Origin of the sequence: Neobacillus mesonae, assembly GCF_023715155.1 — a bacterium.
Classification (GTDB): Bacteria; Bacillota; Bacilli; order Bacillales; family Cytobacillaceae; genus Neobacillus; species Neobacillus mesonae_A.
Window position 1 is genome coordinate 1 of the sequence record NZ_JAMBNQ010000040.1, and the last position, 44004, is coordinate 44004.

43 protein-coding genes and 1 rRNA gene are annotated in these 44004 nt (G+C 40.6%); 1 reads left to right on the top strand and 43 read right to left on the bottom strand.

Features of this window, described 5'->3' with window-relative positions:
* Positions 1–158 precede the first annotated feature (158 nt).
* The 32 genes from ftsH to metG all read right to left on the bottom strand — a co-directional run bounded on the left by ftsH (position 159) and on the right by metG (position 35041).
* Positions 159–2117 carry an ATP-dependent zinc metalloprotease FtsH gene (gene ftsH / locus M3183_RS22155; protein ID WP_251473063.1) on the bottom strand — a complete coding sequence of 653 codons (1959 nt, stop codon included), beginning with the start codon at positions 2115–2117 and terminating at the stop codon, positions 159–161.
* Positions 2118–2250: 133 nt separating this feature from the next.
* Complete coding sequence (gene hpt, locus M3183_RS22160) at positions 2251–2796, bottom strand: hypoxanthine phosphoribosyltransferase (RefSeq protein WP_464514153.1); 546 nt, start codon at positions 2794–2796, stop codon at positions 2251–2253.
* Between the two features lie 20 nt (positions 2797–2816).
* Positions 2817–4208: a tRNA lysidine(34) synthetase TilS gene (gene tilS, locus M3183_RS22165; protein ID WP_251473068.1), complete on the bottom strand. Its 1392-nt coding sequence runs from the start codon at positions 4206–4208 to the stop codon at positions 2817–2819.
* A 155-nt stretch (positions 4209–4363) separates the two neighbouring features.
* A complete protein-coding gene (locus M3183_RS22170) occupies positions 4364–5359 on the bottom strand; it encodes a serine/threonine-protein kinase (protein WP_251473147.1) in 996 nt (331 codons plus the stop codon).
* Positions 5328–6065, bottom strand: coding sequence for a vWA domain-containing protein (locus tag M3183_RS22175; RefSeq protein WP_251473071.1), 738 nt, complete (start codon positions 6063–6065; stop codon positions 5328–5330). Before M3183_RS22175 ends, M3183_RS22170 begins: the two co-directional genes overlap by 32 nt.
* A gap of 601 nt (positions 6066–6666) precedes the next feature.
* Positions 6667–9141: a stage II sporulation protein E gene (gene spoIIE / locus M3183_RS22180; RefSeq protein ID WP_251473075.1), complete on the bottom strand. Its 2475-nt coding sequence runs from the start codon at positions 9139–9141 to the stop codon at positions 6667–6669.
* 303 nt (positions 9142–9444) lie between these two features.
* On the bottom strand, positions 9445–9885 hold the full coding sequence (locus tag M3183_RS22185; protein ID WP_251473076.1) for a S1 domain-containing RNA-binding protein: 441 nt from the start codon (positions 9883–9885) through the stop codon (positions 9445–9447).
* Between the two features lie 95 nt (positions 9886–9980).
* Positions 9981–10364, bottom strand: coding sequence for an FtsB family cell division protein (locus tag M3183_RS22190; RefSeq protein ID WP_251473081.1), 384 nt, complete (start codon positions 10362–10364; stop codon positions 9981–9983).
* Positions 10365–10379: 15 nt separating this feature from the next.
* Complete coding sequence (gene yabQ / locus M3183_RS22195) at positions 10380–11012, bottom strand: spore cortex biosynthesis protein YabQ (protein WP_251473084.1); 633 nt, start codon at positions 11010–11012, stop codon at positions 10380–10382.
* A complete protein-coding gene (gene yabP / locus M3183_RS22200) occupies positions 11009–11311 on the bottom strand; it encodes a sporulation protein YabP (RefSeq protein WP_251473087.1) in 303 nt (100 codons plus the stop codon). Before yabP ends, yabQ begins: the two co-directional genes overlap by 4 nt.
* Positions 11312–11385: 74 nt before the next feature.
* The gene (locus M3183_RS22205) at positions 11386–11664 is read right to left on the bottom strand and encodes an RNA-binding S4 domain-containing protein (protein ID WP_251473089.1); all 279 of its coding nucleotides are present in this window, start codon (positions 11662–11664) and stop codon (positions 11386–11388) included.
* An 18-nt stretch (positions 11665–11682) separates the two neighbouring features.
* Positions 11683–13152 (bottom strand): bifunctional methyltransferase/pyrophosphohydrolase YabN, encoded by a 1470-nt coding sequence (gene yabN / locus M3183_RS22210; RefSeq protein ID WP_251473092.1) that lies wholly within the window; start codon positions 13150–13152, stop codon positions 11683–11685.
* Positions 13137–14777: a putative polysaccharide biosynthesis protein gene (locus tag M3183_RS22215; RefSeq protein WP_251473095.1), complete on the bottom strand. Its 1641-nt coding sequence runs from the start codon at positions 14775–14777 to the stop codon at positions 13137–13139. Before M3183_RS22215 ends, yabN begins: the two co-directional genes overlap by 16 nt.
* Before the next feature lie 133 nt (positions 14778–14910).
* Positions 14911–15447, bottom strand: a complete 537-nt coding sequence (gene spoVT, locus M3183_RS22220) for a stage V sporulation protein T (RefSeq protein ID WP_285880806.1) — start codon at positions 15445–15447, stop codon at positions 14911–14913.
* Positions 15448–15763: 316 nt separating this feature from the next.
* Positions 15764–19306, bottom strand: coding sequence for a transcription-repair coupling factor (gene mfd / locus M3183_RS22225; RefSeq protein ID WP_251473098.1), 3543 nt, complete (start codon positions 19304–19306; stop codon positions 15764–15766).
* 140 nt (positions 19307–19446) lie between these two features.
* The gene (locus M3183_RS22230; RefSeq protein ID WP_251473101.1) at positions 19447–19677 is read right to left on the bottom strand and encodes an anti-sigma-F factor Fin family protein; all 231 of its coding nucleotides are present in this window, start codon (positions 19675–19677) and stop codon (positions 19447–19449) included.
* Between the two features lie 280 nt (positions 19678–19957).
* Positions 19958–20518 (bottom strand): aminoacyl-tRNA hydrolase, encoded by a 561-nt coding sequence (pth, locus tag M3183_RS22235; protein ID WP_251473150.1) that lies wholly within the window; start codon positions 20516–20518, stop codon positions 19958–19960.
* A gap of 166 nt (positions 20519–20684) precedes the next feature.
* A complete protein-coding gene (locus M3183_RS22240; RefSeq protein WP_251473104.1) occupies positions 20685–21323 on the bottom strand; it encodes a 50S ribosomal protein L25/general stress protein Ctc in 639 nt (212 codons plus the stop codon).
* A gap of 357 nt (positions 21324–21680) precedes the next feature.
* Positions 21681–22637, bottom strand: a complete 957-nt coding sequence (locus M3183_RS22245; RefSeq protein WP_251473107.1) for a ribose-phosphate diphosphokinase — start codon at positions 22635–22637, stop codon at positions 21681–21683.
* Positions 22638–22659: 22 nt separating this feature from the next.
* Complete coding sequence (gene glmU / locus M3183_RS22250; RefSeq protein ID WP_251473110.1) at positions 22660–24033, bottom strand: bifunctional UDP-N-acetylglucosamine diphosphorylase/glucosamine-1-phosphate N-acetyltransferase GlmU; 1374 nt, start codon at positions 24031–24033, stop codon at positions 22660–22662.
* A gap of 225 nt (positions 24034–24258) precedes the next feature.
* A complete protein-coding gene (gene spoVG, locus M3183_RS22255; RefSeq protein WP_003347151.1) occupies positions 24259–24549 on the bottom strand; it encodes a septation regulator SpoVG in 291 nt (96 codons plus the stop codon).
* A gap of 166 nt (positions 24550–24715) precedes the next feature.
* Positions 24716–25090: a 2-iminobutanoate/2-iminopropanoate deaminase gene (gene ridA / locus M3183_RS22260; protein ID WP_251473112.1), complete on the bottom strand. Its 375-nt coding sequence runs from the start codon at positions 25088–25090 to the stop codon at positions 24716–24718.
* Positions 25091–25104: 14 nt separating this feature from the next.
* Entirely contained in the window at positions 25105–25923 is an 819-nt protein-coding gene (gene purR / locus M3183_RS22265) for a pur operon repressor (RefSeq protein WP_251473114.1), read from the bottom strand.
* A 56-nt stretch (positions 25924–25979) separates the two neighbouring features.
* On the bottom strand, positions 25980–26849 hold the full coding sequence (gene ispE / locus M3183_RS22270; protein WP_251473115.1) for a 4-(cytidine 5'-diphospho)-2-C-methyl-D-erythritol kinase: 870 nt from the start codon (positions 26847–26849) through the stop codon (positions 25980–25982).
* Between the two features lie 368 nt (positions 26850–27217).
* Complete coding sequence (locus tag M3183_RS22275; protein WP_251473116.1) at positions 27218–27400, bottom strand: small, acid-soluble spore protein, alpha/beta type; 183 nt, start codon at positions 27398–27400, stop codon at positions 27218–27220.
* Between the two features lie 133 nt (positions 27401–27533).
* Entirely contained in the window at positions 27534–27797 is a 264-nt protein-coding gene (veg, locus tag M3183_RS22280; RefSeq protein ID WP_251473117.1) for a biofilm formation stimulator Veg, read from the bottom strand.
* A 255-nt stretch (positions 27798–28052) separates the two neighbouring features.
* Positions 28053–28934 (bottom strand): sporulation peptidase YabG, encoded by an 882-nt coding sequence (yabG, locus tag M3183_RS22285; RefSeq protein WP_251473118.1) that lies wholly within the window; start codon positions 28932–28934, stop codon positions 28053–28055.
* A gap of 112 nt (positions 28935–29046) precedes the next feature.
* The gene (gene rsmA, locus M3183_RS22290; protein ID WP_251473120.1) at positions 29047–29925 is read right to left on the bottom strand and encodes a 16S rRNA (adenine(1518)-N(6)/adenine(1519)-N(6))-dimethyltransferase RsmA; all 879 of its coding nucleotides are present in this window, start codon (positions 29923–29925) and stop codon (positions 29047–29049) included.
* On the bottom strand, positions 29918–30481 hold the full coding sequence (gene rnmV, locus M3183_RS22295; protein WP_251473122.1) for a ribonuclease M5: 564 nt from the start codon (positions 30479–30481) through the stop codon (positions 29918–29920). Before rnmV ends, rsmA begins: the two co-directional genes overlap by 8 nt.
* Positions 30482–30653: 172 nt before the next feature.
* Positions 30654–31832 carry a G5 and 3D domain-containing protein gene (locus M3183_RS22300; RefSeq protein ID WP_251473124.1) on the bottom strand — a complete coding sequence of 393 codons (1179 nt, stop codon included), beginning with the start codon at positions 31830–31832 and terminating at the stop codon, positions 30654–30656.
* Positions 31833–32069: 237 nt separating this feature from the next.
* Positions 32070–32837 (bottom strand): TatD family hydrolase, encoded by a 768-nt coding sequence (locus M3183_RS22305; RefSeq protein ID WP_251473126.1) that lies wholly within the window; start codon positions 32835–32837, stop codon positions 32070–32072.
* Positions 32838–33076: 239 nt separating this feature from the next.
* Complete coding sequence (gene metG / locus M3183_RS22310; RefSeq protein ID WP_251473127.1) at positions 33077–35041, bottom strand: methionine--tRNA ligase; 1965 nt, start codon at positions 35039–35041, stop codon at positions 33077–33079.
* A gap of 495 nt (positions 35042–35536) precedes the next feature.
* Between metG and M3183_RS22315 the strand changes: the two genes are divergently transcribed.
* Positions 35537–35821, top strand: coding sequence for an AbrB/MazE/SpoVT family DNA-binding domain-containing protein (locus M3183_RS22315; RefSeq protein ID WP_251473128.1), 285 nt, complete (start codon positions 35537–35539; stop codon positions 35819–35821).
* A gap of 91 nt (positions 35822–35912) precedes the next feature.
* On the opposite strand, the gene rsmI is transcribed toward M3183_RS22315, so the two are convergent.
* The 11 genes from rsmI to rrf all read right to left on the bottom strand — a co-directional run bounded on the left by rsmI (position 35913) and on the right by rrf (position 43666).
* A complete protein-coding gene (gene rsmI, locus M3183_RS22320) occupies positions 35913–36788 on the bottom strand; it encodes a 16S rRNA (cytidine(1402)-2'-O)-methyltransferase (RefSeq protein WP_251473129.1) in 876 nt (291 codons plus the stop codon).
* Positions 36766–37050 carry a GIY-YIG nuclease family protein gene (locus M3183_RS22325; RefSeq protein WP_251473154.1) on the bottom strand — a complete coding sequence of 95 codons (285 nt, stop codon included), beginning with the start codon at positions 37048–37050 and terminating at the stop codon, positions 36766–36768. Before M3183_RS22325 ends, rsmI begins: the two co-directional genes overlap by 23 nt.
* Positions 37040–37786, bottom strand: coding sequence for a tRNA1(Val) (adenine(37)-N6)-methyltransferase (locus M3183_RS22330; RefSeq protein WP_251473130.1), 747 nt, complete (start codon positions 37784–37786; stop codon positions 37040–37042). Before M3183_RS22330 ends, M3183_RS22325 begins: the two co-directional genes overlap by 11 nt.
* Positions 37787–37850: 64 nt before the next feature.
* Positions 37851–38246, bottom strand: coding sequence for a DNA replication initiation control protein YabA (gene yabA / locus M3183_RS22335; protein WP_251473131.1), 396 nt, complete (start codon positions 38244–38246; stop codon positions 37851–37853).
* Positions 38247–38259: 13 nt separating this feature from the next.
* Positions 38260–39087 carry a PSP1 domain-containing protein gene (locus M3183_RS22340; RefSeq protein WP_251473132.1) on the bottom strand — a complete coding sequence of 276 codons (828 nt, stop codon included), beginning with the start codon at positions 39085–39087 and terminating at the stop codon, positions 38260–38262.
* Complete coding sequence (gene holB / locus M3183_RS22345) at positions 39080–40087, bottom strand: DNA polymerase III subunit delta' (RefSeq protein ID WP_251473134.1); 1008 nt, start codon at positions 40085–40087, stop codon at positions 39080–39082. Before holB ends, M3183_RS22340 begins: the two co-directional genes overlap by 8 nt.
* A gap of 271 nt (positions 40088–40358) precedes the next feature.
* The gene (locus M3183_RS22350) at positions 40359–40688 is read right to left on the bottom strand and encodes a cyclic-di-AMP receptor (protein WP_251473137.1); all 330 of its coding nucleotides are present in this window, start codon (positions 40686–40688) and stop codon (positions 40359–40361) included.
* Positions 40689–40816: 128 nt separating this feature from the next.
* Positions 40817–41428, bottom strand: a complete 612-nt coding sequence (gene tmk, locus M3183_RS22355; RefSeq protein WP_251473140.1) for a dTMP kinase — start codon at positions 41426–41428, stop codon at positions 40817–40819.
* A 29-nt stretch (positions 41429–41457) separates the two neighbouring features.
* Positions 41458–42894, bottom strand: a complete 1437-nt coding sequence (locus M3183_RS22360) for an aminotransferase class I/II-fold pyridoxal phosphate-dependent enzyme (protein ID WP_251473142.1) — start codon at positions 42892–42894, stop codon at positions 41458–41460.
* 268 nt (positions 42895–43162) lie between these two features.
* On the bottom strand, positions 43163–43390 hold the full coding sequence (locus tag M3183_RS22365; protein WP_251473144.1) for a sigma factor G inhibitor Gin: 228 nt from the start codon (positions 43388–43390) through the stop codon (positions 43163–43165).
* Between the two features lie 160 nt (positions 43391–43550).
* Positions 43551–43666 (bottom strand): 5S ribosomal RNA (rrf, locus tag M3183_RS22370).
* Positions 43667–44004 lie beyond the last annotated feature (338 nt).

Below are 44004 nucleotides of genomic sequence, written 5' to 3' on the forward strand. Positions count from 1 at the left end.
TCCAAAAATGGCATAAAAATTGACCCCTGAGGGGTCTGATTGAGGATAAAACAAGCAAGAAAATGCTTAAAAATGGAAAACGGCACCCGAATGGGGATATTCGGAATGCCTTTTGTCTACAATCTGAGAGTGCTTCATAATGAAGCACTCTTTTAGGCTTATTTATAATCAATCTCATCAGGAGGAGTGTCCAAAAATGATTTTTCCTCTTTGGGTTCTTCTTCCTTCTTCTTGTTGATGTTTACTTTCACATCATCTAATTTCTTTGGCTCGATTCTAACTGTCTCCAGTTCATCAGGATTTTCCGGCAAATGGCCGTGGTCTACTAAATACCTAATTTGCTCGGCATTCAGTGTCTCTACCTCAAGAAGTGTTTTAGCAATTATATCAAGCTTATCACGGTTTTCGGTAAGAATCTTTTTACATCTTTCATAAGATTCTTTAATAATCCGTTGAATTTCCAGATCAATTTCGTAGGCAATTGCATCAGAATAGTTCTGTTCATTATGAAGGTCACGTCCCAAGAACACCTGACCGCCTGACTGCTGGCCAAATTGTAATGGGCCAAGTTTGTCACTCATACCATATTCAGTCACCATTTTCCGGGCAATTCCTGTTGCGCGCTGGAAGTCATTATGAGCACCGGTGCTTACCTCACCAAAAACAATTTCCTCCGCTACACGTCCGCCAAGAAGGCCGACAATTTTATCAAGCAGCTCTTTCCTTTGAAGGAAATAACGGTCTTCCCTTGGAAGCATGACGGCATAACCGCCAGCCTGCCCGCGTGGAACGATGGTTACCTTATGAACCATATCTGCCTCATCTAATATTAAGCCGATAACGGTATGACCGCCTTCATGGAAAGCAACAATTCTGCGTTCCTTCTCCGAAATAACCCGGCTCTTTTTCGCAGGACCAGCTATTACCCGGTCAGTCGCTTCATCAATATCTACCATTTCGATTTTCTTTTTATTCTGCCGTGCTGCCACAAGTGCTGCCTCGTTTAAAAGGTTTTCCAAATCAGCACCTGAAAATCCTGGCGTACGCATCGCAATATTTTTTAAGTTCACAGCGTCATCTAACGGCTTATTGCGGGCATGTACTCGAAGTACTGCCTCACGGCCGTTAACATCCGGACGATCCACTGTAATTTGACGGTCAAAGCGTCCTGGACGAAGTAATGCAGGGTCCAGAATATCAGGGCGGTTTGTCGCTGCAATAATGATGATTCCTTCATTTGCACCGAATCCATCCATTTCAACCAGCAATTGGTTTAATGTCTGTTCACGCTCATCGTGGCCTCCGCCAAGACCGGCCCCCCGCTGACGTCCTACGGCGTCAATTTCATCAATAAAGATGATACATGGAGCATTTTTCTTTGCATTTTCAAATAAATCACGTACACGGGATGCACCGACCCCGACAAACATTTCTACGAAATCAGAACCGCTGATGGAGAAGAATGGTACGCCTGCTTCACCGGCAACTGCACGGGCAAGCAATGTTTTACCAGTTCCCGGAGGTCCTACAAGGAGTACACCCTTAGGGATGCGCGCACCAAGTTCAGAGAACTTCCTAGGGTCTTTTAAGAATTCAACTACTTCGACTAGTTCTGCCTTTTCTTCATCTGCACCGGCAACATCTTTAAAACGCACCTTTTTCTTATCGTCGTTATAAAGCTTCGCCTTAGATTTACCGAAGTTCATAACACGGCTTCCGCCGCCTTGAGCCTGGTTTAATAAAAAGAAAAATAAAATAAAGATAATCACAAACGGAATAATTGAAGTAAAGAAGGTAACCCAGCCGCTGGTTTCTTTAGCCGGCATCACTTCTACCTTTGATCCCGCTTTGTCAATCCGGTCTAAGATTTTTTCACTGTTTGGAATATAGGTAATAAACTTCTTATTCCCGGCTTCAAGCTCGCCTCGAACCTCAAATACACCACGTTCAGGCTGCATTGAAAATGACTTTACATCACCTTTTTCTAACCGTTGTACAAACGTATCATATGTCATATGATCGGTTGGCTCATTATTTCCGTTAAAGAAACTAACGACGCCAATAATAACTAAAAATATCAATAAATAAAAGATGGTATTACGGAAAATCCGGTTCATCTCTTACCTCCTCCCGCGGTTAAACAAACTATATAAAATAGTATCATAGAAAAACTTACAAATTCAAGAAATTGCACTTGTACAAACCGTTTTGAATTTGAATAATCCGGGTGCATCGTAAACTCATCATCATTTAATCATTATTGCTATATACTTCGGGTTTTAAAACTCCAATATATGGGAGGTTCCGGTATTTCTCCGCATAATCAAGTCCATAACCCACAACAAACTCATCTGGCACATTAAAGCCAACATAATCAGCCTTTAAATCAGCTTTCCTTCCTGCAGGCTTATCAAGAAGTGTCACAATTTTAATCGATTTTGCCTTTCTATACTTGAATAAATCAACTAAATAGCTTAAGGTAAGACCGCTGTCAATAATATCCTCGATAATGAGAATATTTCTTCCCTCTACAGATGTGTTCAGATCTTTAATAATTTTTACCTCTCCAGAAGAGACCGTCGAATTGCCGTAACTCGAAACATCCATAAAGTCCATTTCAAGATAGCAATCCATGCGTTTTAATAAATCAGCCATAAACGGCATAGCGCCTTTTAAAACCCCGATGGCAAGCGGGAAACGGTCATGATATTCCTCTGTTAATTGAGCAGCTAACTCCCTTATCTTTACTTGAATTTCTTCCTCTGTTACTAATACTTTTTCAATATCCTGTTTCATCATGTGCCCCCTAGAAGATGTTACGTAGTATAAGTGAGTTGTATATATTGTTTTGTTGTTCGCTGAGTTCCTTCAAATGAAGACTTTTTTAAACCTGGAAGCCAAATAATACAATCCTCTCCATCTGTCACAATAGGCCATGTATTTCGTTTTTGAAGCGGGATTTTTTGATCAATAAAAATATCCTTTAATTTTTTTGAACCCTTCATCCCTTTTATTGTCATTCGGTCGCCTGTTTTTCTGGTCCGAATAATAATTGGCCATTTCATCCTGTCCGCTGCAAATAGAGCTGTGTTTGGACCATAATCGCCCGGCCCTTCCTCAGTATACTGAAGTTCGACACGGGTGCCGTTTGGCAAATCCACTTTACCCGGTTCATTTAATACGAATAAATAAGGTGCTGAATTAGTTTCCAGTTTGTCAAATGTAAAAGTTACATCACCATATAATCTTTGTACCCTTAACTCATCAGGAAAGTCTAATCTGCCCGAAGGCTTGCCATGCTTGATTAAGTTTAACACCTGATCAATATGTACTGCGGAAAGTGCAGATGGCTTTACTTTGTAAAGATAGTTTAATATTAGTTGAATCCCTCTCCTTTGTAAAGGTAAAGGCATTCTTAAAAACGGTTCAATTTCAACGGTTATTTCACACTCTTTTCTTTTTTTCATAACTTTATTCAATTCTTGGACAGTTAATTCCTGCAGAAACTGCTCATCCTCTTGTAAATCTTCACTAAACCGTTGAAATTGCTCGTGAACTTGAGGATTTTCCGTTTTTAAAAAAGGCAGAAGCTGCAGCCGAAATCTATTTCTGCTATATATACTTTCTTTATTGCTTGGATCTATTCTTGGAATCAGATGATATCTTTCACAATAATCTTCAATTTCCGCTTTTGTCACACATAAAAACGGCCGGACTATTGCACCGGTGTGAAACGGGCGGGTAAATGGAATTCCAGCTCTGGCTTTCCCTGTACTTCCTCTTGTCAGCCGCATCAGAATGGTCTCAATTTGGTCATCTCCATGATGGGCCAATGCCAGGCAGCTGCATTGGTATTTATCCATAACATTTGAATAAAATTCATAGCGGGCATCACGCCCAGCCGCTTCTGCACTCTTCCCTGTCACTTTCATAAGTTCAGGGACATTCACTCTTACCATTTCAAACGGGACGCTGTTTTGTTCACAAAAGCTTTTCACAAACATGGCATCATCATATGATTCCTGTCCTCTAAACATATGATCGATATGGGCCGTAACAATAAACAGGTTTCTTTCTTTTTCTTCACGAAGCAAGTAGTGAAGAAGTGCCAATGAATCCGGTCCGCCAGACACGCCGACGACTATTCTTTTATGTTCAAGCTTGAATGAGTGATCCTGAAGAAAGGCCTCAACCTTTGTTTCTAACATAGAAATTGCACTCTTCCTTAATATAAGATACCTTCTAGTTTACTACTCTTCTTCACTCTGTTTCAAAATATAGGGTTCCCAGAGAAAAGGAATTTCCTCCTTTAAATTGTATGGTCTTTTATACGATTATCTTTAAAAGAAGTTTCACAATTTGATTAAAGTTTTAAAAAAATATATAAGGAATATAAAACAGCAGCAACCATTGCTATCGTAAAAAATTCCATCCAGCCTCGTTTTTTCTTGCTTTTGCGGTAATGTCTTCTTGTCATAGGATGGGGATTTTTCTGCCCCTGTGCCGTTTTTTGAGTTTTAAACGTGTTTGCATTTATCCGTGATTTACCTGGATGGTCGCTCAGGCAATTTAATAATTCAGCCCTCATTTGATTTGCACTCGTATAGTGTCCTTGAAGTGCTTTTACGATTACGGCTTCATATGGCCTAAGCTCCGGCCTTTCCCGTATGGCTCCCCGCAGCTGGGTAATACCTCCGGTTGTTTTATTGAATCTTTTTGGATAGGCTGAATTAATCATGATCATCGCGACAGCGAATAAATCATAGGAGGATTCTGCCCTTCTGGAACCAAGGCCCCAATAGCCGCGGTCATAAAACTCTGTGAACTCTTTAATAGCTCTGCCTTGCATTGTCGTACCACCCACATCAATGCACCTTATCTTAGGAGGAGGCCCCCCCACAATTAAATTTTCAGGCTTTAAATCACCAAATACCCAGCCATTATTATGGAGTTTGTCTAAATCATTTAGCAGCTGGAGAAACAACACCGGCATCCATGCCTGCCCTTTTTGCTGTAAAAAAGAAAGAAGATCGGGCCCCTGAATATATTCCATCACATAAAAAGAAATAAGTCCCCTGCTCGTCTGCCAGTCATCTACATCAAGCAAAGAAGGTCCAAGGGATGCGGACCCCTGGACCTTTGCAAAGGATTTTAACACATTTACCTCAGAGGTGATGGACAGGCCATTGTCACTCATTTTTAACGCTGCAAATGACTCATTATGCTTAGCAAGGTAAACCACCCCATTGGCTCCAAATCCGAGCTCTTTAACAATCGTATACTTTTGTGTATGCCATTTCCCTGTAATGACAGTACCGGGAATCACCTTATACTGACTCTTCAAAGTATGATTCATCATCATCTGAAAGCAGACTCCTTAATGAACGTTTTTGATCAAATGAGGACAGGGCTGCCTTTAACGCAGGTCCCGTTGGAGTGATACCCCCGGTTGAAAGCTGGGAAAAGATGCTTGTCAAACTTTGAAGCTTTGGTGTCCAATCCAGCAATTTTTCGACATTATTCTTTTTCCCGGGAAATACAAAAACAGAAAAATGGTTATTTCCTGTTCTAGCTGTAAGGCTTAAAGAAAGGTCTAATAGCGCCTCTTTAACGGTTTCAAGCTTATGCTTCATGCTCGCACTTGTATCGACAAGAATCAACACTTCTAAATCGACAGTTTCCCCTAATTCATCAACAACCTCCATGACCTCGCCGCGCTTTTCCGGCGGAAGGTCTTCCATGGTCTGCGAGCGTCCCAAAATTTGCTGAAGTTCACGGTTGACAACCCCTTGAATCGTTTGGTTCATCGCTTTCCTTGTTACCATCTGCACTGTTTGTGAAAGCTGCTTTGCATACACAATTTGACTGACCCCGCCTCCTGACAGGGCAATCCCTTCAATTTCAGTCATTCCTTTTTCATCAATCACATCATGTTCCATTACTCCAATTACATTCACCGTAATTCCTTGTTCCTTGGCAAGTGCAGCTATGGCAATTGGGTCTTCTCCCTGATTTGAACAGCCATCGGTTATCAATAAAATCTGACGGATTTTACCTGTATACATAAACGGCTCCCTCCACATAATATATTGTTAACCATTTTCGACCAGACAGAAGAATAATATACATATAGAAAAGCGGAAAGCACCCGTATAGCGGATGACAGGATCGGAGGTGCTCCGGATGAGATAAAGGAAACATGGAAAGCGCAAGCGTTCGCTGTTACCGTATCGTAAGACGGAGCGTCCCAATACATGAACCGCTGGGCGCTGAAGCTGAACCGTCATTAAATTTGGCTCTTTTCTAAAAGATTGTTGCTTTTTGCTCCCTTTTTAAGATTCGTTCAAAAAATAGGGGTAGAGATTCCCCTTATTTAGAAAATTGGATGTTAATTAGCTGAAATAGACGGAGGAATTTCCCTTATTTGATTTTAAACTGCTAAAATCGGGTGCTTTTCATTGAATAACGGAAAAAACTCCGCTTATTTTTTACTATTTAAGCTTAATTTAGCAAATAACGGAAAAAACTCCGCTTATTTTATACTTCCAAGGGGGCTATCCTGTAATCCAGCTTTTTCGCAGAGTCCGCTTATTCCTAAATTGAATAAACCACCGCTTTTCTTGGCATAACAACATAGTTTACGAAAACAGCCTTAAATTTTAAGAGTTAGGCATTCCTTTTTAATTTATGCACTGGAATGGATGCCCATTTTGGCGTATTATGTTTAATTTTTGCTACCGCTACGGTCATATCATCATCAATCATATCTGACCTCGAGCGAATCACTTCCTCTAAAATTAAGTCTGCTACTTCCTGCGGGTCATCTGTCTCTAATTCAAGAAGCTTCCGTTTCATCCATAAATCATAATTTTCCACATGTTTGGGTCCTTCAAATACCCCATCACTCATCATTACCAGCAAATCACCTGCTTTTAATTGTTCACTTACAACGTCAACTTCAAATTCCTGAAGGATTCCCATAGGCAGGTTGCTGGCCTGAATTTTAATTATTTTATTTCCCCGTTTAATAAAGCTTGGAGTTGATCCAATCTTCAAGAATCTTGTTGATGCATTTTTCAAATCAATCATCGCCAAATCCAAAGTGGAGAATATTTCATCAGTTGTTCTTAAGGAAAGAATAGAATTAACAGACTTGATGGCTACCTTCTCTTCAATTCCGGATTGAAGGATTTTTTGCAGAAGCATAAGTGTTTCCTTGCTTTCATAATGGGCCCGCTCGCCATTCCCCATGCCGTCACTGATGGCCAATGCGATCTTGCCGAGGCCCAGCTCAATGGTTGAATAACTATCGCCTGAAATCAACCCCCCATCCTTGGCCGCATGAGCGAAACCTGTTTCAACGGTAAACGCCTTCGAAGACCTAAAGGTAGTATGGCAAAAACCGCCTGAGCCGCTGGCACATTCCTCATGTTTTACGACAATGGTTTCGCCAAGTATATCTGTCAGCATCGGGGCAATTAGCTTTTCACATTCTCCATGCCCATTGCAGAATGGCATGGCCATTTCAATATCAATATTTCCTGGTTCAAGACTATAGATTTCAACCTGTTCAATATGAATTCCGAACCCCTGAATGGCCTCCATAATCTGCTCTTCCTGCTTATAATAATTTTCCCGTTCACGCTGAATCTCCTTTGCAAAGTTATCCATTACCTCGGAAACTCCCAATAATTGATCTGCCACCAGTTTTCGGCTTTCCTGCACCTTTTTCTTAAGCTTTTGGCTGGCTTGGAAAAACGTAAGCTCCTGCCCGATGGTTTCGTAAACCTTTTTTGGACGTGAACAAACCTTCTCCCAATCTCGTGAAACTCTAATGGAAATATTTCCATCATTTTGGTCCATTTGATGAATAACTTCTTCCATTGCAGCATAGGTTGTATCAAAGTTCTTTACCCAGCACTGTTCCTTTTTAAAGCAATTTTGGCATGACTTAGCGGTTACATTGCTCATGAAATAGTCTAGTTCCCGTTCACTTTCAGCTTCAGGGGAAATATGGTCCATTTGCGAAAAACTTTTAGACAATGCATCAAAGACACTGGAGAATTGTGAAACCCGCTGTGCGGTTACATCCCGCATCTTTCGCATATATTTCTGCTGTTCCGCAGTATATTCCGGCGTACCTGGAATATATTTTGCTAATCTTGAGGTTAATCCTTGAGGGGTTAATAGAAATAAAACAATCGCCGCACCGGTTTCCATAAGCATTAACTTTAATGAACCGCCGCCTTCCCCGTACATTCCAATTAACAAAGTAGCAATGATTAATCCCAAAGAAACGCCTATTTTCTTTCCTTCCTTTAACAGACCGCCTAAAACACCTGAAAAAGCTAATAAACTCATATGATAGAAGCTGGAAATACTGGCAAGCGTAAAAATTAATCCGGTCACAACTCCAACCGTTGAACCCACCGTGGCACCCGCTATGAAAGCAAACACCATTACTAAGTATCGAGCCATAATATGTTCAATTGACATGTCATAAAGCTTCCACCCAATCGTTCCAGTCATGATCGAGGCAAGCATAATAATTAAGCAGACAATCTCTTCCGTCTTTAATAATTGTCTCCTTTTATATACGGTTAACAATGGTATGCTTTGCAAAAAGATAAGGGTTAAAATAAACGCCAGACAGGCTTGAATACTAACCATCATGCCATCATATATCGTCAGTTGGCTCGATAAAATGAAGGATTCAGCTAATTTCCCAACCCCTAATATAATGGCAACATAAAAAGGCAGCGCCTTCGTTTCGTCCTTCAGCCACTTTTGGCTGATTCGGTACACAATTAAAAAGAAAAAGGCAATCGCAAAGTTAAAAGCAGCATTTGTCAATGAAAGGGTCGCTGCTCCCGCAATTAGTCCAACGAGGGCAAGCGGTGCCCGGTCCTTTTTAATTAAGTAAACAGATGCAAAAAAAGGCAGACTAAATGGGGTCAGTTTTGCTAAAATAAGTGCACGGCCCAGCAAAAATCCGACAACTAACAAAAGAAAGCCCTTTCTGATGAAAAAGGATTCTAGCATTGATTGAACTTTCTTGCTTACATTTTGAAAATCCAACTTTGATGGACGAAGGTTTACTTCACCGACTGGTTCTACTATTCCTCGTTCTACCTTTTCCATGTAACCACTCCCCTGCTATTTGCTGTTGCCCTCTATTATAAATTTGCTAGATTCAAAAGTTTGTCAAATTAGTGAATAGAATTCCATAATTCGTTCGACTGTTTCTACTATATTCATTCAAATAACACGGTTTAATCCCGAATAGATGTCGTTATTTCCAATATCGAGGTAAAAAAAGGGGACAGCACCCAAGTAAACAGTTACATGGGGCTGTCACCTTTTTTATCTGCAAACAAAAAGACAAGCCATCAAATGACTTGTCTTGTAAAATTCTGCTATATTTATTAAAAAGTTAGCAGCAAGTTAACCTCGTCTAGCTCCTCTTCCTCCGCGCTTAGACTCTGTATTTCGCTTTAATGAAGATAGGCGGTCTTCACTATCCTTTAAGAAGCGCGCCATTTTTGACTCAAAGGTTTCCGCTCTGTTGCCTCCACGGTCATTTGTCTTGCCTTGACGAGGACGTTGCGAATGGGAGTGGGAGTGGGAATGCCTTCTCTCAGACTCTGGTCTATCCTTTGCCTTTTTAATGGATAGTCCAATCTTTCCATCCTTTTCAACATTAAGGACTTTTACTTCAACCTGGTCACCAACTTTTAGATGATCATTAATGTCCTTTACATAATTGTCAGCAACCTCGCTGATGTGAACAAGTCCTGTTGATCCATCCGGCAGCTCCACAAACGCTCCGAAATTTGTAATGCCTGTTACCTTTCCCTGTAACTTGCTGCCTACTTCGATTGACATAAAAAAAATGTTCCTCCTTAAAAAATTAAAAAAATCATACTACTATATATTATACAGAAAGGAAAAATTAAGTGTCAATATAACTTTATATTGGTTCATTTTTCCTTATCTTCATCTGGGATATTGAAGATAATTTCATCCTTCTTGGAGAAGAAGTACTCTTTACGAGCCAGCTTAGCAATATATTCTGGATCGTTAAGCTTCACGATATCCTGCTTCAGCTCCTGCTCTTGCTTCTTCAACGCAGTAAGTTCCTGATTAAGCTTTTTCTTTTGTGCTGCACTGGCTTCGATCTTGGCGGATTGGGAAAGAGCACTAGAAATCATGAAATAAGAAATGACACATGCAAGAACGAGAAATAGGGAAAGCCGTCTGATTAAAAGCTTCCTTTTCCGGCCTGAGGCGATTTCTGCATATTCCTGCTGCTTCACATAGGTTGTCTGTATTTTGGATACTTTTTTTTGTCTTTCCGCTCCCATTTTCCATACCCTTTCCTACTCTTTTTTCTTTTTCCACTTTGACAGCCACTTAATAATGAAATTCGTTATTTTCTTGAAATTTCCTGCAATTCTATTATATAACTTCTCGACTGAATTTTTAAGACTTTTCGGCAAAAGCCTCCAAAATATGAGCAAAATCTTTTCTAAGATTCCCCATAGGATTTTCACTATAAATGATAAAACCCTTAAAATAAATTTGACAAGGGTCCAAAGCCCCCTGCCAAGTGCTAAAACAATGACCGTCACAAGCTGAATCAATCCAACGACCGGCCGAATGATAAGCAGGCGGAGGGCTTTTTTAATAAAGCGGTAAATGGAAATAACCGTTTGAATCATCCATTCCAGCATACGGAGATAGATGCTTTTTATTAAACTTTGATAGGCAGCAAATCCGCAAATAAGAGCAAGGAAAATATAGACCCTGATTTCCCCTTGATTGACAAGAAATAAGGTATAAAAGATTAATAAAGCCTGGATGATCCAAAACAACAAATCATTTAAAAAAACAATCCATTGCTTTCTTTTGGGCCGCTTTAGGAAGCGCTGGTACGTATCAAACATGGCTCCAAATAACGACCCCATGCCGATCATTGAAAGCATTGTCAGAAATTGCGTGGAAAGGGTCATCGGAATAACTTGCTAAAGAATCCCTTAGCTTTCTCCCCGTGTTGCTCATCTAGGTAAACCAAGTCATAAACCTTTCCCTTAATGGAAACAATCCCTTTTTCGACATCCAGATTTTTCATTTGCAGATTTTGCCCTTTGATTGCTAAAAATCCCATAACGGTTTCCAATAAGAATTCTTCACTATCAAAGCTTTCTACCTGCTTAACCCCTGTAATATCAAGAAGTTTTCTTCCCCTCATCATTACATCATGATCCTGGATCGTACCCTTCGATGTGCCTGGTTCATAATATTGACTCATTTTTTCATCCCTCACAATCATTTGTACAACCATTCTGTACATTTTTATGTGAAAAATGAAAAATTAGAACTGGATTAGTCTGCTTGGTGTTCCTTAGAACCCAGCCTTTCCTCTTTTAAAATCGTATACATTTCAGCAGCTTCTTCTTTTCGTGTGGTTTCTTGAATTCGTTCAATCCTAACCGTCACTTTTCTTTGACCCAATCTTAAGGTCAATTCATCTCCCGCCTTAACGGTGGAACTTGCTTTAGCTTCTTTGCCGTTAATCTCGATTCTTCCCTGGTCAGACACTTCCTTGGCCAATGTCCTCCGTTTGATTAATCTCGAGACTTTTAAAAACTTATCCAAACGCATGGAAAACACACCTCTTTCTTATAAACCTTTTGATTTAGCTTCATCCCAATAATGGTCAAGTTCATCAAGTGTAAATTCATTAAATGTCCTGCCGCTCTGCTTTACTCTTGCTTCAATATGGTGAAACCTTCGGATAAACTTTTCATTCGTTTCAAATAAGGCTTCTTCCGGATTGATTTTTAAAAACCTGGCTACATTTACAAAAGCAAACAATAAATCACCAAATTCCTTTTGGGCCCGAATAAAACTTTCTTCCGTACCGTCCAGTTCAGCGATAAATTCACCCAGTTCCTCTTTTACTTTCTCCAGGGCAGGAGTAATCTCCTTCCAATCAAAACCGACCTTTGCCGCTTTTTTCTGTAATTCATAGGCACGCAGTAAATTTGGCAGGGCCATAGAAATCCCTTCGAGCATGGATTGAGGTGCTTTTCCCCCTTTTTCCTGCCATTTAATCTGCTGCCAATTAACAACAACTTCCTCGGCATTTTCGGCTGACGCAGTACCAAAAACATGAGGGTGCCTGCGGATCATTTTTGCTGATAATCCTTCAATCACATCATCGATGGAGAAATATCCTTCATCTACCCCTATCTGAGCATGAAGCATCACCTGCAGCAGAACATCACCAAGCTCTTCAATTAAATGGTCAATATCCCCCTCATTAATAGCCTCAATGACCTCATAAGTTTCTTCAATTAAGTATTTCTTCAATGATTCATGTGTCTGCTCTCGATCCCATGGACAGCCTTCAGGGCTTCTTAAGATAGCAATGATTTCACGAAGCTTCGTAAAATTTTTCCAAAGGATTTCCTCTTGTTTAACTGGTGGAACATATACAGAGGTAAGATTGTTAATCGAAACGTTTCGGTCTAATTCATATAATGGCACCTTGGTGATGACCTCATCACTGCTTCCGGCTGCTGTTACAATGATGACCTCATAATCATCCGGCAATTTTTCCATCAACGTCAATTTAACATTAGAAGCCGAAAATTGGTCGTATACTTGGCTGATGATCATATGCTGCTCTACCTGCAGCTGACCGGAATGAAGGGCTGTCGCATCTAATAGTTGAAATCCATCTATGGGATCAATCTTTAATGCAGCAAACAAAGCGTCAATAAAGCTTTGCCCTCCGCCAATCTGTATAGTAATCCCTTTATTAGGTCCTTCCTCTAAAAGAAGCTGTACAGTTTGTTCAGCTACAAGAGGATGGCCCGGAACTGCATAGATTACTGGTTCTGTTTCAGCCTTTTGAAGCAAAATTCTAGTAATTTCCTGATACACTTCTTCAAATTGTTCATATTTTTCATAAATAGAATCAAAAGAGGTATAGGTCATTCCCTCTTTCTCTAATTCTGCTGTAACAGGGTGTTCCTTTGTCCGTAAATATACGTGTTCAGCCTGTACTATTTTGCGATAAACCCCCATCGGCAGCTGATTAATATCCCCTGCTCCAAGGCCGACAATTTCTATTGTTTTTCCCATTTGTTATCCTTTTCCTTTCGTGAAATCAAATGCAGCAGCCTGCTGCCAAACGGAAATAAGCTAAGCTCTTCCTCAGCAAATACCTTTCCTCTAATAATCACCAGCAAATAAACCGCCCCGCCTAAAGCAACGGCAGATAATGCTTGAATTCCGGCACCAAAGCGTCCAATGTGGTCTGCATTATAAAATAGGCCCGTTATACATAAAAATGCCTTTAAAAAAACAGCCATTGCCAGAACGGCCAAAATGACCATTGTTAAAAACCGAAATGACAAGATGGGGACAGCTGCCATTCTCTTTAGCTTATGTAAAAGGACTATACTAACAATCCCAAGTGCAATCAGTGAGGAAATCGCTGCCCCCATTGTTCCCAGCAACGGAACAAAGACGATATTAAAAATATATTTAATCGGTAATACACTCATGACGGCAAGAGCCGGAAAGAACAGACTGCCTAATCCCTGCATAATGGCAATCATCGTTAAAATAATGGAGGTAAAGAAAATAACAAAACTTAAAACCCCTAATATATCTGATCCAAATTCATTTTCAAATAACATAATATTAGCCGGCTTGATAATCGCCCATAATCCAAACGAGGCACCGGCTCCAATGACAATACTTACTTTGATCGCCAGCAGGATTTTTCCCCGCAGTTCTAAAACATTTCCCGCCAGCCTTTCCCTTGTAATCAGAGGGACAATCGTCAATGACATGGAGGTTGCCGCAACGGTGCCTAACTGAATGAGCGGCTGTCCGCGGTCAAATATTCCCTTTAAGGTTTTGGCAAGAGTCTGTTCGACACCGCTTGCTGTTAAAAGGGAATATACATTTAAAGAATCTGCGAGCTGAATAAAAATCAACAGCATGCCGCTAAGACATACCATTAACCCTTGTACTAAAAGAGCCCTTATAATCTGTCTCGCTTCAAACATAAGCCCCGTCAGCCCGGTGCCCTTTAGGTTCATCCTTTTCCATTCTTTACGGATCCATAAAAACATAAACAATATCACTGCGGAAATAATACTTCCCATAATAGACCCAAACATTGCGCCGCTGCCAACCAGGTACAAAGAATACCCTTTTTCAATGAATAAATAGGAAAGAACAAGAATAGTCGCAATCCTGACCGTTTGCTCGCCCACTTGAGAAAAAGCAGTCGGCACCATATCACCCAGCCCTTGAAAATATCCCCTGAGGACCGAAACAATCGGAAAGGTTAAATAAACAATAGAAACAACCCTGATTAAGGCGGCCAGTGCACCATCGTTCATCCAGGCTGCAATTCGGCCTGCCCCAAAGTAGAGAATAACGAAACAAAGAAATCCGAATAACTGTAAGAACAGATAGCAAACCACTAAAAGAAAACGAGCCTTCTCCTCATTTCGCTTTTCCAAATACTCCGTTAATAGCTTGGAAATGACGACTGGAAACCCGGTGGTTGCTAGTACAACTGCTATTCCGTAAATCGGATATACTTGCTGATATATGTAAAAGCCAATATCGCCCGCAATGTTTTGAAAAGGAATGCGGTAGAACGCACTTAGTACCTTTGTAATAAGTGCGGCTATTGTTAAAATGAAAGCCCCTTTATATATGGATTGCGATGATGGAACAAACTTCATTGGTTCACCTGCCCCAAACATGTATACTCAAAGTAGTATTATAGCACAGTCTGATTTTGAGCAGTAAAAAAGGCAGCCTCCGCTGCCTTTTTATGATCCCGCGCAAGCCTCTGCAGGCCTCCGTTTTTCTTTCTTATTGTTCCATTTGCCTGGCCAAGAATCCTGCTGCTGTTTCAACAGCTTTTTGCTCTACCTCGCCAAGCGTACCTTCTTTTGAGAAAATCACTACTGCCCCAATTGGGTCGCCGTTTGCAATTATTGGTGCGATTGTATATGATGAAATCGTTTCCTCATTGCCATCAATCAATGCGACTTCACTTTGCCCGGTAATAAGCACTGAATTCCGGTCTTCCATTGTTTTTTCCACTAAATTGCCGATATTCTTATTTAAATAGTCCTTTTTAGAGCTGCCTGCTACTGCAATAAACGCATCTCTATCACAAATCAAAATAGGATTTCCGAGGCTGTCAAATAGGGCTTCTGCATACTCTTTGGCAAAATCGCTTAATTCGCTGATTGGTGAATACTTCTTCAAAATGACCTCACCGTCGCGATCAACAAAAATCTCTAACGGGTCCCCTTCACGGATACGCAATGTTCTGCGTATTTCTTTAGGAATTACGACTCGACCTAAATCATCAATTCGACGAACTATTCCAGTTGCTTTCATCCAATGTTGCCTCACTTTCATCTGATGATTTTTCAACTTGGCGAAACTATGCTCAAACACTTGACCAGGGGCGTAATGCCATAATTGTCGGTAAAAATGCGGGTTTAGCCATTTTGACAATGACTGTCGGCCTGCCGCCCATGGTGTTGCTTGACAATACTTTATTTCCTTTAAATGAAATCTTCGCCAACTTTGAACTTAGTATCTTTCATCTAGAAAGTTCTATTCACAAATTTTTCACAGTCCAGGAAATATTCCCTTTTCTGTGTTAGCAAAAGCAGACATTGGATGGTTATTCACCTTTTACCATCAAATTCTAAACAGGATTGCCCTGCTCTTTTTTGGCCAGCGGAATCCCTTTAATCATTTCAAACACAATATGAAGCCACTCATTTGTCTGGTATCCTTTTGTATTAACAACCATTTTCAGCTTTTTCCCCTCCATTCCAGGGGTAACAGACCGGCCAAACTGACTGCCGATATGAAAAAGCTTGCTTCCGTCCATTGTGTTCGTAACTTCTTCCGTCAGTAAAATGGTCACATCCTGTTTCAGCTGTTTGATTAATTCCACACCATTTTGGAGTGCATAAACCTTCATTTCTGCAATTTGGAATAAATAGGCCACCTCATCCGGATATTCTCCAAATCGGTCTAACATTTCCGCTTGGAGTTCCTCCACATCCTCAACTGTTTCTATCCCTCTAAAGCGCTTATACATTTCAATCTTTTGATGGCCGTCCTTAATGTAGGCATCTGGAATATAAGCGTCAATTTCCAGGTCAATTTCAACAGATTTCTTCACCTCAGCGTTCGGATCGCCAAGCTCTGCTTTACGTTCTTCAATCGCTTCTTTTAACATTTGGGAATATAAATCAAAACCAACAGAGTCAATAAAGCCATGCTGCTGCGCTCCCAGCAGATTACCTGCCCCTCTTATGGATAAGTCACGCATCGCTATTTTAAAGCCAGAACCAAGCTCTGTAAATTCCTTAATAGCCTGAAGCCGCTTTTCTGCAACCTCCGTCAATACTTTGTCTTTTCGGTAGGTAAAATATGCATATGCTACTCGATTTGATCTGCCGACACGGCCGCGCAGCTGATAAAGCGTAGAAAGCCCCATCCGGTCTGCGTCATAAACAATCAATGTATTAACATTGGGAATATCCACACCTGTTTCAATAATGGTTGTACTTACAAGCACATCAAATTCACCTGCAAGAAAGCCAATCATGACTGACTCTAATTCGTTTTCCGTCATTTGACCGTGTGCATAGGTCACACGAGCATCAGGGACCAGCATGGAAATTTCCTCTGCCTTCCGTTCGATATCCTCTACCCTGTTATATAAGAAGTAGACTTGTCCGTCGCGGGCAAGCTCCCTTTCGATGGCCTCTCTGACAAGCGAACCATTGTACTCCATTACATAAGTCTGTACTGGGAATCGATTCTCTGGCGGCGTTTCAATGACAGATAAATCGCGGACGCCCAGCATTGACATATGAAGTGTCCTTGGAATAGGTGTAGCTGTTAAGGTTAATACATCTACATTTGTTTTTAATTTCTTAATCTTTTCCTTATGTGTTACACCAAAACGCTGTTCTTCATCAATAATTAACAATCCTAAATCGCGGTATATAATATCTTTTGAAAGCAGGCGGTGAGTGCCTACGACAATATCTATAGACCCGGCCTTCAATCCTTTTATGGTCTCGGTTTGCTGCTTTTTCGAACGGAATCTGCTCAAGATGCCAATATTAATCGGATAGTCTTGAAATCTCTCCCGTAATGTTTCGTAATGCTGCTGTGCCAAAATCGTAGTCGGCACCAGAAGGGCCACTTGTTTGCCATCAGCAATTGCTTTAAAGGCAGCTCTTATAGCAACCTCTGTTTTTCCATAACCGACATCCCCGCATAATAACCGATCCATTGGACGAGGGCGCTCCATATCCTTCTTAATCTCCTGAATGGAACGCAATTGGTCTTCTGTCTCCTGATAGGCAAATGTTGTCTCAAATTCCCGCTGCAAATCGCCATCCGGAGAAAAGGCATAGCCTACAGCTGCTTCCCTCTCAGCATATAATTTGATTAAATCATCAGCGATGTCTTCAACAGATGACTGAACCTTTTTCTTAACCTTTTTCCAATCACTGCCGCCAAGTTTATAAACCTTAGGTTCTTTGCCCTCAGACCCGACATACTTTTGGACTAGATCAATCTGCTCAACAGGAACATATAGTTTGTCAGTCCCTTGGTAGCGGATATGAAGGTAATCTTTATGAATGCCGTTAATGACAAGTGTTTCAATTCCTAAATACTTACCAATACCATGATTGACATGGACAACATAATCGCCGACTTTTAGTTCGGAATAACTCTTTATTCTTTCGGCATTGGAAAGTTTTTGCCGATTCTTCGATTTCTTTACTCGTTTATTAAACAGTTCCTCTTCCGTAATGACAGCAATTTTTTGAAAGGCCAGTTCAAATCCAGTTTGCAGGCTGCCTTTGATGATTTGGACCTTTCCTGGAAGCATCTGCTGATTGGGATCAGCTGTAATTGCTTTAATTTCATAATCTTCCAGTACTCGTTCTAGTTTTTTAACCCGCTCCGTATCAGGTCCAAGAAAAACCACGGCATAGTTTCCTTTCACCCAGCGGTCTATCTCTGACTTTAATAGATGCATCTGCCCATGGAAGTTTTGCATTTGCTTGCAGGAAATATTGATAATATTTTGCGGATTCGTGTTGGCAACATGACGCAAAAACAATGAAAAATACAAAATTGGAAATTTGCCATTTTGCATCAAGACCTGCAGATTATGAGAAATATGAAGATCATGAACAATCTGTCCTTCACTTAGGAGCGATGTATACCATTCCGCTTCTTCTTTCACAAGGGAATCATTCATTTCTTGTATTCTGCTGATTTCATCCATGATGACTATGCCATTGCCTGGCAGATAATCTAGTAAACTATTAGGGCTGTTATATGCAAGTGACAAGTATTTAAAGACTTGATCCGGTTTCTGCCCGCTTTTCAATTGTTCCAGTTCAAAGCTTATATTTTGGGAAAGCTGTATTTTTGCTTTTTCATCCTTTATTTTTCTGAGACTCGCCGCTAAACCGGTTTCAAGCTGGTCAATAATCAGACTATAATTTTCCGGCTCTAACAGAGTCTCTGTTGCCGGACCAATCAATACCTCTGATATCTTTTCCTTTGATCTTTGATCTTCCAGGGAAAAATATCGAATCGATTCAATCTCTGTATCAAATAACTCCATTCGGAGCGGATTAGCTTCTGTAAGAGGGTAAATATCGATAATTCCCCCCCTTACGCTGAATTCTCCAGGAGTTGAGACCATCTCTTGACGGGTATACCCCATTGCCACAAGCGTATTTAATATTTCCTCTGGATCTATATCTTCACCGACTTTAAAAGAGTACTGATGCTTTTGCCATAAAGCTTTCGGCGGAAGCACCTTTTTCAGCCCGGCAATCGGTACAATTAAAATCCCCTGTTTTTGCTTACACCAGTAATTTAAGGCTTCAATTCTCTGAGCCTTCAGTTCTGGACTGGCGATACTGATTTCAGCAGCAATTAATTCGTTTGCCGGAAATAGATGAACTTCCTTGTCATTTACTAGATTCACAAGATCATCATAGAGTTTTTGGGCCTGTAATAGATTATGGGTAATAAGCAGGATAGGCCGCTTCATTTGTTCATACAGACTGGCAGTTAAAACCGTCCGTGAAGATCCCGATAATCCAGCTATCAGCTGTTCCCTTAACCCGCCATCCACCCCTGCTATAACAGAGCGTATATCCTCCTGATGGAGAAATATTGATTTTAAACCATCCAAAAGGCTCTCCTCCTCCCTAAGTAGAATAAGCGGTACCTCTCCGCTTTTCTTAGTTGTTCATATCCTTTATCAACATTAAAAAATTCATAGATTTACAAAACGCAAATAGAAAAACGCTTTGGAGTATGTCCAAAGCCTCATTAGTGAATAAGAAAATCATTTTGATGGTAATCAGGATTTCGTTCTAATGATTCCTGACAGTCTTCACAAATTGCCATTATATGAATATCTCCTGAGGAGTCATATGAAACCATTTCCTGTCTCTCGTGGTCTGTTAATTTATGAAGGCCAAGGCTTACTGAATCAACCGAAGCTTGCTCAATTGAGCCAAGGTTTGTGCCGCAATGACGGCAATGGTAATGAATAGCCACGCCTGTCCCTCCTTAATCTGATTTACTTTATTAGTATGAACGCAGCAGGAGGAACTTATTCATTTACCACCTCGAAATTATTTTTCCACTATATTTCTTTATTATATGAATATATAGCATGTATCATGCCTAGAAAAGCGCAAGTGCCTCTGCTGCCCCCTCCAAGCATGGTATCTGACCTTGGGGGAGGCTTGGCATTGGAGCTGAGCCATTCTCGAAGTCAAAATATAAGATACTATAGAAAAGCGCAAGTGCCTCCACATAAGGATAATAGACTCAATCACTGATTAAAGTCATTCATGACCTGTAAAAAAGGCTTATCCATCCATGTTTCACAGGCATCTGCACTCTTTTTCACTGCTGCTTCAATGAAAGACTGCTCATCAGCACGAAATTTCCCTAAAACATAATCCGGAACACTTATGCCGGTATCCGGGTGATCGATGCCAATTCGAATCCGGTTAAACTCCTGGGTCCCTAAATGAGCAACAATTGATTTAATGCCATTATGCCCGCCGGGACTTCCCTTTTGACGCAGACGGATTTTCCCGACTGGGAGATCAAGGTCATCATAGATAACCAGCAAATCTTCTATTTCTACTTTGTAGTAATCCATAACTGCCCTGACAGATTCTCCGGATAGATTCATATAGGTTAACGGCTTTAACAGCAGCACCTTCTGACCAGAGACCGCCCCCATACCATATAACCCTTTGAGTTTTGATTGTGACAGCGGTATGTTTAACCGGGTTGATAATTCTTCCACCACATCAAACCCAACATTATGTCTTGTATGCTCATATTGTTTTCCTGGGTTTCCTAAACCAACAATTAATTTCATCTGCCCTGGGCCCTCTCCCTCTTTTTTCTTCGAGTGTCTTTTAAAGATTTTCCGAAACATTCAATTCTCCCATACTTCAAATGGATAAAAGACGTAACCATACGTGGTTACGCCTATATTACTGTTTCAATCTGGCTGAATACTGAAAATGTTCCTAATTTATTTCCTATTCTTTTCCTTCTGGCTGTGTTTCTCTTCCTTCTTCATTATCAGGATGGCCGCCTTCTTGCTGCTCTCCTGCATTAATTTCCTCTTCCTGCTGCGGCGGAAGAATGGAGGCAATCACTTCATCCTCTTCATGATTAATTGTAAAGTCCCCCTGATGAAGAAGGTCAGCTATTGTTGCAGTTTCACCAACTTGAAGGTTGGATACATCCATCTCAATTTGAGGCGGGATTTGATCAGGGGTTGTCGTAATAGACAACTCATGAACCGGCTGCTGCAGGACACCGCCATCCTTTACACCAGCTGCCTCTCCTGTTAAAACAAGTCTTACATCGACAGTAACTTTCGATGATTTATCAACTGCTAAAAAGTCAACATGAATAATATCCCGTTTTATACAGTCTTCTTGGTAATCAGATAAAATAACATCGACTTGATTCCCATCGACATCTAAAGAAATAACCCCGTTCCTGCCTGCAGTACGGATTGTCTTTGTCAAGTCAGCAGAACTAACAAAGACGGGTTTGCTTTCAATCTTTGACCCGTAAACCACCGCCGGAATGTCTCCGTTTTCACGAATCTTTTTTAATTCGGAATGTCTAAGGTCCTTCCGCTCTTTTGCTTGTAAAACAGTACTCATGAGATATGTCACCTTCCTATTTTTTTCAAAAGCCATCTTTATAAAATTACCCTAAAATAGGAAGGTCTAAACATACTTTCTAATCGATGCCATAAAGTGAATCAATGGTGGGGGCTTTTCATCTCCCCGCTGACTGCTGGTTTCATTGTACTGTCTCTCTCTGCTGCCATAGGTCCGTACAAACCCGATCAGCACCGGGAAGCTTCACTGGGTCTCACCAATCGGGCGCGTACATCAGCCCCCTCTCATATGCCCTCTGCAAATGCTAAACATTAGAGCGGTGGCCATACTGCCCGTTAAAACGAATAAAACATCTGTATGAAACAAAAAGTCCAGCAGATCCTAGCCTGCAGGATCTTAATCAAACAATATACTTACAGATTGCTCTTCATGGATTCGAATAATAGCCTCTGCAATTAATGGTGCAACTGAAAGGCTTTTGATTTTTTCAATCTTCTTCTCTTCTGGAAGTGCAATGGAATTGGTTACAATCAATTCTTTAATTTTTGAGTTTTGGATGCGTTCAATTGCTGGTCCAGACAATACTGGGTGTGTACAGCTGGCATATACTTCTTTTGCACCATTTTCAACTAAGGCATTCGCTGCAAGTGTAATGGTACCTGCTGTATCAATAATATCGTCAATTAAAATGGCAACTTTTCCTTCGATATTACCGACAATATTCATCACTTCTGCCACATTAGGTCTTGGACGGCGTTTGTCAATAATGGCAATTGGCGCTTTTAAACGTTCTGCCATTTTCCGTGCTCTTGTAACCCCGCCATGGTCAGGAGAAACAACCACAATATCACCGTCTAATTTACGGTTTTTAAAGTAATCCGATAAAATTGGAACGCCCATTAAATGGTCAATTGGAATATCAAAGAAGCCTTGAATCTGCGGTGCATGTAAATCAAGTGTCAACATTCTTGTTGCTCCCGCAGTCATAAGCAGGTTGGCTACCAGCTTCGCAGTAATCGGCTCACGGGATCTTGCTTTACGGTCTTGGCGTGCGTATCCATAATAAGGCATAACGATATTAATGGTTTTTGCTGATGCCCGCTTTAATGCATCAATCATAATCAATAATTCCATTAAATGTTCATTAACCGGCTGGCTTGTCGGCTGAATCACATAAACATTACAGCCACGGACACTTTCCTCTATGTTAATCTGAATTTCCCCGTCACTAAATCTGTGGACGGCACATTTTCCAAGTTCTACGCCAATTTCTTTAGCAATTTCCTGTGCCAATGGCAGATTGGAGTTTAAACTGAATAATTTTATTTTTGGATCTAAATATTGATTTGACATTGTGGCCCTCCGTAAATAGTGTTTATTTCTTAAGATTTAGCTTTTCTACATAATTTTCTTTGTTTTCTTGACGTGCGCGGGCAATTGATAATGCCATTCCCGGTACATCCTTCGTAATGGTTGAACCGGCAGCTACATATGCCCCTTTGCCGACTGTAACAGGGGCAACAAGATTAGAATTGCAGCCTATAAAAACATCATCTTCAATTTTGGTCAAATACTTATTTTTTCCATCGTAATTTACCGTAATGGATCCACAGCCAATATTTACCCCACTGCCAACCTCTGCATCACCAATATAACTAAGGTGAGAAGCTTTGCTTCCTTTGCCGAAAACAGCCTTTTTGATTTCAACAAAGTTACCAACTTTTACCTCATCATGAATTTCTGATTCTGGGCGAATATGGGCGAATGGACCAATATTAACACTTGCTCCAATTGAGCTTTTAAACGCGGCTGATTGCCGGATTACTGTTCCATCACCGACTTGGCACGATTCAATTTCTGAATGAGGGCCAATCTGGCAGTCCTCCCCAATAACGGTATTCCCTTTCAGTATTGTTCCTGGATGAATGACTGTATCCTGACCGATTGTCACTTCAGATTCAATATAGGTACTGGAAGGATCAATGATTGTAACTCCATTACGCATATGACTCTCATTGATGCGTGAGCGCATAATCCGCTCTGCTTCTGCCAAAGCTACCCGGTCATTTACACCTAATGTCTCGTCCAAATCATTGGTTTGGAACGCAGAAACAACTTCACCCTGCTTTTTCAAAATCTCAATGACATCTGGTAAATAGTATTCCCCTTGAACATTGTCATTTGAAACATTTTTTAACGCCTCAAATAAAGCAATATTATCGAAACAATATGTTCCTGTGTTAATTTCATTGATCTCTCGTTCAGCTTCTGTTGCATCTTTATGCTCAACGATTTTTTCAACAAGGCCATGATCATTGCGCACAATTCGTCCGTAACCCGCCGGGTCGGCAATCTTTGCCGTGAGGATGGTTGCTTTTGCATTTACCTCTTCATGATGGTTAAAGAGCGCTTCCATTGTCTCTGATTTGATTAATGGGGTGTCCCCGCAGACAACAATTGTTACTCCCTCTTTCCCAGCTAAAATGCTCTCTGCCTGCATGACGGCATGTGCCGTACCAAGCTGCTGCTCCTGCAGGGCATAATGAGAAGTTTCACCCAGCTGTGCCTTTACCTTTTCTGCCCCATGGCCTATAATGGTAACCATTTCCTCTATATTGAGCTTTTTAATCTGATCCACAACGTGTTGAACCATTGGCTTGCCGCATACTGGATGCAGTACTTTATAAAGCTTTGATTTCATCCGCGTTCCTTGTCCTGCGGCTAAAATCACAGCATAACGATTAGACATGGACAGTCCTCCAATTTAACCTTTTTAACCATTTATCATATTATTGTTTTCATTCTTTTTATCCATTATAAAATATTATCGTAAACAGGGATTCATTTCAAGGAGAACAGTAAAGAGTGAATTTTGTGCATGTGTTTAGGGAACTATATTTGTGGTTTTTTAGAGAGGGCTTTTTTCACAATAAAAAGAGCCTCCTACGAAGAAAGGCCCTAGTTGTTCATATCTTCAGGAAGCTCCGGCTTCTTCAAATTCTACTTCTAATTCACCAAGACGGTGGTATTCAGCCAAAACAGCTTCTTGGATTTTTCCGCGTGTTCCTGAATTAATTGGATGCGCGATATCGCGGAATTCCCCATCAGGAGTACGCTTACTTGGCATTGCGACAAACAAACCATTGTTTCCATCGATAACACGGATGTCGTGGACAACGAATTCATTATCTAAAGTGATTGAAGCAATCGCCCGCATACGTCCATCAGTGTTAACGCGGCGTAGTCTAACGTCAGTTACTTCCATGTGCTCACACCCTTTTCCTAATGATAACAAGCTAGTTTAATAATTCAACAAAACCAGTCCGATTCCTTCTTTATTTTTTATTTTTTTTGAAAAATAAGTATAAAATAACGAATTTTCACAAAAAATAAAGAAATTTAGGAAAAGCAGTAAGTAATGTGCCTGACAATTATTGAATCAAAGCAATGACTTCAATCTCTACTAATACATCTTTTGGCAGACGGGCAACTTCCACACAAGATCTTGCAGGCTTATGTGCTGAAAAATATTGGCCATACACCTCATTGACGTCAGCAAATTCATCCATGTTTTTAATAAAAACGGTTGCTTTCACGACTGTTTCTAAAGATGCCCCTGCTTCTTCCAATAAAGCCTTTAAATTTTGGAATACTTGGTGTGTCTGCTCTTTAATGCCGCCCTCCACTAAAGTGCCTTCTGGCGTTAACGGAATTTGACCTGAGCTGTAGAACATATTACCTGCAATAATCCCTTGTGAATATGGGCCAATAGCTGCTGGTGCTTGATTGGTTTGAATAGCTTTCATTTTTTGTTTTCCCCCTATTTTGTAAAATAGTTTCCCTCATGTACATTTATCTTTCTATCTTTTACGTCGACATCAGACAATTTTACCAGTGACAAATAATCATCTACTAAACGTTCTTTGGCTTTTTCTGATTCGACCAAAACAGCAATTCCAGCTACGTGGGCATTAAATTCCTCAAGCATACTGATCATTCCAATCACAGTACCGCCGGCTTTCATAAAATCATCGACAATTAATACATTGGAATCCTGTTTCATGCTTCGCTTGGAAAGAACCATTGTTTGTATTCTCTTAGCTGACCCAGATACGTAATTAATGCTCACGGTCGGTCCCTCTGTTACTTTACTGTCTCTTCTAACCATGACAACCGGAACATTTAACTGACTTGCTACGGCATAAGCGAGCGGTATTCCTTTGGTGGCGATTGTCATAACCAGGTCAATCTTTGTTTCCGCATAAGCAGATGCAATAATCCTGCCGGCTTTTTGAACAATCTGAGGATTGCCCAAAATATCTGTCATATACAAATACCCGCCCGGCAGCAGCCGTTCCGGGTCTGCAATTAGTTCGCAAAGTTCTTTTACAAAAGGCTTGGCTTCCTCCATGCTGACCTTTACGAAAAATTTAACCCCGCCAGCTGCACCTGGAACGGTTTGCAATGTGCCAATTCCTCTTTGTTCAAAGGTCTCTTTCACAATGGCTAAATCCTCGCTGATGGAAGACTTGGCAGATGAATAGCGCTCTGCAAAAAACGTGAGCGGCACTAATTGACGCGGATGGTCTAGTAAATAATTTGTCATATCAATCAAACGTTCACTGCGGCGAAATTTCATAACAATCCCCCAAAAAACCGTATATTCTAATTAAAGAATACTATTAATGTGCGTCTTTAATCAAGTTTATGTCTTTCCCCGAGCATCCTTACGGCAAAAACTTGGTCACAAAACCCTCTTAATCCGTTATAAATCCTGTGCATTCTTGAATCATGCTGCACCAAGCCGAAAACCGTCGGGCCGCTTCCGCTCATGAGGACAGCATCAGCACCAAACCGCTTCATTTGCTCCTTTATTTGAGCCACTTCCGGATGAAGGTTTAAAGTTACATCTTCCAACACATTTCCGACATTTTGGCATACCTTTGTATAATCATGACTGTTAATCGCATTAATCATCTCACCAATATTCGGATGATCCGTTCCGCTTATATTCAGCCTGCGATAGACTTCAGCAGTAGACACACCTATAAATGGTTTTGCTAGGATAACCCAGCATGTCGGGGGAGCCGGAAGCTCTGTAATAAATTCCCCTCTTCCTTTTGCTACAGCTGTACCGCCGTATACGCAAAACGATACATCCGAACCGATTTCACTTCCGAGTTCTGCCAGTTCATCAAGCGATAGTCCCAGATTCCACAATTTATTCAAGCCCCTTAAGGTTGCTGCTGCATCACTGCTTCCTCCTGCAAGTCCTGCGGCAACCGGGATTGTCTTTTCGATTGAAATAACCACCCCTTTTGGAACCTGAAAACGGTCCTTTAGAAGCTGTGCTGCTTGGTAGGCTAAATTACGCTGGTCATCAGGAACATACCGATTATGGGAAAGAATATGTATTTTATCTTGATTTAATAATGACAATTCCACACGATCAGCTAAATCGATCGTCGTCATAATCATTTCAACCTCATGATACCCATCAGGCCGTTTATGTAAAACATCTAATGCTAAATTTATTTTAGCCGGAGCTTTGACTAAAAGCTTCACGCTTGTCCACCTACTTTAAAAATTGTCAAGCCGCGAAGCACCTTTCCCCCTAAAGGCCGCTGGATATCCGTTCCAAAGTCAATAAACAGCCTGTTCTTTTTTTTATGCTCATCTTATGATTGCCGGGGCCGACCGAGGCGCTTGCGCTTTTCTATTCGTTTCATTTTTTGTCCTATTTTACCACAAAAAGGACAATGTAAGACGTGAGATTGATGATATTCTGTAAAAATAATATTTTATCATTAGTTTTCCCCGGGAAAAAGATTCACTTTCCGTCTTTTTGCAAAAATAAAGACCGGGAATACATCCCCGGCCAAGCCTGTGGTAATTATATTGTTTGTTTATTGAAAGGCCAAAGTAATTTCAGATTATTGAGGGTCCCGGCCTGCTATTTGCTGTTCTGCAAGTTCTATCGCACGTTTCACCATATTCCCTGCATCTCTGGCACGGATGCCGCCCCAGCCCTCTTTTTGGACAACTTCATAGAAGCCTAGGTCTTTTGCAATCTCTTCTTTAAACCGTTCGGACATAATGCCTCTTCTTCTGCCCACTTAAACAACCCCTTCCTTACCACAGTATGGTTAGTATTGGGATAATAAGCCGGTTTCATTATATCCAAAAAATCCCTAAAAACAGCAAAAAGCAGTAAACACTCTGTTTACCGCCATCAATTGCTATTATATTCTAGCTTAACACTATTTGTCCTGATGCATCTTCGTAGAAGGTAATTTGGACTGTTTCCGTTAACACATCAGCATAGCTGTAGGAAACTCGTTCAAAAGCATTTTCCTCCTGATCCAGTTCAATCACAAAAACAGAAGGGTAAGTTTCGGCAAGTACACCTGAACGTTCGATTGTTTTCCGACGTCCTCCATTTGCCTTTAGCAATAATCTTTTCCCTAAATTGGAATCCAGGGCTTTTTTGATATCCGCTAAGGTTTTAGTCATTCGGTCCACCTCACTAATGTAAAGTATAACACACTGACACAATCCTGTCAAACAAAAGTATAAATTATATCAGTCCGACAAAAACTTTGTCAATATTTTTTATTCTACTTTTAGTACCAAAATTCAACATTTATTAGGATAACCTTAGACACAACGGATTATGTATCCTTGAAAAATTAAAACCAGCAGAAAAAAAGGCGGTATGCCTGCTTTTGATTTTACTCCTTCGGACGACTCCGCCTTTTTCTGCCTGAATTATTCTTCCTCCTGTACAGGGTTATATGGCATTCCTGTTCTTAATACACCCCTGGTTTCGATTCCTCCCAGCCCCTTCTCTCCTGAAAGCGTATTTCGTAAGACATCCCAAACATTGATCCTTTCCATAAATGGAGTAAAGCTTATTTTTGCCACTATATACACCGGGTCCAGTGCATGAATATTAATTCTAGACGGGGAGCTCGCATAGTTTGCTCCTGCGTGAATAAGAGATTCAAAGTGAGATTGACAGGCGCCGGCGAAAATAACTAATTGATCTAAATGCGGGACTTTTTTTCGTGCTTCCTTGACCGTTTGTACAAAATGTTTCGAATGGCGGTAGGCATTAATATCTGTTATCTTTCCTTTAGCTTTCGAGTATGCATCATGACCGGTAATGACGATAATATCCGGCCGATAATAATCAATTAAGCCGCCGATTTTGGCCGGCATTTCTTTTTCGTTACAATGAATGCCTACAACGGGGACACCGACTTTTTCATATAAATCCATACATTTTTTTAAATAAGCAGGGTCTCCGTCCAAATGAAGCACCTTTCCAGGTATTTGAAAATAACTGCTTGGCTTCACATAACCGTTAGTCGCCTCATACTCCTGCCTCTCCCTCAATAAATCGACATCCTGGGTAAAGAGCCTTAATGACTGCTCTTCAAGTGTCCTGTATTCTTGTGTGAGCTTTTGCCTTTCATTCTGATTCATAATCATTAAATCATCAAAGGGCGCATCGGCACACAAGCGGAAATCCTCTCCGTAAAGAATGGCAGTCTTCTGTCCGTTAACCGTTTGTAAATCAATTACACGAAAGAGAAGATCACAGTTATAGGAACGTCTGCCGACAATATCATTTACTTTTATATCCATTGCCGTCACTCCAAATTAGACCAGCAAATAAGGCCTTGAATAAGGTTTCTTACATAGGCTATGCAATGGAAGACGTCCATGTGAAAAAAAATAGACCCTCGATACACAGGGTCTAGTGAAAATGCGAATATAATTCATTGCTTAAGCGGGCAAATTCCTCAAGGGAAAGAGTCTCCCCTCTTCTGGCCGGATCCACTCCGCTTGTTTCTAATGCCTTGATGATTTCCGCCTTCTTTTGTTTGCCGTCGGGAAGCTGGCTTGTTAAATTATTAAGCAATGTCTTTCTCCGCTGGGCAAAGCTTGCTTTTGTCACTTGAAAGAAGAAGTGCTCATCTTTAACGTTGACGGCCGGGTTCTCTCTTCTGGTCAGTCTTATGACAGCTGAATCAACATTTGGCTGCGGGACAAAGACTGTTTTTGGGACAATCATAACCGTCTCCGCTTTAGTATAGTACTGAACAGCAATGGAAAGAGAGCCGTAATCCTTTGACCCCGGCGCCGCTGAAATTCTATCTGCCACCTCTTTTTGCAGCATGCAGACAATACCGCGAATCGGCAGCTGTTCCTCCAGAAGTCGCATAATGATCGGCGTTGTCACGTAATAAGGCAGGTTTGCAACCACCATAACATCCTTTGTATCTGGAAATTCTTCTTCCATCACGCCCATTACATCCGCTTTTAAGACATCATTATGGATAACTTTTACATTATCATAAGGTGCTAACGTATCTGCCAAAATGGGTAATAGCCGCTGGTCAATTTCAAAGGCTACAACCTTGCCGCTTGTCCGGGCCAGCTGTTCTGTAAGGGCCCCTATTCCCGGTCCAATTTCAATCGCTCCGGATTCTTCTGTTAACCCGGCAAAGCTGACAATCTTTTTTAAGATATTCGTATCAATTAAAAAGTTTTGTCCAAGGCTTTTCTTAAAAGAAAAACCGTACCTTTCCAGGATTGCCCTTGTTCTCACAGGGGTTGCAATATCTTTATCCATCTTTTCGTTCCTCCTGACGAATGGTCACGAGTGCCTCGGCAAACTCCTGCCTGCTAATTTGAAACATCATTAAGCGTTTGTGAAGCTGTTTCCCGTTTGTATAACCGATTTTCAATAGTTTTCCTAAGTGGATTCTCCGCTCCTTCGCGCCTTGTCCGCCGATTAAACCAGCGGTAATTAAATCATCCTGGGTAATTTCCTCTACAATTTCTTTCCGCATAATTTGGGCATCCTTTAAGGCTTCTTTAATGGCCTCAGGGCTTGCATGTTCGACCCCGACACCTTTTCCACTTTTAGCAATAGCTTCTTCCTTCGGCAAAAAGGCATGCTTACAGCCTGAAACCTGTGCAGCAATTGTTTTTCTTATTTTTTCACCAGGATAATCCGGGTCAGTAAAAATGATAACCCCTCTTGTTTCCTGTGCACGTCTCACCTTTTCAATTACGATCTGATTCACGGCTGAACCGTTTGTTTCAATTGTATCAGCCTCTACAGCCCTGTTAATTGCCGTTGTGTCATCCTTGCCCTCAACGACAATGATTTCTTGAATTTTCATAAATCCTTCAAATCCCCTTGTTAAGTAAATAAAAAAATTGAAAAAAAACTGAAACATTTTTGTAATGTCCATCGTCTATATTAGTGAAACCATTCATACAATAAAGTATAATTAAGTTTACCAAAAAAGCAAAATGCAGAGGCCGGCGGGACCTCTGCATTACAAGAAAAAACTACTGTAAAATTTTTATTTTTACTTTCTTTCGTCCCCAGCGATAGGCGTCAGACTTGGATGACATGTATAAATCAATCTTATGCCCTTTAATTGCTCCGCCGGTATCGGCTGCAACAGCATATCCATATCCTTCAACATACACCTTGGTTCCGAGCGGAATAACACTTGGATCGACTGCAATGATTTTAGCATTCGGATTGGCTCGAAGATTAAAGCCGGTTGCTGTCCTTCCGGAACAGCCGTTACAATATGCCGTATAGGCTGTTGCAGTAACATAATATTCTGTTCCTGTTTCTTCACCTCGGGAAACTTGAAGCTCCGTTTCCTTTGTTCCGACAGCTACCACCTTATCTTTTTTCTCTTGAACAGTTTGTTCACTCATTAATTTTCTTGAAACTTCTTTGCCATTTTCCAAAGTTACTTCGTACTGTTTGGATACAAGCCCGCGTTTACCTGAGGTTAAGGTCCTTTCCTTTCCCTTTGGCAGCTTATCATCCTTTTTGGTAATCACTGCAAAGTCAACAGGTTCTTCCACTACATCGGTGACCTTTTCGACGCGAATGACGTTAACTTTACCACTTTTTTTAATGGTGTCATTTAACGACGGTTCAACCCGGTCTAATTTTGTCAATTTAATTCCCTGTTGTGTTAAAAAGTCAGCGACCGTAGTCGAAGTTGACCATACTTCTTGGCTTTTACCGCCGTCAACAAGGCTAAGACGAAAGGCTTTATGTATGCCAATGTTCATCTTACTCTGGATGGCTGTGCTAAGCTCAGGTGTGATTTTGTCATGCTCATTCAATACAATGTTCTGTTCTTTCAGCAGTTCAGCTACAGAATCAGCTGTCGTCCATATCGTTTTCTTCTCGTTGTCCTTGACAATCGTTACCTGTTTCGCTTGCTCCCAAACCACTTCAAGGTGATCAGTCACCTTATTATTAGCTTTCGGATGCAAGTAGTCTTTTGAGTCCGCGGCTACATCAAGTTCATCCAACAATTCCTTAACAGTTGCTGCATGTGTTTTTACAACCCTTTCTTCACCATTTAAGGTGATGGCAACCGTTTTCTTTGATCCTTCAAAAAAGAAAACTCCTAAGGCTGTCAACAATACTATGAAACTAGTAAACGCAATGGCCGCATTCTTCCCGCTCAAAGACTTGGAAAACAGGCTTTTCATGTTTTTGAATACGATGAAAAACGCCTCCTTTTCCTTGGGGAGAAATTTAGATTTAAACGGTCGACTGTCAACCTTTGCATGCCCTGTGAACGTATAACTTATTATGCACAATATTCCAAACATTGCAAAGGTAAACTTATCGACATGGTTATCCTATGTGGAAAAGAAGACGTGTAGAACTTTTTGTTTTTTAAAAATTTTAGGACAAGCTTCTTACACTTTCGACAATATTCCTTATCATTTTATGGCGAATAATTTTTTTGCATTTCGTGTCGTTGCTTCCCCAATCTCTTCGACAGTCATACCTTTTATTTCGGCAATTTGCTCGGCCACCAGTTTGACATAAGCGGGTTCATTCCGTTTCCCGCGGAATGGGTGGGGAGCTAAATAGGGACAATCCGTTTCAATTAGTAACTTGTCCAGCGGAACCTCGGCCGCTACTTCTTTAGGCTTCTTAGCATTCTTAAACGTAACGGGTCCGCCCAGTGAGATGTAAAAGTTCATCTTCATACATTCTATTGCTGTCTCAGGACTGCCGCTAAAACAATGCATTATGCCCCCTACTTCCTCTGCCCCTTCTTCTTTAAGAATTTCGATAATATCTGAGGTCGCTTCACGGTTATGGATAACAATTGGAAGCTTCACTTTCTTTGCAAGGCGGATCTGTTTCCGGAATACTTCCTTTTGTACTTCCTTCGGTGACTTATCCCAATGATAGTCCAGACCCATTTCTCCGAGAGCTACTACCTTTGGATGAGAAGATAATTCCTCAATCCACTTTAAGTCCCCCTCTGTCATATCAATCGCATCTACCGGATGCCAGCCAATGGAGGCATAGATAAAGTCATATTTATCAACTAGCTCCATGGCCCTTTTAATGGTCGGCTGATCAAATCCGACGACGACCATGTTTGTGACTCCTTCATTCTGGGCCCGTAAAATGACATCTTCCAAATCCTCGTTATATTGCTCATCATTTAAATGGACATGTGTATCAAATAACATATTTCTTCATACTCCTTGTCTAATTTAGAAAAGCGTAAGCGCCTTGGTCAGCCCCGATAAGCACAAGACGAGCAGCGGGATGGCTGCTCTTTAACCATTCCTGTCGTATTGACGTGTGACGCTCGAGGGGCTGGGCTGCCCTTGCTGGACAATTTTCAAAGTCGAAACGTATAAATTCTTATATAAAAAAAGGGAAATTCCACGAAATTTGTTTCACGTGGAACATTTCCCCTTTTTCATTATTTTACTTTTGCCCCATTTGGCAATGATTGATCCACTGTTGCTAGGGAAAGCTGTCCGTCTTTCGAACCTGCCAAAATCATTCCCTGTGATAATTCACCGCGAAGTTTAACTGGTTTTAAGTTGGTAATGCAGATTACCTTTCTGCCAACTAATTCTTCCGGTTTATAATATTGAGCAATACCAGAAACAACCTGACGTTTTTCATAGCCAAGGTCCAGCTGGAGCTTCAATAGCTTATCCGCCTTTTTCACAGGTTCTGCCTCCACTACTTCAGCCACACGAAGGTCAATCTTCATAAAGTCATCAATTGAAATTTCCGCCAGTTCTTCAGGTTTTTCTTCTTTTTTCTCCTCCACAGCTGGGGCTTCTGCAGAACCGCCTTGCATTTTTGCTTTAATAAACTCCACTTCTTCTGCAATTTCCAATCTTGGGAATAATGGAGCATCCTTTTGAACCTTTATACCGCTTGGAATCACGCCAAATTTTTCAAGGGTTTCCCAAGCTTGAAGTGATTCGTCGTTAAGGCCAAGCTGTTTAAAGATCCCGCCTGGGGTTTTAGTCAAGAATGGTTTAAGAAGAATGGCCATCCTTCGTAATGATTCTGCTAGATGGACCATTACACTTGCCAGTTCTTCTCTCTTTGCTTCATCTTTCGCCAACATCCATGGCTGTGTTTCATCAATATATTTATTTGTTCTGCTGACTAGCTGCCAAATGGCTGTCAGGGCTACGGAAAATTCCATTTTTTCCATTGCCTCTTCATATTTTGCAACCGTTTCTTGGTTTACCTGTAATAAGGATTCATCAAATTCACCGACTGAACCCGCATAATCAGGAATTACACCGGCAAAGTATTTTTCAATCATAGCCACCGTACGATTTAACAGATTTCCTAAATCATTGGCTAAATCGAAATTAATTCTTTCAACAAACCCTTCAGGAGTAAATACTCCGTCAGCACCAAATGGAACTTCCCTTAACAAATAATAGCGAAGGGCATCAAGGCCGTAGCGGTCAATTAATGTAACGGGATCAACCACATTCCCCTTAGATTTTGACATTTTCCCATCCTTCATTAACAGCCAGCCGTGCGCAAATACTTTCTTAGGCAGCGGAAGATCCAATGCCATCAGCATGATTGGCCAATAGATGGTATGGAAGCGGACAATCTCTTTTCCAACCAAATGGACATCTGCCGGCCAATATTTTAAATACTTGGAATCATCCTCTGTTCCATATCCAAGTGCCGTAATATAGTTAGAAAGAGCGTCAATCCAAACATAAATGACATGTTTTGGGTCGCCTGGCACTTTTATCCCCCAGTCAAATGTTGTCCTTGAAACGGCAAGGTCTTCAAGTCCTGGTTTAATGAAGTTATTAATCATTTCGTTCTTTCTGGATTCAGGCTGAATAAATTCAGGGTTTTCCTCATAAAAAGCAAGCAGCTTATCTACATATTTACTCATCTTAAAAAAGTAAGATTCTTCTTTTACTCTTTCAACCGGGCGGCCGCAGTCAGGACAATTACCATTTACCACCTGATGATCAGTAAAAAATGATTCACATGGTGTACAATACCATCCCTCATACTGATCCAGGTAAATATCGCCTTGATCCAAGAATCTTTTAAAAATCTTTTCGACAACCTCTTTATGCCGGTTCTCCGTTGTCCTGATAAAATCATCATAAGAAATATCAAGCTTGTTCCAAAGTTCTTTAATTCCACTGACAATTCCATCGACATATTCCTGCGGCGTTATCCCTGCTTCTTCTGCCTTCCGCTGAATTTTTTGTCCATGCTCATCCGTTCCTGTTAAATACATGACATCATAGCCGCGCATTCTTTTATAACGTGCCATCGCATCACCAGCAACTGTAGTATAGGCATGTCCAATATGTAAATTTCCACTCGGATAATAAATCGGTGTGGTTAAATAAAAGGTTTTTAACTTTTCCTCCATTATAATTCCCTCCTCTGGTAAGAACAGTGCAAAGCGTCTTGCCCCATCTAACAAGTATTGCCTGTTTTTTCTCATTCTTATCATCAAAATATACCGAAAAATAGACTTTTGTGCAAGAAACCCTGCTTTTAAGCTGTCATCCAAAATTTAAAAAATATTTCCTTTTACACCCATAAAAATTTTACCATATTCGAAGAGTATAGTTGAACATAATGCTGTTTTTGTTAATTTTTGTCGAATTTTCTTTAAGTTTATATTATCTAATATTATCAACTTAATAATATTAAAAATAATATAAAGTGAATAATCATTCAAAAGTCCCTTGATACACCAGCATTTTTAAATTGGAAATATTTTTCCCTTATTTTTCAAAATTAAATTATTGACGAATATGGGAAAGGCTGGTATTATAAATTCATCAAGAAATTTGTCGAATAATGGCGAATTAATAAAGATACAAAATCATAGTTTAATAGCGAGAGGAGATCCAGAACAATGAAATCTACAGGTATTGTTCGTAAGGTTGATGAATTAGGTCGTGTAGTTATTCCGATTGAATTAAGACGTACTCTTGGCATTGCTGAAAAAGATGCTCTTGAAATTTATGTTGACGATGATCGCATCATCTTGAAAAAATACAAACCAAACATGACTTGTGCAATCACTGGCGAAGTTTCTGATGATAACCTGTCATTAGCTGGCGGTAAGTTAATTTTAAGCCGTGAAGGCGCAGAATTATTAATAAAAGAGATTCAAAGCAATTTTGAATTAGCAAAATAAGAATTTCCTTAGAGTCAATCATTTATTATTATTCTTCTTCCTTAGTCATAAAAAAAAGCTTCGGATTCGTATTGAATCCGAAGCTTTTTTCTTACCCATCAATATGGTATGCCTGGTATACTTCCCGTTTAGGAAGTCCACGGTCCTTTGCTGTTTGCTTGATAGCATCCTTTGAGCTCTGGTGTTTAATGGAAATATAATGGTTGACATGCTCTCCAATCGTTAAGTCAGCCCACCAGCTTTCTGTTTCATCCGCTTGGTCTTGAGAGCCTTCAACAATTATGCAAAACTCACCACGGATTTCACTTTTATTTGCCCAATCAAGCAATTCATTTAGGCTTCCTCTTATAAACTCCTCAAATTTTTTCGTCAGCTCCCGGCACAAAGCCATTTCCCTGTTGCCAAAGACTTGTTCCATAAGAGTGAGTGTTTCTTTCAGCCGGTGGGGTGATTCATAAAAAATCAATGTTGCCTGCTGATGCTTTAGACCTTCTAATTGTTCCAATTTCTCATGTTTATTCCGGTTAAGAAAGCCAAAAAAGTAGAAAGGCTGGCAGGACACCCCGGAGGCAATCAGCGAAGTAAGTGCTGCATTGGCACCAGGAAGCGGTACAACGGTTATGTTTTCTGCAATCGCACTTTTCACAAGTTCATATCCAGGGTCAGATATAGCCGGCATCCCGGCATCGCTGACCTGGGCAATTTTCAGACCGTCTTTCAACTTTTGAATCAGCTTTTCACCGCTTGACTCCTTATTATGCTCATGATAACTGACAACCTTAGTCTCAATCTCAAAATAATTCAGCAGCTTTTTTGTGTTTCTCGTATCCTCTGCCGCAATTAAATCTGCTTCTTTTAATATTCTGACCGCGCGATAACTCATATCTTCCAGATTTCCAATGGGTGTAGGAACCAGATAAAGAATCCCTTTTTGCTCCTCGTTTTCAAAGCTTTTCTGCTGCCACATAATCTTCACCCGTTTCTCTTACAATATACTCCAGCTTTTGTTTACGTGATAATTGCTTAAACTGATACTCCGCTCTCATAGCTTCGGTTTTTGTTTCATAACTTTTTGAGAAGGTTAATGTTACCGGACCTCTGCCGCGTGTATATTTTGCCCCTTTTCCTTCATTATGAAGCTTCACTCTTCGTTCCAAATTATTTGTGTATCCTCCATATAAACTGCCATCTGCACAAGTAAGGACATAAAAATAATGATTATTCTCCATATCCATATAAAATCTCTCTTATTTCCTTTGTGTATTCATTCTGTTCATTATAAACAATCAACGGCTTTTCAATTTTTAAATCAGGGCTTCCGTCTTTAATAGCCTCAATCAGCAATGTATTGGCATTCTTCCCTTCCTTAGGGTAGACGAATTGGATTCGCTTTGGTTCCAGCCGATATTGACGCATTAGCGTAATCATCTCAATTAACCTGCCCGGCCGGTGAACAAAGGCTGCCTTCCCGCCCTGCCTGACTAGTTTACTTGATGTTTGGATTGCGTCCTCCAATGTGCAGTATATTTCATGACGGGCAATAGCGAGATGCTCATTCGGATTGATTTCACTTTTTGGCGGGGTAGCAAAGTAGGGAGGATTACAGGTCACTACATCATAATTTCCATGGCCTAAAGCCTCTGGCATGTCCTTTATATCTCCTAAAATCATTTGCAGGCGGCTGCCAAGTCCGTTATATTCAATACTCCTTACCGCCATATCGAAAAGCCGCGGCTGAATCTCCACACCCGTTATATATCCCTTTGATCTTGCACTTAAAAATAATGGAATCACACCGTTTCCGCTGCAAAGGTCAATGATATTGCCCTTTTGAATAGGAACATAAACAAACCTTGCAAGCAAGACTGCATCCAATGAAAAAGCAAAAACAGAAGGGCTTTGGATGATTCGCAAATTTTCCGCTAATAAATAGTCTAAGCGCTCATCGTCCTTTAATTCAACCATCATTACCATCCTTTATTCCATGCTCAGGTATATAAAAATAGAGGCTGACAACAGCCTCTTCACATTATTTCTTATTTAGAAAGGAAAGACAGAACAGGCAGTCTCCATCCTTACGCAAGCTGCCAAAATGGAGATTGCATATATGAAATCCCTCATGATATAACCGTGCAAGGTTATCATACCCTTCCCCTATATCATATGGCTTCGCGTTAGATGGTGAATGATCGGTCTCGTCAGCTGCATCGGCACCTTTTCCATCCTTGATTGTTTCTGCCAGATTCTCTTCTGCCTCCGTGATCACATCTAAACGACGTCTTAGATGTTCATTTTCAAGCTTTAAATAATGATTTTCCTCCAAAATTTCAGCTAAGTGCTGCTTTAATTCGCCCAGCTGCTGATATAGATGGCCAATTTGTGTTTCCATATTACTTACCGATTCGAATATTTCCTTCTTATCCACGTCTTCCACCTCATTAATCTGTGGATTGTATAGAAAAGGCACCTTCTTTAATAATTTCATCCAAAGTATATTCAAGAACTCGTTCTTGTTCTGTTAATTCAACTTGAAGAACCCGTTCCAATATATTCAGTCCTACTACTTTTCCAGGACCGTTCGGGGTTTCAATAACTTCTCCTAAATCAGGCAATGCTTCTTTTGCCGATTCATATTCATCATTTTCATATTTTAAACAGCACATAAGTCTGCCGCATAAACCGGATATTTTAGTAGGATTTAACGATAAATTTTGATCCTTCGCCATTTTAATTGACACAGGGTCAAAATCACCTAAAAAGGTGGAGCAGCACAGCATTCTTCCGCATGGACCTATCCCGCCCAGCATCTTTGCCTCATCACGGACCCCAATCTGTCTAAGTTCAATTCTTGTCCGAAAAATGGCTGCTAAATCCTTGACGAGTTCACGGAAGTCTACTCTTCCATCGGCAGTAAAATAAAAAATAATTTTATTTCGGTCAAAAGTATACTCAACGTCAACGAGCTTCATATCAAGCTGATGCTCATTCACTTTCTCATTACATAATACATAAGCTTCCTCGGCCGCCTGTTTATTTTCATCGACAATCATTCGGTCCTTTTGATCCGCAATTCTAACTACCTTTTTTAATGGGAGGACAACATCGTGCTCCTCTACTTGTTTACGAGGAATGACCGCTTTGCCATATTCCACTCCACGGACGGTTTCAACGATGACAAAGTCATCCTTTTGAATTGGGAGGTCTCCAGGATCAAAATAATAGATTTTCCCTGCCTTTTTAAAGCGTACTCCTACAACATCATACAAATGAAGATCCCTCCTGAATTTTTAACACAAGCTGTTCCATCATCAGCTGAGGATTCATATTCGCGTCAAGCTTCCTTTTAGCTTCGAGGATTGCTGACATTTGATTCGAAAGACGCCGTCCTGATGTATTTAAGGCAAATTGCTTTAACCGTTCACTTTCTTCCTTAAAAACAATCTGCTCCTCTTTATCTAATTGTATATATAGTAAATCCTTAAAAATAAGAAGTAAAAGATCTAGACCACGGTGAATCTGCTCTTTTTCTTTAAAGTGTTGAAACCAATCACTTTGAAGCGCGACCATTGCCTCAAATGGATTCTTGTTCAATACCTCATATAATTTTACCACTATTTTTTGGGCTTGTGCAAACCATTCATCAGCATTTAATTCCAGCGCATCACCTAAGTTATTTGTCAGCTGGGCTAAAATACCTGCTTTTTGCGGCGGCACGCCGTTTTCCATTAATTGCTTAACCATGATGGTTGGAGAAAGCGGCTGGAATGTAAGGACCTGGCATCTTGAGAGAATGGTTGGCAAGATCCGCTGAGGCTGCTCTGTTAAGAGAAAAGCAACTGTTCCGGCACTTGGCTCCTCCAAAAATTTCAATAAGCTATTTGATGCACTAACGCTCATTTTATCGGCATGTACAATTAGGTAGACTTTCCTTGATGATTCGACACCCTTTTTGGTAAATTCAGCCTGCAGGCGTCTAATTTGATCCACCTTAATGGATCCTCCATCGGGCTCAACCAAGTGAACGTCTGGATGGTTTCCGTTATTGATGCGGCGGCAATTATTACAGGTTTCGCAGGGTTTATAGCCATCAATCAATGATTCACAAAAGAGAGCCTTTGTTAGTAAGAGCCCTATATCTTTTTTACCTGTTCCCCTTAAGCCCTCAAAAAGATAGGCATGGGCGACGCGGTTTTTCCTTATGCTGTTTTTTAACATTCTTAAAACCGTTGGCTGCAGCTCTTCTAGCTGATCCCATGTTTTCCCCATACTAATCACTCACTTCATTTTTTGCCTTACTAAACCCGGCTGTTAGTTTGCGTTACAGACACTTTGTATTCCTTGTTTTACGCAGGCGGTACAGGGGGCCTCATGGGCGTCTTAGCACCTCCGGGGTCTCCCCTGCTCCTTGCTCCTTGCACGACATTGAATTACATTCTTGAATCCGCTGCATGCGAGGGAATTGCGTTAGAACTCACGAAAATTCTGCGTGCCCTCCGCTCCAATCAACCTATTAAGGCCAATATCCAAATCCAATTCTTTAAAAATGTAAAAACTGTTCAATTGGAAGCACGAAAACTGTAGCTCCGCCGACTTCTACTTCCACCGGGTATGGGACAAAGGAATCTGCATTCCCGCCCATTGGAGAAACCGGTGAAACAAGCTGTTCTCTTGCACTGCAATTATCCTTGATAATTTGAAGACAGCGGTCAACACGTATATCCTCTGTTCCAATCATAAACGTTGTATTACCAGATTTTAAAAAGCCGCCTGTTGTAGCAAGTTTGGTTGCACGGAAGTTATATTCAACTAAAGCTTTAGACAAACGATTACTATCCTGATCCTGAACAATAGCGATAATTAATTTCATCAAACCACCCTTTCATTTTTTCCCCGGCTCTATTTCCTTTACCTATATTATAACAGTTTATAATATGGCTTTCATTCTTAGAAATATCTCTATAAAAAAAAGCCTTTCAATGAAGGCTATTAAATTAATCATTTTTCCCTGACAATTTGAAGGGTCCTCTGAAAGACTTCCTCTACTGATGCAGATGCATCAATTTTCACGATCCTGTCTGAAAAACGGCTGAGCAGGACAGTATACCCTTCCCTTACCTTTTGATGAAACTCAAGGTCCTCCAAGTCCAAACGATTGATCTCTCTTCCTTTATTTTTATTAATCCGCTGCAATCCTAATTCAGGTTCAATATCAAAATAAATCGTTAAATCTGGCATCATTTGCCCAATGGCGAATTGATTAATGGCCCACACCTCATCAATCCCCAGCCCCCTGGCATATCCCTGATAGGCAAGTGAACTGTCAACAAAACGGTCGCATAATACAATCTTCCCTTTATCCAGTGCCGGCTTTACTTTTTCTATTAAGTGCTGACGCCGTGCTGCTGCATATAGTAATGCCTCAGTCCGTGCATCCATGGCTGTATTGTTTTTATCCAGAATCACCTGACGGATCTGTTCTGCGATATCAATGCCTCCCGGCTCCCTTGTTAATAGTGAATTGTCCAGCTGTTCTGCTATCATATTAATGATGGTCGTCTTTCCTGCCCCATCAGGCCCCTCAAATGTTATAAATGTACCACTTTTCATTCTTTTAATCCTCCAAACCTGTTCCGCTTTTATACTTTAAATACTTGTATTTGCCTTTCTTTTAATAAAGCCCCGCCTTGAAATCTTGCTCCTGTATGTAATAACTTTTTTAGCTGAAGGAGCTTTCGATCTGTAATTTGTTCTCCCTGTAGAAGCAATGGGACTCCCGGCGGATAAGGAATCACCTGTTCTGCACAGATTCTCCCGACAGACTGTTCAATACCTATGTACTCTTTTTTTAATCTTAAAAGCTGATGGTAATCAATTGCAAGACGGGATATCTCTTCCTCGCTATTACGATATTCTTCGTCTCTTTCTTTTATTGGGTACCCAGTTGTCACCTTTTTTATAATCATTGCTGCTTCCTCTAATGGATAGGCCTGTCCATTTTTTAATAACGGCAGAACCAGAAGAATATTATTCGGGTCAGCCAGTTCTGTATAAATAGTACTTGCTTCTAACTCCTTTTGCAGTTCAAATCCGTTAAGACTGCAACGTGATTGAATCGTTATTTTTAAAAAATCCCCTTCTTGCACTTCAGGGTATTCCAAAACTTTAATTGCAGGTATGTTCATGAGCTGATTCTTAAAAGATTTAATTCTCTCTAATAAATAATCTAAATCCTGTTTCCTATATCCTGCAGCATAATGCCTCGCAATATCCAAAGAAGCCATGATGAGATAAGAAGGACTGCTGGATTGAAATATTTTTAGGTAATGCTCCAGCTTTTCATTTGGCACTAGAGAACTATTCCAATGCAAAAATGATCCCATTGTCATCGCCGGCAAAGTCTTATGGGCTGACTGTACAACAATGTCAGCTCCCATTGTTACGGCTGATTTTGGAAAGGGACCGCCAATAATAAAATGCGCCCCGTGAGCTTCGTCCACCAAAACAGGAATTTGATGCTCATGAGCCTCCTCAATGATTCCAGACAAATCGAAAACCATGCCATAATAATTGGGATAAGTCACAATCACCGCTTTCGCCTTAGGATATAATTGAATGGCTTTACGCACAGAATTCCTGCTCACACCGGATGCTGTTTTCCATACCGGGTCATAATCCGGCTCTAAAAAAACCGGATTAACCTTGGACAGCTGCAGGGCATTTAAAATGGATTTATGGCAATTTCTTTGTACCAGAACGATATCATTTTCTGAACAAGCGGCCATGGTCATCGCAAGGTTGCCTACGGTTGAACCATTCACAAGAAAATAGCTTTTTCCCGCCTGATATAGTTCAGCCAATAGACTTTCTGCTTCTAATATGGCCCCTTCAGGCGCATGCAAATCATCCAGACCAGAAAGCTCTGTGGCATCCAATTGAAGGGCCTTTTTGAAAAAGGGAAACTCTTCACTCATTAGACGTCCATATTTATGTCCAGGAACATGAAAAGAAATCGGATTTCCTTTTATATGCTTTATTAAAGCTTGTATTAAAGGCATTCTTAATTGTGCATTCATAAAATAACTTCCTTTTTAGCATCCAGTTTATTTTAACAAAAAAACATTAGAGCTGCCTTATTATAGATTTTTTATAATAACCAATCATAAATTCCATCTTTTCATAAGGGCCCCCCTCAGCAGCTTCCTTGTTTTGGTTTGCTCCAAGACATAGATGTTTCCTATGGGATTCTATTGCTTTCTTTTATCCGGCTGTGTCTTTTAGACCTATTCTATAGGAAACACCAAAACCCTCCCTAAAAAAATAAAGCCCTGTGATAGGACTTTGTTAAGAAAAAATTTCTGGTGTGTTTACCTTTTTTAATTGTTTAAGAAAATGCTTATATTTTGGATCGTTTGTATCTGTTTGAATTAGTTCATGTTCACAGTCTGAACAAATAAAAGAAGTGTATAGATGTATTCCTTTTGATTTTTGATTCTCACAAATAACACATGTTTCAATAAGTTGATGCTGTGCTAAATTTGAACTCAAAGTTCTCCACCTCCATACACCCATTCTTGCCTATAACATTAATTTGTATACAATTTTTAGAATCATCACTTTTCGGTTATCTCAATGATTATCTTATGTTCCATTTCCCGTTTAGGTGTATGTCTATAAAGGATTAATTTTGGGAAATTAAAAAAGACAACCTTTTAAGATTGTCTTTTTATTTGCCCGGCAACGTCCTACTCTCACAGGGGCAAGGCCCCAACTACCATCGGCGCTGAGAAGCTTAACTTCCGTGTTCGGTATGGAAACGGGTGTGACCTTCTCGCCATCACCGCCGGACTATTTATTTGTTGAGGTTTCATTCCCTCAAAACTAGATAATAGAGAAGAAGTATGTTAAGAACGAGTTCGCTTTAATCAATTATTGTCTAGCTCCAGCGTCCAGCAACTAGTGTCCTTCGGTCTTTTCCCTGCGATAAGTCAACATCGATTCGCTTACGCTCATCGTGTTTCCTTTATCTCAGTCAAAGCCCTCCAGGCCATACGTTGCTAACCGGACGCTTCCGCTTTTCGATTTGTCTAGCTGCGGCTCCTAACTTCTCGGCCGTTTCGGTCCGTCCCTTCAAATCCTAAAACCAGGATTTGCAGTGCCAGCCCTCCAACGTCTGTCGAAGTTGA

What these genes read in the sequence shown, in the direction of transcription:
- M3183_RS22170 (WP_251473147.1), bottom strand. Translation starts at nt 5,359, where the DNA reads ATGATGAATCATACTTTGAAGAGTCAGTATAAGGTGATTCCCGGTACT.
- hpt (WP_464514153.1), bottom strand. Translation starts at nt 2,796, where the DNA reads ATGAAACAGGATATTGAAAAAGTATTAGTAACAGAGGAAGAAATTCAA.
- yabG (WP_251473118.1), bottom strand. Translation starts at nt 28,934, where the DNA reads ATGGATATAAAAGTAAATGATATTGTCGGCAGACGTTCCTATAACTGT.
- M3183_RS22215 (WP_251473095.1), bottom strand. Translation starts at nt 14,777, where the DNA reads ATGAAGTTTGTTCCATCATCGCAATCCATATATAAAGGGGCTTTCATT.
- rsmA (WP_251473120.1), bottom strand. Translation starts at nt 29,925, where the DNA reads ATGGATAAAGATATTGCAACCCCTGTGAGAACAAGGGCAATCCTGGAA.
- M3183_RS22325 (WP_251473154.1), bottom strand. Translation starts at nt 37,050, where the DNA reads ATGGAGAATAATCATTATTTTTATGTCCTTACTTGTGCAGATGGCAGT.
- pth (WP_251473150.1), bottom strand. Translation starts at nt 20,518, where the DNA reads ATGAAATTAATTGTTGGTTTAGGAAACCCAGGAAAACAATATGAGCAT.
- M3183_RS22190 (WP_251473081.1), bottom strand. Translation starts at nt 10,364, where the DNA reads ATGGGAGCGGAAAGACAAAAAAAAGTATCCAAAATACAGACAACCTAT.
- yabQ (WP_251473084.1), bottom strand. Translation starts at nt 11,012, where the DNA reads ATGACCCTTTCCACGCAATTTCTGACAATGCTTTCAATGATCGGCATG.
- M3183_RS22315 (WP_251473128.1), top strand. Translation starts at nt 35,537, where the DNA reads ATGAAATCTACAGGTATTGTTCGTAAGGTTGATGAATTAGGTCGTGTA.
- M3183_RS22365 (WP_251473144.1), bottom strand. Translation starts at nt 43,390, where the DNA reads ATGGGTGTATGGAGGTGGAGAACTTTGAGTTCAAATTTAGCACAGCAT.
- ridA (WP_251473112.1), bottom strand. Translation starts at nt 25,090, where the DNA reads ATGAAAGCTATTCAAACCAATCAAGCACCAGCAGCTATTGGCCCATAT.
- metG (WP_251473127.1), bottom strand. Translation starts at nt 35,041, where the DNA reads ATGGAGGAAAAGTTAAAAACCTTTTATTTAACCACACCGATTTATTAT.
- ftsH (WP_251473063.1), bottom strand. Translation starts at nt 2,117, where the DNA reads ATGAACCGGATTTTCCGTAATACCATCTTTTATTTATTGATATTTTTA.
- veg (WP_251473117.1), bottom strand. Translation starts at nt 27,797, where the DNA reads ATGACTAAAACCTTAGCGGATATCAAAAAAGCCCTGGATTCCAATTTA.
- M3183_RS22175 (WP_251473071.1), bottom strand. Translation starts at nt 6,065, where the DNA reads ATGTATACAGGTAAAATCCGTCAGATTTTATTGATAACCGATGGCTGT.
- M3183_RS22300 (WP_251473124.1), bottom strand. Translation starts at nt 31,832, where the DNA reads ATGAAAAGCCTGTTTTCCAAGTCTTTGAGCGGGAAGAATGCGGCCATT.
- yabN (WP_251473092.1), bottom strand. Translation starts at nt 13,152, where the DNA reads ATGGGAAAAACAATAGAAATTGTCGGCCTTGGAGCAGGGGATATTAAT.
- M3183_RS22350 (WP_251473137.1), bottom strand. Translation starts at nt 40,688, where the DNA reads ATGAAATTAATTATCGCTATTGTTCAGGATCAGGATAGTAATCGTTTG.
- yabP (WP_251473087.1), bottom strand. Translation starts at nt 11,311, where the DNA reads ATGAGTCAATATTATGAACCAGGCACATCGAAGGGTACGATCCAGGAT.
- M3183_RS22330 (WP_251473130.1), bottom strand. Translation starts at nt 37,786, where the DNA reads ATGGTTGAATTAAAGGACGATGAGCGCTTAGACTATTTATTAGCGGAA.
- glmU (WP_251473110.1), bottom strand. Translation starts at nt 24,033, where the DNA reads ATGTCTAATCGTTATGCTGTGATTTTAGCCGCAGGACAAGGAACGCGG.
- M3183_RS22205 (WP_251473089.1), bottom strand. Translation starts at nt 11,664, where the DNA reads ATGCGTTTGGATAAGTTTTTAAAAGTCTCGAGATTAATCAAACGGAGG.
- M3183_RS22245 (WP_251473107.1), bottom strand. Translation starts at nt 22,637, where the DNA reads ATGTCAAATCAATATTTAGATCCAAAAATAAAATTATTCAGTTTAAAC.
- rnmV (WP_251473122.1), bottom strand. Translation starts at nt 30,481, where the DNA reads ATGAAAATTCAAGAAATCATTGTCGTTGAGGGCAAGGATGACACAACG.
- purR (WP_251473114.1), bottom strand. Translation starts at nt 25,923, where the DNA reads ATGAAATTTCGCCGCAGTGAACGTTTGATTGATATGACAAATTATTTA.
- M3183_RS22305 (WP_251473126.1), bottom strand. Translation starts at nt 32,837, where the DNA reads ATGTTATTTGATACACATGTCCATTTAAATGATGAGCAATATAACGAG.
- tmk (WP_251473140.1), bottom strand. Translation starts at nt 41,428, where the DNA reads ATGAAAAGTGGTACATTTATAACATTTGAGGGGCCTGATGGGGCAGGA.
- M3183_RS22185 (WP_251473076.1), bottom strand. Translation starts at nt 9,885, where the DNA reads ATGTCAATCGAAGTAGGCAGCAAGTTACAGGGAAAGGTAACAGGCATT.
- tilS (WP_251473068.1), bottom strand. Translation starts at nt 4,208, where the DNA reads ATGTTAGAAACAAAGGTTGAGGCCTTTCTTCAGGATCACTCATTCAAG.
- M3183_RS22360 (WP_251473142.1), bottom strand. Translation starts at nt 42,894, where the DNA reads ATGAATGCACAATTAAGAATGCCTTTAATACAAGCTTTAATAAAGCAT.
- spoVG (WP_003347151.1), bottom strand. Translation starts at nt 24,549, where the DNA reads ATGGAAGTAACTGACGTTAGACTACGCCGCGTTAACACTGATGGACGT.
- rsmI (WP_251473129.1), bottom strand. Translation starts at nt 36,788, where the DNA reads ATGTGGCAGCAGAAAAGCTTTGAAAACGAGGAGCAAAAAGGGATTCTT.
- holB (WP_251473134.1), bottom strand. Translation starts at nt 40,087, where the DNA reads ATGGGGAAAACATGGGATCAGCTAGAAGAGCTGCAGCCAACGGTTTTA.
- M3183_RS22240 (WP_251473104.1), bottom strand. Translation starts at nt 21,323, where the DNA reads ATGAGTACTGTTTTACAAGCAAAAGAGCGGAAGGACCTTAGACATTCC.
- spoVT (WP_285880806.1), bottom strand. Translation starts at nt 15,447, where the DNA reads ATGAAAGCAACTGGAATAGTTCGTCGAATTGATGATTTAGGTCGAGTC.
- spoIIE (WP_251473075.1), bottom strand. Translation starts at nt 9,141, where the DNA reads ATGGAAAAGGTAGAACGAGGAATAGTAGAACCAGTCGGTGAAGTAAAC.